The sequence below is a fragment of the Acidovorax sp. NO-1 genome (genome assembly GCF_000238595.1).
In the GTDB taxonomy this organism is placed as follows: domain Bacteria; phylum Pseudomonadota; class Gammaproteobacteria; order Burkholderiales; family Burkholderiaceae_C; genus Acidovorax.
This window is the reverse complement of the sequence record NZ_AGTS01000078.1, coordinates 1-55,769: the sequence shown is the minus strand read 5'-3', so window position 1 is coordinate 55,769 and position 55,769 is coordinate 1. Positions and strand designations below refer to the sequence as shown.

The 55,769-nt window shown below is 62.4% G+C and carries 57 protein-coding genes and 2 pseudogenes (1 of these 59 running past the window's edge); 29 read left to right on the top strand and 30 right to left on the bottom strand.

Annotation, left to right across the window (positions count from 1 at the left end; all coding sequences use genetic code 11):
* The 3 genes in view from KYG_RS11170 to KYG_RS11160 are tightly spaced (at most 45 nt apart) and all read right to left on the bottom strand, a layout consistent with a single transcriptional unit that may run on beyond the window.
* Positions 1-546 carry the beginning of an acyl-CoA dehydrogenase family protein gene (locus KYG_RS11170; RefSeq protein WP_008905007.1) on the bottom strand. Its footprint begins 570 nt before the window's first position, so only the first 546 of its 1,116 coding nucleotides appear in the window; it begins with the start codon at positions 544-546; its stop codon lies beyond the left edge, outside the window.
* Positions 547-558: 12 nt separating this feature from the next.
* On the bottom strand, positions 559-1,740 hold the full coding sequence (locus KYG_RS11165; protein ID WP_008905006.1) for an acyl-CoA dehydrogenase family protein: 1,182 nt from the start codon (positions 1,738-1,740) through the stop codon (positions 559-561).
* 45 nt (positions 1,741-1,785) lie between these two features.
* Positions 1,786-2,496, bottom strand: a complete 711-nt coding sequence (locus KYG_RS11160; protein ID WP_008905005.1) for a YceH family protein — start codon at positions 2,494-2,496, stop codon at positions 1,786-1,788.
* 283 nt (positions 2,497-2,779) lie between these two features.
* Here KYG_RS11160 and purN point away from each other — a divergent pair, with 283 nt between their 5' ends.
* Positions 2,780-3,361: a phosphoribosylglycinamide formyltransferase gene (gene purN / locus KYG_RS11155; RefSeq protein ID WP_008905004.1), complete on the top strand. Its 582-nt coding sequence runs from the start codon at positions 2,780-2,782 to the stop codon at positions 3,359-3,361.
* Positions 3,362-3,450: 89 nt separating this feature from the next.
* Here purN and KYG_RS11150 read toward each other — a convergent pair whose 3' ends face one another.
* Entirely contained in the window at positions 3,451-3,702 is a 252-nt protein-coding gene (locus KYG_RS11150) for a DUF1653 domain-containing protein (RefSeq protein ID WP_008905003.1), read from the bottom strand.
* 69 nt (positions 3,703-3,771) lie between these two features.
* Here KYG_RS11150 and KYG_RS11145 point away from each other — a divergent pair, with 69 nt between their 5' ends.
* The 3 genes from KYG_RS11145 to KYG_RS11135 all read left to right on the top strand — a co-directional run bounded on the left by KYG_RS11145 (position 3,772) and on the right by KYG_RS11135 (position 8,429).
* A complete protein-coding gene (locus KYG_RS11145) occupies positions 3,772-5,625 on the top strand; it encodes a M48 family metallopeptidase (protein WP_008905002.1) in 1,854 nt (617 codons plus the stop codon).
* A gap of 179 nt (positions 5,626-5,804) precedes the next feature.
* A complete protein-coding gene (locus KYG_RS11140) occupies positions 5,805-7,079 on the top strand; it encodes an RsmB/NOP family class I SAM-dependent RNA methyltransferase (protein WP_008905001.1) in 1,275 nt (424 codons plus the stop codon).
* A 135-nt stretch (positions 7,080-7,214) separates the two neighbouring features.
* Positions 7,215-8,429: a fatty acid desaturase gene (locus KYG_RS11135; RefSeq protein WP_008905000.1), complete on the top strand. Its 1,215-nt coding sequence runs from the start codon at positions 7,215-7,217 to the stop codon at positions 8,427-8,429.
* 220 nt (positions 8,430-8,649) lie between these two features.
* On the opposite strand, the gene rpmG is transcribed toward KYG_RS11135, so the two are convergent.
* The 3 genes from rpmG to trxB all read right to left on the bottom strand — a co-directional run bounded on the left by rpmG (position 8,650) and on the right by trxB (position 10,206).
* Positions 8,650-8,820: a 50S ribosomal protein L33 gene (gene rpmG, locus KYG_RS11130; RefSeq protein WP_008904999.1), complete on the bottom strand. Its 171-nt coding sequence runs from the start codon at positions 8,818-8,820 to the stop codon at positions 8,650-8,652.
* Between the two features lie 11 nt (positions 8,821-8,831).
* Positions 8,832-9,065 (bottom strand): 50S ribosomal protein L28, encoded by a 234-nt coding sequence (rpmB, locus tag KYG_RS11125; protein WP_007859763.1) that lies wholly within the window; start codon positions 9,063-9,065, stop codon positions 8,832-8,834.
* Positions 9,066-9,252: 187 nt separating this feature from the next.
* Entirely contained in the window at positions 9,253-10,206 is a 954-nt protein-coding gene (gene trxB, locus KYG_RS11120; RefSeq protein WP_008904998.1) for a thioredoxin-disulfide reductase, read from the bottom strand.
* Positions 10,207-10,392: 186 nt separating this feature from the next.
* On the opposite strand from trxB, the gene KYG_RS11115 reads away from it, so the two are divergent.
* The 11 genes from KYG_RS11115 (at position 10,393) to KYG_RS11065 (ending at position 21,905) form a co-directional block, all read left to right on the top strand.
* Positions 10,393-11,070: a Crp/Fnr family transcriptional regulator gene (locus KYG_RS11115; RefSeq protein ID WP_008904997.1), complete on the top strand. Its 678-nt coding sequence runs from the start codon at positions 10,393-10,395 to the stop codon at positions 11,068-11,070.
* Between the two features lie 61 nt (positions 11,071-11,131).
* Complete coding sequence (locus tag KYG_RS11110; protein ID WP_008904996.1) at positions 11,132-13,468, top strand: DNA translocase FtsK; 2,337 nt, start codon at positions 11,132-11,134, stop codon at positions 13,466-13,468.
* 46 nt (positions 13,469-13,514) lie between these two features.
* Positions 13,515-14,147 carry an outer membrane lipoprotein chaperone LolA gene (lolA, locus tag KYG_RS11105; RefSeq protein WP_008904995.1) on the top strand — a complete coding sequence of 211 codons (633 nt, stop codon included), beginning with the start codon at positions 13,515-13,517 and terminating at the stop codon, positions 14,145-14,147.
* A 93-nt stretch (positions 14,148-14,240) separates the two neighbouring features.
* Entirely contained in the window at positions 14,241-15,593 is a 1,353-nt protein-coding gene (locus KYG_RS11100; protein WP_034694331.1) for a replication-associated recombination protein A, read from the top strand.
* 314 nt (positions 15,594-15,907) lie between these two features.
* Positions 15,908-16,837, top strand: coding sequence for a branched-chain amino acid ABC transporter permease (locus KYG_RS11095; RefSeq protein WP_008904993.1), 930 nt, complete (start codon positions 15,908-15,910; stop codon positions 16,835-16,837).
* A gap of 13 nt (positions 16,838-16,850) precedes the next feature.
* The gene (locus KYG_RS11090) at positions 16,851-17,927 is read left to right on the top strand and encodes an ABC transporter ATP-binding protein (protein ID WP_008904992.1); all 1,077 of its coding nucleotides are present in this window, start codon (positions 16,851-16,853) and stop codon (positions 17,925-17,927) included.
* Positions 17,928-17,950: 23 nt separating this feature from the next.
* Positions 17,951-18,745, top strand: a complete 795-nt coding sequence (locus tag KYG_RS11085; RefSeq protein WP_008904991.1) for an ABC transporter ATP-binding protein — start codon at positions 17,951-17,953, stop codon at positions 18,743-18,745.
* Between the two features lie 2 nt (positions 18,746-18,747).
* On the top strand, positions 18,748-19,476 hold the full coding sequence (locus KYG_RS11080) for an ABC transporter ATP-binding protein (RefSeq protein ID WP_008904990.1): 729 nt from the start codon (positions 18,748-18,750) through the stop codon (positions 19,474-19,476).
* A gap of 220 nt (positions 19,477-19,696) precedes the next feature.
* Positions 19,697-20,059: a DMT family protein gene (locus KYG_RS11075; protein WP_008904989.1), complete on the top strand. Its 363-nt coding sequence runs from the start codon at positions 19,697-19,699 to the stop codon at positions 20,057-20,059.
* A 168-nt stretch (positions 20,060-20,227) separates the two neighbouring features.
* Complete coding sequence (locus tag KYG_RS11070; RefSeq protein WP_008904988.1) at positions 20,228-20,875, top strand: DUF47 domain-containing protein; 648 nt, start codon at positions 20,228-20,230, stop codon at positions 20,873-20,875.
* A gap of 19 nt (positions 20,876-20,894) precedes the next feature.
* Positions 20,895-21,905: an inorganic phosphate transporter gene (locus KYG_RS11065; protein ID WP_008904987.1), complete on the top strand. Its 1,011-nt coding sequence runs from the start codon at positions 20,895-20,897 to the stop codon at positions 21,903-21,905.
* Positions 21,906-22,041: 136 nt separating this feature from the next.
* Here KYG_RS11065 and KYG_RS11060 read toward each other — a convergent pair whose 3' ends face one another.
* On the bottom strand, positions 22,042-22,488 hold the full coding sequence (locus KYG_RS11060; RefSeq protein ID WP_034694328.1) for a TM2 domain-containing protein: 447 nt from the start codon (positions 22,486-22,488) through the stop codon (positions 22,042-22,044).
* 16 nt (positions 22,489-22,504) lie between these two features.
* Positions 22,505-23,026 (bottom strand): GNAT family N-acetyltransferase, encoded by a 522-nt coding sequence (locus tag KYG_RS11055; protein ID WP_008904985.1) that lies wholly within the window; start codon positions 23,024-23,026, stop codon positions 22,505-22,507.
* 348 nt (positions 23,027-23,374) lie between these two features.
* On the opposite strand from KYG_RS11055, the gene rpsP reads away from it, so the two are divergent.
* The 6 genes from rpsP to KYG_RS11025 all read left to right on the top strand — a co-directional run bounded on the left by rpsP (position 23,375) and on the right by KYG_RS11025 (position 27,418).
* Positions 23,375-23,626 carry a 30S ribosomal protein S16 gene (rpsP, locus tag KYG_RS11050; protein ID WP_008904984.1) on the top strand — a complete coding sequence of 84 codons (252 nt, stop codon included), beginning with the start codon at positions 23,375-23,377 and terminating at the stop codon, positions 23,624-23,626.
* Between the two features lie 75 nt (positions 23,627-23,701).
* Positions 23,702-24,271: a ribosome maturation factor RimM gene (gene rimM / locus KYG_RS11045; protein WP_008904983.1), complete on the top strand. Its 570-nt coding sequence runs from the start codon at positions 23,702-23,704 to the stop codon at positions 24,269-24,271.
* 29 nt (positions 24,272-24,300) lie between these two features.
* Entirely contained in the window at positions 24,301-25,059 is a 759-nt protein-coding gene (trmD, locus tag KYG_RS11040; RefSeq protein WP_008904982.1) for a tRNA (guanosine(37)-N1)-methyltransferase TrmD, read from the top strand.
* Positions 25,060-25,187: 128 nt separating this feature from the next.
* Complete coding sequence (gene rplS, locus KYG_RS11035) at positions 25,188-25,580, top strand: 50S ribosomal protein L19 (RefSeq protein WP_008904981.1); 393 nt, start codon at positions 25,188-25,190, stop codon at positions 25,578-25,580.
* 121 nt (positions 25,581-25,701) lie between these two features.
* Entirely contained in the window at positions 25,702-26,376 is a 675-nt protein-coding gene (locus KYG_RS11030; RefSeq protein WP_008904980.1) for a CoA pyrophosphatase, read from the top strand.
* 55 nt (positions 26,377-26,431) lie between these two features.
* On the top strand, positions 26,432-27,418 hold the full coding sequence (locus KYG_RS11025; RefSeq protein ID WP_008904979.1) for a CobD/CbiB family protein: 987 nt from the start codon (positions 26,432-26,434) through the stop codon (positions 27,416-27,418).
* 42 nt (positions 27,419-27,460) lie between these two features.
* Here the strand turns inward: KYG_RS11025 and rsgA are convergent, their stop codons facing one another.
* The 3 genes from rsgA to KYG_RS11010 are packed head-to-tail and all read right to left on the bottom strand — an operon-like array spanning position 27,461 to position 30,068.
* Positions 27,461-28,405, bottom strand: coding sequence for a ribosome small subunit-dependent GTPase A (gene rsgA, locus KYG_RS11020; protein WP_008904978.1), 945 nt, complete (start codon positions 28,403-28,405; stop codon positions 27,461-27,463).
* A gap of 23 nt (positions 28,406-28,428) precedes the next feature.
* Positions 28,429-28,764, bottom strand: a complete 336-nt coding sequence (locus KYG_RS11015) for a 4a-hydroxytetrahydrobiopterin dehydratase (protein ID WP_008904977.1) — start codon at positions 28,762-28,764, stop codon at positions 28,429-28,431.
* Positions 28,761-30,068, bottom strand: a complete 1,308-nt coding sequence (locus tag KYG_RS11010) for a M48 family metallopeptidase (RefSeq protein ID WP_034694322.1) — start codon at positions 30,066-30,068, stop codon at positions 28,761-28,763. The genes KYG_RS11015 and KYG_RS11010 overlap by 4 nt, the downstream gene beginning before the upstream one ends.
* Before the next feature lie 37 nt (positions 30,069-30,105).
* Between KYG_RS11010 and orn the strand changes: the two genes are divergently transcribed.
* The 3 genes from orn to KYG_RS10995 all read left to right on the top strand — a co-directional run bounded on the left by orn (position 30,106) and on the right by KYG_RS10995 (position 34,474).
* Positions 30,106-30,684 carry an oligoribonuclease gene (gene orn / locus KYG_RS11005; protein ID WP_008904975.1) on the top strand — a complete coding sequence of 193 codons (579 nt, stop codon included), beginning with the start codon at positions 30,106-30,108 and terminating at the stop codon, positions 30,682-30,684.
* A 309-nt stretch (positions 30,685-30,993) separates the two neighbouring features.
* Positions 30,994-32,871, top strand: a complete 1,878-nt coding sequence (locus KYG_RS11000) for a DEAD/DEAH box helicase (RefSeq protein WP_008904974.1) — start codon at positions 30,994-30,996, stop codon at positions 32,869-32,871.
* Between the two features lie 175 nt (positions 32,872-33,046).
* Complete coding sequence (locus KYG_RS10995) at positions 33,047-34,474, top strand: diguanylate cyclase domain-containing protein (RefSeq protein WP_050813846.1); 1,428 nt, start codon at positions 33,047-33,049, stop codon at positions 34,472-34,474.
* Between the two features lie 32 nt (positions 34,475-34,506).
* Here the strand turns inward: KYG_RS10995 and KYG_RS25175 are convergent, their stop codons facing one another.
* The 10 genes from KYG_RS25175 to KYG_RS10955 form a co-directional block, all read right to left on the bottom strand.
* On the bottom strand, positions 34,507-34,713 hold the full coding sequence (locus tag KYG_RS25175; protein WP_008904972.1) for a hypothetical protein: 207 nt from the start codon (positions 34,711-34,713) through the stop codon (positions 34,507-34,509).
* Between the two features lie 17 nt (positions 34,714-34,730).
* Positions 34,731-35,636, bottom strand: coding sequence for an HD-GYP domain-containing protein (locus KYG_RS10990; protein ID WP_237707250.1), 906 nt, complete (start codon positions 35,634-35,636; stop codon positions 34,731-34,733).
* A gap of 109 nt (positions 35,637-35,745) precedes the next feature.
* Positions 35,746-36,978, bottom strand: a complete 1,233-nt coding sequence (locus tag KYG_RS10985; RefSeq protein WP_008904970.1) for a multidrug effflux MFS transporter — start codon at positions 36,976-36,978, stop codon at positions 35,746-35,748.
* Positions 36,975-37,433, bottom strand: a complete 459-nt coding sequence (locus KYG_RS24400) for a hypothetical protein (RefSeq protein WP_139019366.1) — start codon at positions 37,431-37,433, stop codon at positions 36,975-36,977. The genes KYG_RS10985 and KYG_RS24400 overlap by 4 nt, the downstream gene beginning before the upstream one ends.
* 53 nt (positions 37,434-37,486) lie before the next feature.
* On the bottom strand, positions 37,487-38,380 hold the full coding sequence (locus KYG_RS10980) for a YqaJ viral recombinase family protein (RefSeq protein WP_008904969.1): 894 nt from the start codon (positions 38,378-38,380) through the stop codon (positions 37,487-37,489).
* Positions 38,381-38,491: 111 nt separating this feature from the next.
* Entirely contained in the window at positions 38,492-39,160 is a 669-nt protein-coding gene (locus KYG_RS23300; RefSeq protein ID WP_008904968.1) for a DUF1071 domain-containing protein, read from the bottom strand.
* A gap of 91 nt (positions 39,161-39,251) precedes the next feature.
* Positions 39,252-39,707 carry a DNA repair protein RadC gene (gene radC / locus KYG_RS10970; RefSeq protein WP_008904967.1) on the bottom strand — a complete coding sequence of 152 codons (456 nt, stop codon included), beginning with the start codon at positions 39,705-39,707 and terminating at the stop codon, positions 39,252-39,254.
* Positions 39,704-40,651 carry an ArdC family protein gene (locus KYG_RS10965; RefSeq protein ID WP_008904966.1) on the bottom strand — a complete coding sequence of 316 codons (948 nt, stop codon included), beginning with the start codon at positions 40,649-40,651 and terminating at the stop codon, positions 39,704-39,706. The genes radC and KYG_RS10965 overlap by 4 nt, the downstream gene beginning before the upstream one ends.
* Before the next feature lie 74 nt (positions 40,652-40,725).
* Positions 40,726-41,082 carry a hypothetical protein gene (locus KYG_RS10960; RefSeq protein WP_139019365.1) on the bottom strand — a complete coding sequence of 119 codons (357 nt, stop codon included), beginning with the start codon at positions 41,080-41,082 and terminating at the stop codon, positions 40,726-40,728.
* A gap of 120 nt (positions 41,083-41,202) precedes the next feature.
* Positions 41,203-41,478 carry a hypothetical protein gene (locus KYG_RS10955; protein WP_008904964.1) on the bottom strand — a complete coding sequence of 92 codons (276 nt, stop codon included), beginning with the start codon at positions 41,476-41,478 and terminating at the stop codon, positions 41,203-41,205.
* 418 nt (positions 41,479-41,896) lie between these two features.
* Here KYG_RS10955 and KYG_RS10950 point away from each other — a divergent pair, with 418 nt between their 5' ends.
* Positions 41,897-43,393 carry a hypothetical protein gene (locus KYG_RS10950; RefSeq protein ID WP_139019364.1) on the top strand — a complete coding sequence of 499 codons (1,497 nt, stop codon included), beginning with the start codon at positions 41,897-41,899 and terminating at the stop codon, positions 43,391-43,393.
* Positions 43,394-43,411: 18 nt separating this feature from the next.
* On the opposite strand, the gene KYG_RS24395 is transcribed toward KYG_RS10950, so the two are convergent.
* Positions 43,412-43,867 (bottom strand): hypothetical protein, encoded by a 456-nt coding sequence (locus KYG_RS24395; RefSeq protein ID WP_139019363.1) that lies wholly within the window; start codon positions 43,865-43,867, stop codon positions 43,412-43,414.
* Here KYG_RS24395 and KYG_RS10945 point away from each other — a divergent pair.
* The 4 genes and pseudogenes from KYG_RS10945 to KYG_RS23780 form a co-directional block, all read left to right on the top strand.
* A pseudogene (locus KYG_RS10945) lies at positions 43,850-44,290 on the top strand (transposase); the annotation flags it as partial. The gene KYG_RS24395 and the pseudogene KYG_RS10945 sit on opposite strands and share 18 nt — an antisense overlap.
* A 38-nt stretch (positions 44,291-44,328) precedes the next feature.
* On the top strand, positions 44,329-45,594 hold the full coding sequence (locus tag KYG_RS10940) for an IS256 family transposase (RefSeq protein WP_008904961.1): 1,266 nt from the start codon (positions 44,329-44,331) through the stop codon (positions 45,592-45,594).
* A gap of 70 nt (positions 45,595-45,664) precedes the next feature.
* Complete coding sequence (locus tag KYG_RS23785; protein WP_160165348.1) at positions 45,665-46,135, top strand: DedA family protein; 471 nt, start codon at positions 45,665-45,667, stop codon at positions 46,133-46,135.
* A 21-nt stretch (positions 46,136-46,156) separates the two neighbouring features.
* Positions 46,157-46,249: pseudogene (locus KYG_RS23780) on the top strand (hypothetical protein); the annotation flags it as partial.
* Between the two features lie 59 nt (positions 46,250-46,308).
* Here KYG_RS23780 and KYG_RS10935 read toward each other — a convergent pair.
* The 7 genes from KYG_RS10935 to czcI form a co-directional block, all read right to left on the bottom strand.
* On the bottom strand, positions 46,309-48,444 hold the full coding sequence (locus KYG_RS10935; RefSeq protein WP_369749822.1) for a heavy metal translocating P-type ATPase: 2,136 nt from the start codon (positions 48,442-48,444) through the stop codon (positions 46,309-46,311).
* Between the two features lie 234 nt (positions 48,445-48,678).
* Positions 48,679-49,065 carry a hypothetical protein gene (locus KYG_RS10930; protein ID WP_008904959.1) on the bottom strand — a complete coding sequence of 129 codons (387 nt, stop codon included), beginning with the start codon at positions 49,063-49,065 and terminating at the stop codon, positions 48,679-48,681.
* 38 nt (positions 49,066-49,103) lie between these two features.
* Positions 49,104-52,223, bottom strand: a complete 3,120-nt coding sequence (locus tag KYG_RS10925; protein WP_008904958.1) for an efflux RND transporter permease subunit — start codon at positions 52,221-52,223, stop codon at positions 49,104-49,106.
* Between the two features lies 1 nt (position 52,224).
* Positions 52,225-53,337 (bottom strand): efflux RND transporter periplasmic adaptor subunit, encoded by a 1,113-nt coding sequence (locus KYG_RS10920; protein ID WP_034694205.1) that lies wholly within the window; start codon positions 53,335-53,337, stop codon positions 52,225-52,227.
* The gene (locus tag KYG_RS10915; protein ID WP_008904956.1) at positions 53,334-53,888 is read right to left on the bottom strand and encodes a hypothetical protein; all 555 of its coding nucleotides are present in this window, start codon (positions 53,886-53,888) and stop codon (positions 53,334-53,336) included. The genes KYG_RS10920 and KYG_RS10915 overlap by 4 nt, the downstream gene beginning before the upstream one ends.
* Positions 53,889-53,941: 53 nt before the next feature.
* Positions 53,942-55,228: a TolC family protein gene (locus tag KYG_RS10910; RefSeq protein ID WP_034694204.1), complete on the bottom strand. Its 1,287-nt coding sequence runs from the start codon at positions 55,226-55,228 to the stop codon at positions 53,942-53,944.
* A gap of 141 nt (positions 55,229-55,369) precedes the next feature.
* On the bottom strand, positions 55,370-55,769 hold a 400-nt coding region (czcI, locus tag KYG_RS25170; RefSeq protein ID WP_237707253.1), incomplete at its 5' end, for a cation efflux protein, CzcI family.

Below are 55,769 nucleotides of genomic sequence, written 5' to 3'. Positions count from 1 at the left end.
GGTGCGCTCGACCAGGAAGAGGGCGATCTTGCCGTCCAGCTGTGCGGGCACGATGAACGCATCGGCCTTGTCGCCGGCGGCTACTACGCTTTTGATAGCTGTCAGCGCATATCCATCTTGCGCTGGGGCCGCTTTTGCCTCGCAAACATCCAGGCGGTATCGCGCCTTGCGCTCCTGCTGGGCCAGTACCACCAGGGCTTCACCACTGGCCACGCGGGGCAGCCAGGCCGATTGCACGTTGGCCGGTGCGTAGTGCGACAGCACGCTGCTGGCCATGAAGGCCTGGGCGATGGGCTCCAGAACGATGCCACGGCCCAGTTCCTCGGCCACCACCATGGCGTCGATCGCGCCCTGGCCCATGCCGTCGTGGGCTTCGGGCACGGTGAGTGCCGTCAGGCCCAGCTCAGCCAGCTCGCCCCAGGCGGCGCGGTCGAAGCCGCCGGCAGCCACGGCGGCGCGGCGGCGCTCGAACGTGTAGCCCTTGTCCACCCACTTGCGCACGGCGTCGCGCAGTTGCTCCTGGTCGTCAGAAAAATCGAAATCCATGTTCTTGTCTCCTTAGCCCAGAACCGTCTGCGCGACGATGTTGCGTTGAACTTCATTGCTGCCACCGTAGATGGTGGTTTTGCGCAGGTTGAAGTAGGTGGACGCCAGCGGCGCGTTGGCAGTGACGCCGCCGGGGAAGTTGCCCTGCCAGCCAGCTTCCATGGCCTCTTCGATGAAAGGCATGGCAAAGGGGCCTGCGGCCAGCATCATCAGCTCGGCGTAACGCTGCTGGATCTCGCTGCCCTTGATCTTGAGCAGGCCCGCGATGTCGAGCGAGTTCTTGCCCGATTTTTCGGCCGACAGCACGCGCAGCACCAGCATTTCGAGGGCCACGATGTCCACTTCCAGCAGGGCGATCTGGTCGCGGAAGCGCAGGTCATCCCACACGCCTTCGGTCTTGGCGATGCGCTTCAAGCGCTCCAATTCGCGCTTGCTGCGGTTCACGTCGGCGATGTTGGTGCGCTCGTGGCTCAGCAGGTGCTTGGCGTAGGTCCAGCCCTTGTTCTCTTCGCCGATCAGGTTTTCGGCAGGCACTTCGACGTTGTCGAAGAACACTTCGTTCACCTCGCATTCGCCATCCAGCAGCTTGATGGGGCGCACGGTGACGCCCTTGGACTTCATGTCGAGCAGCAGGAAGGAGATGCCGGTCTGGGGCTTGCCCTCGGTGCTGGTGCGCACCAGGTTGAACATCCAGTCGCCATGCTGGCCCAGGGTGGTCCAGGTCTTTTGGCCGTTGACGATGTATTTGTCGCCCACGCGTTCGGCGCGGGTCTTGACGCTGGCCAGGTCAGAACCCGATCCGGGTTCGCTGTAGCCCTGGCTCCACCAGACTTCGCCGCTGGCGATGCCAGGCAAAAAGCGCTTTTGCTGCTCGGCGTTGCCAAACGCCATGATCACCGGGGCCACCATCACCGGGCCAAACGGCACGATACGGGGCGCACCAGCCAGGGCGCATTCTTCTTCAAACAGGTGCTTTTGCACGGCCGTCCAGCCGGGGCCGCCAAACTCCTTGGGCCAGCCGAAGCCCAGCCAGCCTTTCTTGCCCAGGATCTTGGCCCAGCCCTGCAGATCGTCGCGGGTCAGGCGCAGGGCGTTGTGGACCTTGTGCGAAATTTCTTTCGGTAGATTAGCTTGAACCCAGGCGCGAATTTCTTCGCGGAACGCCTGTTCTTCGGGGGTGAATGCGAGATCCATCGGTTTGTCTCCAAGTGATCCGCATTTGTAGCACGGTCGTTCGTTTTAGTCCTGTCCGGGTGGCGACATCGGCGCGGAGTCTGGGGAAATGCCCAGTTCTGTACACAGCCGCTGCACCGTGCTGCGCAGGTTGGCCACCTCGGTCTCCAGTGCGTCCACCCGCGCTTGCAGTGCGGCAGACGTGCCGGTGATGCCACCGCCGCCACTGCTGGGGGCTGACACACCGGCGCTGGTGTCTACAGGCCCACACATCAGATGCGCCCAACGCTGCTCGCGGGCACCCGGCGCGCGGGGCAACTGCACGACCAGCGGGCCGCCCTTTTCGGCGCTGCGCTCCTGGAGTTCGTCCAGAAATGCCTCGACCGAGGAAATGTCGGCAAAGCGGTACCAGCGCTCGGCGTTGATGCGCAGTTCACCCGCCGTCTGCGGGCCGCGCAGCATGAGCAGGCCGAGCAGCACGGCCGACTGCTCGGGCACGCCCACGCCGCGTTGAAAGTTGTGTTCCCAGCGTGTGGTGCGGTTGCCGCTGCTCTCAAACGCCAGGGTCAGCAGCTTGAGCGAATCCAGCGCCTCCTGCGCTTCGGCGTCGCTGAGGTTCATCACTGGGTCGCGGCTGGTTTTCTGGTTGCAGCCGGTCAGCAGGCCGTTGAGCGACATCGGGTAGCTGTCGGGCACGGTGCGGGCCTTCTCCATCAGCGTGGCGAGTACGCGGGCTTCGTGGGGGGTGAGGGGGCGGATGGCGGGATCGAAGGGCATGAGGAGGCTGTCGGGCTTGGGGTTGGCGCTGCGTTGTGCGACAGAGTATGCAGGCTAGGCGCCCAGCGCAAGCTGCACTGGCTGTGCAGCGAGCATGGGCAACGCCGCCTGCGTGCTCTGTCGCACAACCCTTCGGGCCGCCGCCTGGGGCCGCCATGCTGCGTTGCGGGTTCGTTGTGTGGCTGGGCCACACGGCCTCACCCGCGCCTTGCCTGGCACCCCCAGGCGGTGGCCCAGAGCCAACCCCAAGCTCGACAGCCTCCTAGATAATCCGTGGCAATTTATGAAGAACATCGTCATTCTGATCTCTGGCGGCGGCTCCAACATGGCCACCATCGTGCGTACCGCACAACAGGAGCACTGGGAGCAGCGCTACGGCGCCCGCGTCGCGGCCGTCATCAGCAACAAGCCCGATGCTGGCGGGCTGGTGTTTGCGCGGGAGCAGGGCATTGCCACGGAGGTACTCGACCACAAGGCCTTTGCCAGCCGCGAAGCGTTTGATGCCGAGCTGGCCGCCACCATCGACCGCCACCAGCCCGCCCTGGTGGTGCTGGCCGGTTTCATGCGCATCCTGACGCCAGGTTTTGTGGCCCATTACGCCGGGCGGCTCATCAACATCCATCCCTCGCTGCTGCCCGCTTTTACCGGGCTGCACACGCACCAGCGCGCCATCGATGCGGGCTGCAAGTTTGCGGGCGTGACGGTGCACCAGGTGACGGCAGAGCTGGATGTGGGCCCCATCCTGGACCAGGCCGTGGTGCCGGTGCTGCCGGGCGACACGGCCGAGGCGCTGGCCGCCCGGGTGCTGACGCAGGAGCATGTGATCTACCCCCGCGCCGTGCGGGCGCTGGTGCAGGTGCTGTGATCCACCGCTGCCGATGGAAGCATTTGCTATTTAAATAATAGCTGTTCGCGCTTTATGGATAAGCGCTAGAGCCTGTTTTTATTGAATTTTCAGTCCGGGCCGACATCGTCGCACCGCTCAAAGCGGGGGCGCATCTGACCCTCCACAGACACCCGTTCGAGAAACATGGCGGCGGGCCGCACCCACAGCCCCCGCTGGCCATACAGCGCGCGGTACAGCGTCATGGGCTCCAGCGTCTCGCTGTGGCGCACGGTGTCAATCACCTCGTACAGCATGCCCTTGTAGTGGCGGTACAGGCCGGGCGGAGTGCGGATGAGTTCGGGCAAGTCGTCGTCGGTCATGGTGCAGAGTGGGGCGTGTGAGTGGTTAGGATGGCGGCTGACAAAAACAATCGAGAGTGAGGGAAGCCCGTGGATCAGGCAGATTTTGTGCACCTGGTGCGCATGAGCGAGCATGCCAGCGCCGACAACAGCCGCGCATACCGCCGCAGTGTGGCCGCCTTTGCGGCGCTTGGCTACGTGTGGGTGCTGGGCTGTCTGGGGCTGGCGGCGGGCATCTTGCTGTGGGTGGTACCGCAGATGCTGCAGGGCAGGTTTCGTTTTGCGATGGTGTGGCTTCTGCTGGGGGCTGCCGGGCTGCTGTGGATCAGCCTGCGGGCCCTGTGGGTGCGCTTTGATGCCCCGGAGGGCGTGGAGATCACCGCGCTGGAGGCGCCCGAGCTGTTTGAGGCGCTGGAGCGCATCCGCCGCAAGATCAAGGGCCCGCCCATCCACAAGGTCACGCTGAACGACGAGTTCAATGCCAGCATCCAGCAGCTGCCCAAGTACGGCCTGCTGGGTGGCGCCGTCAACCACCTGAGCATTGGCCTGCCTTTGCTGATGGCGCTGGACCGGCCGCGTTTTCTCGCCGTGCTGGCGCACGAGTATGGCCATCTGCGGGGGGACCATGGCCGGTTTGCGGCCTGGATTTACCGCACGCGCCAGTCGTGGATGCGGCTGAACCACAGCCTGGCCGACGACGAGGGCCCGGTGGCCGCTGCCACGCAGGCCTTCATGCGCTGGTACTTTCCTCGCTTTTCGGCCAAGACCTTTGCGCTGGCCCGCCAGGACGAATACGAGGCTGACCGCATTGCGGGCAAGCTCTTGGGCCGCGATGTGACCGCCGCCGCACTGGCCGAAATCGAAATCCGGGGCGCCGCACTGCAGGCAGAGTTCTGGGGCAACCACTGGTGCGCAGCCGCTGGCAACCCGTTGCCGGTGGGCCCGTATCGCGGCATGCGCCGCTACCTCGCGCAAGCGCCAGACGCGGCCTTTGCCAACGACGCATTGCGCCAGGCGCTCAAACGCCTGAGCAGTGTGGACGACACCCACCCCGGCCTGCGCGACCGTATCGAAGCGCTGGATGCCACGCCCACGCTGCCAGACTGGTCCCGCGGCAACGCCCTTGCCTTGCTGGGAGAAGATGCCAAACGGTGGATCAAACACTTCGACAAACAATGGTGCCGTGACAACGCCACCGAGTGGAAGCAGCACCACGCCTGGCTGGGCCGGGTGCGTGCACGGGCGGATGCCCTGGTGGCGATGGTGGCGCAGGCCAGTGCGGCAGATCTGGTGGAGCTGGCGCGCCTCAAGCGCCATCTGGATCCCCATGCCGATGTGCGAGCGCTGTACGAAATGGCGCTGGAGCGCAGCCCCGAATACGCGCCGGCCCTGTGTGGCTTGGTGCCCTGCCTGCCCGAGGACGACCGCGACGGCAAGCTCAAGCTGCTGCACCGGGTGTGGGAGGCGGGCAGCAATGACCGCTACTGGGCCGCGCGCACCGCGCTGGCCGAGCTGGAAACGCCTCGCTTGGGGCTGGACCATGACGCTGCGGCTTTCAAGCAGTGGCGCAAGCGGCTGGAGCGCGCGCAGGAGTCCGAAGAGCGCGCCTGGGAAGAGCTGTCGGGCACTTCGTTCTTCAGCCAGATCGCGCGGCACGACCTGAGCCCCTTTGAGCTGGCCGAGTTGCAGTCCGAACTGGCCCGCTGCGCGCCGCTCACCCGCTGCTGGCTGGTGCGCAAGAACCTGCGCGAACATCCGCAGCGCAGGGCGTATCTGGTGTTTGTGGAACTGCCGGGCATGGACGATGAAAGCCGCTACCACCTGTGCCGTGCCCTGGAGCGCAATCTGAGCCTTCCCGGACCCGCACTGGCACTGTGGGCGGGTGAATCGCCCACGCTCAAGGAAATCCAGCGTTATGCGTTCGATCCGATCCATACCCGTTGATCGCCAACTTTTTGCTAGTCCCTTTCTCCTTTCTCGTCTGCACGGTGAGTAGCACACGATGATGGAGACTCGCGCAGGGCCCAGCCCAGTGCCACCGTGGAACTGGCTTCGCCAGGCCGCCGGTGGCGTCCCCCTGTGGGGGATGATGCGAAGCGGCTCAGGGGGTGGACAATACGGGGATGCATCCCAAAGTTCTTCTCGACGCCTGCGCCGAACTGATCAGGCTCACCCTCACGTTTGAACACCCCGCCGATGCGGTGGTGTCACGATTTTTCCGCGACAACCGGGGCCTGGGCCCCCGCGAGCGGGCCACGCTGGCCGAAACGGTCTACACCGTGCTGCGCAAAAAGCTGCTGTTCGACCACATGGCGCCCTCGGGCTCGGGGCCCAAGGAGCGCCGCCTGGCCATCCTGGGCTTTCACGGCCCCCGCGACTTCCTCAAGAGCGCACTGACCGACCAGGAAAAGAACTGGCTCGACCAGTGCGACGCCGTCACGGTCGATGATCTGATGGAACGCCACCGCCACAACCTGCCCGAATGGCTGGTCAAGCCCCTCAAGGACCAGTTGGGCGACGGCTTCTGGCCCCTGGTGGAGAGCCTGGCGCAAAGCGCACCGCTGGATTTGCGCGTCAATGCGCTCAAGGACAAGCGCGCCGATGTGCAGAAGGAACTCGCCAAGTCGGGCATCAAGGCGCAGCCCACGCCGTACTCGCCCTGGGGCCTGCGCATTGACGACAAGCCTGCGCTGACCAAGCTGGACGCATTCACGCGCGGTGCCATCGAGGTGCAGGATGAAGGCTCGCAGCTGCTTGCGCTGCTGCTGGACGCCAAGCGGGGCGAGATGGTGGTGGATTTTTGTGCCGGTGCTGGCGGCAAGACACTGGCCATCGGGGCCGGCATGCGCAGCACGGGGCGCCTGTATGCGTTTGATGTGTCGGCGCATCGTCTGGATGCCCTAAAACCGCGTCTCGCCCGCAGCGGCCTATCGAACGTGCACCCCGCGGCCATTGCCCACGAGCGTGATGACCGCGTCAAGCGGCTGGCGGGCAAGATCGACCGCGTGCTGGTGGACGCGCCGTGTTCTGGCCTGGGAACGCTGCGCCGCAATCCCGACCTCAAATGGCGCCAGTCGCCCAAATCCATCGAAGAGCTGGTGGCCAAGCAGACCGCCATTCTGGACAGCGCAGCGCGCCTGCTCAAGCCGGGCGGCCGCTTGGTATATGCCACCTGCAGCATCCTGCCGCAGGAAAACGAGGCGATTGCCGAGGCGTTCAGTGCGTCACACCCTGACTTTGAACTGCTGGATGCCGGTGGTTTGCTGGAGCAGCTCAAGGTCGAAGGCGCCAAGGGGCTGTGCAGTGGCGGCGAATCCGGCACTGTTTATCTGCGCCTTTGGCCCCATGTGCACCAGACAGATGGGTTCTTTGCCGCAATATGGTGCAAAAAGAGCTGACTTGATAGCTTAAAGCCGCTAAACCAGCGCTAAAACTGTGGATGCCCCTGAACCAATGTCAGGTTGCCCACTCTAGAATTGAGCGGTTGCTCCTTTGGTGGAGCTTGATTTCTTTGTGTAGTAAGGCTGTTGAATATGTTGTTACCCGATTGGGCGGTACTGAATGCTGCCATTGACTGGCTGGGGCATGGGTTGTGGAACCTGACCTGGTGGCAGATCGTTCTGTATACCCTTGCCACCACCCATATCACCATTGCAGCGGTCACGATCTTCCTGCATCGCGCGCAGGCCCACCGGGCGTTGGATCTGCACGCCATCCCTTCGCATTTCTTCCGCTTCTGGCTGTGGATTGGGACCGGCATGGTCACCAAGGAATGGGTGGCCATCCATCGCAAGCACCACGCCAAGTGTGAAACCGTGGACGATCCTCACAGCCCCCAGACCCGCGGCCTGGATACCGTGATGTGGCGCGGCGCCGAGCTGTACCGCGCGGAGTCCAAGAACATGGAAACCATCAAGAAGTTCGGCCACGGCACGCCCGACGACTGGATTGAGCGCAACGTGTACACCCGCTATGGCTGGCAGGGCGTGGGTCTCATGCTGATTCTCAATCTCGCCCTGTTCGGTGCTTTGGGTGCTGCTGTCTGGGCGGTGCAGATGCTCTGGATTCCATTCTGGGCGGCCGGTGTGGTCAATGGTGTGGGCCACTATTGGGGCTACCGCAATTTTGAAGCGCAGGATGCCAGCACCAACCTGTCGCCCTGGGGCATCATCATCGGTGGCGAAGAGCTGCACAACAACCACCACACGTACCCGACGGCGGCCAAGTTCTCGGTCAAGCCGTATGAATTCGATATTGGCTGGCTGTACATCAGCCTCATGAAGAAAATCGGCTGGGCCACGGTGAAGAAGGTGCCGCCCAAGCTGCAACTGGGCGATGTGAAGCCCGTGGCCGATGAAAAGACGCTGGAAGCGTTGATTGCCAACCGCTACGAAGTGATGGCGGGCTACGCGCGCGGCGTGCGCAAAGCCTGCAAGGACGAGATTGCCGCGCTGCAGGCCCGTCAGGCTGATGCCTCGGTGCTCAAGGCTGCCAAACGCTGGCTGCACCGCGATGTCGAGAAAGTCCCGGTGGTGGCGCTTCCCCAGCTGGCCCAGGCCCGAGCTGCGCACCCTGCGCTCGACAAGATGGTGACCATGCGTGAGGAACTGCGCCAGTTGTGGTTGAACACGTCGCAATCACGCGAGCAGCTCACGGCGGACCTGCAGGCATGGTGCCGCCGGGCCGAAGACAGTGGTATTGCGGCCCTGCGTGATTTCTCCATCAGGCTGCGTGCTGCACGCGTCTGAGCTGTCGCTGTTGTCGGGTTCTTGCGCCGGGTGCTGACGTACCCGGGCGATTCGGCTCCGAGCCGCTGCAGGGCATTGCGCCCCCAGCGGCCTTTTTTTTGGGAGCCTCCTGGGTCGTATTCCACCGGTCCAATCCTGGGCAGAAATTGCGCGCCCATTAAAAAAAACCGCCAGGCAGGACTGCCAGGCGGCTTTCAGAAGACGAGAAGTCGAGGCTGAATTACTTCAGCTTCATTTCCTTGTATTCCACATGCTTGCGAGCCTTGGGATCAAATTTCATGATCAGCATCTTCTCGGGCATGGTCTTCTTGTTCTTCGTCGTGGTGTAGAAGTGGCCGGTACCCGCAGTGGATTCCAGCTTGATCTTGTCGCGTCCGCCTTTGCTTGCCATGGTGCTACTCCTTAAGCCTGGCCACGGGCGCGCAGGTCTGCGAGCACCGAGTCGATACCGTTCTTGTCGATCAAACGCAGGGCAGCGCTCGAAACGCGCAGGCGAACCCAGCGGTTTTCGGTTTCGACCCAGAAACGGCGGTATTGCAGGTTCGGCAGGAACCGGCGCTTGGTTTTGTTGTTGGCGTGGGAAACGTTGTTCCCGACCATGGGCTTCTTGCCCGTTACGTCGCAGACGCGTGCCATGAGGACACTCCGATACTTTTTAACGGCCGTTCGCTGGGCCCTGAGCTTGTTTGCCCAGGTTGGCTTGCGGCCTCACCTCGCCAGAAAGGGTGGCGGTAACCCGATTGATTTGCCTGTTTCGAAAGGACCGTAAAAACGGGCCGACTTCAGCAAAGCCGCAGATTATAGCCTGCTGCCCAGTTTTTCATCAAGACTCTTGTTCCAGAAAGCGCTGGGCGTCCAGTGCCGCCATGCAGCCCGTGCCTGCGCTGGTGATGGCCTGGCGGTACACATGGTCCTGCACATCGCCCGCAGCAAACACCCCTGGCACGCTGGTTTGCGTGGCAAATCCCTTGAGGCCGCCCTGGGTGATGATGTAGCCGTTCTCCATCTCCAGCTGGCCCTGGAAGATTTCGGTGTTCGGCGCATGGCCAATGGCGATGAAGCAGCCTTGCAGTTTGATCTCTTCGGTACTGCCGTCCTTGGTGCTCTTGATGCGGATACCCGTCACGCCAGTGTTGTCGCCCAGCACTTCATCGAGCGTGTTGAACAGCTTGAGTTCGATCTTGCCCGCTGCGACCTTGTCATTGAGCTTGTCCACCAAGATGGGTTCGGCCTTGAACTTGTCGCGGCGGTGCACCAGGGTTACCTTGCGGGCGATGTTCGAGAGGTACAGCGCTTCCTCCACCGCCGTATTGCCGCCGCCCACCACACAGACATCCTGCTCGCGGTAGAAAAAACCGTCGCAGGTGGCGCAGCCCGACACACCCTTGCCCATGAAGGCATCTTCCGAAGGCAGGCCCAGGTACTTGGCTGAGGCTCCGGTGGCCAGGATCAGCGCGTCGCAGGTGTAGGTGCCGCTGTCGCCAGTCAGGGTGAAGGGGCGCTGGCTGAAATCGACCTTGTTGATGTGGTCAAAGATGATCCGGGTCTTGAACCGCTCTGCGTGCTCCAGAAAGCGCTGCATCAGGTCGGGGCCCTGTACGCCGTGCACGTCGGCGGGCCAGTTGTCCACCTCGGTGGTGGTCATCAGCTGGCCGCCCTGGGCCATGCCGGTAATGAGCACCGGGTTCAGGTTGGCGCGCGCGGCGTAGACCGCTGCGGTGTAGCCGGCAGGGCCCGAGCCCAGGATCAGAACTTTCGCGTGTTGGGTGGTGGACATGGTAAAAGCCTGTGTTTTGCGCCCGCTACGTGGGGCGCTGTTGGGGAAGCTGGGGGTTGAGCCGCCAAGTATCAACCGGCGTTCGCTTGCGCGAGTGCCCCGTTTTCAATCACGGTGATTGTAAGAACCCATTGATAGCCCGTCGCGGTTCCGGTCGGGTCACCCCCTCTGAAAGGAGATGTTTGCATGTCCACGATGTTGTCCAACCTCGACCTGCTGCGCCGGGTGCCGCTGTTTTCACTTCTCACGGTCAATCAGGCCGAGGTGATCAGTGGTGCGGTGATCAAGTGCCGCTTCAAGCGCGGCGAGGCGCTGGTAGAGCAGGGGCACAAGTCCGATGCCCTGTTCATCCTGCTCACGGGGCGCGCCCGGGTCATGGCATCGGACAGCCGGGGGCGCGAGGTGATCCTTGCCACCCTTTCGCAGGGCGACTACCTGGGCGAGATGAGCATCATCGACAACGAACCCCACTCGGCCACAGTGCGCGCCGAGGTACAGACCGATGTGCTCATGTTGGGACGCGCGGAATTTGCGCGGTGCCTGGCGGAGAACGCATCCATGTCGCTGGTGGTGATGCGGGGGCTGGTCAAACGGCTGCGCCACGCCGACCGCAAGATCGAGTCGCTGGCATTGCTGGACGTCTATGGCCGCGTGGCCCACGCCCTGCTGGATTTCGCCATTCCAGACGCCCAGGGCCAGCTCATCATCAAGGAAAAGATATCCCGGCAGGATCTGGCCAAGATGGTGGGCGCCTCGCGCGAGATGGTGAGCCGGGTCATGAAGGACCTGGAAGAGCGCGGATTCATCGAAGCCCTGCCCAGTGGCGCCACCATGCTCAAGGAGCGGTTGAACGCGCTGGGCTAGCAACGCTTGTGCTCCGGTGCCATGCCCCGCGAGGCATGCGGTAAGCTCGCCCGGCACGCTTATGACCTATTCCCTCAATACCCTGAACGCATCGTCCGCGGCCAAGTCGCCGCCCCGCACGGGCGCTGCCCGTTTTGGCCATGAAATTGGCCTGGTGGTAGGCCTCTTGGCCCTGGTTTTCTGGCTGCTGGCGCTGGTGAGCTATTCCGCGCAGGACGCGGCCTGGTCCACGTCGGGGGGCAGTGATTCCCGCATGGTGGCGAACTGGGCGGGCCGCTTTGGCGCCTGGCTGGCCGATGGCAGCTACTTTGCTCTGGGCTTTTCGGTGTGGTGGTGCGTGGCTGCGGGCGTGCGTGCCTGGCTTTCGTCGCTGGCGCGCTGGATGCGCGGCGGCGAGACCGCCGCAGGCGCGGCAAGCCCGATGGCCCGCCGGTCCGTCTTCTGGCTGGGCCTTGTGGTGTTGATGTGCTCCAGCACGGCGCTGGAGTGGTCCCGCTTGTACCGCTTTGAATCATTTTTGCCCGGCCATGCGGGCGGTGTGCTGGGTTACGTCACCGGGCCCGCAAGCGTGAAATGGCTGGGTTTCACCGGTTCGGGTCTGTTGGCCATCGTGCTGGCGGTGCTGGGCGCCGCGCTGGTCTTCCGCTTTTCGTGGGGCCACGTGGCCGAGTTTTTGGGTGCGCGCATCGATGCACTTGTGCAGTCGCGCCTGGCCCGGCGCGAGGTGGCCAAGGACGTGGCAGTGGGCCGCAAGGCGGCGCGTGAGCGCGAGGTGGTGGTGCTGGAGGAGCGCACCGAAAGCGAAGTGCACCACCCCCAGCCCATCCAGATCATCGAACCGGTGCTGGTGGACGTGCCCCAGAGCACCCGCGTGGTGAAGGAGCGCCAGAAACCCCTGTTCACCGAGATGCCCGACAGCAAGCTCCCGCTGGTGGATTTACTGGACGGCCCGCTGCAGCGCCAGGAAACCGTGGCGCCCGAGACGCTGGAGATGACCAGCCGCCTCATCGAGAAAAAACTCAAGGACTTTGGCGTGGAAGTGCGCGTGGTGGCCGCCATGCCCGGCCCGGTGATCACTCGCTACGAGATCGAGCCCGCCACGGGCGTGAAGGGCTCGCAGATCGTGGGCCTGGCCAAGGACCTGGCGCGCTCGCTCAGCCTGGTGTCCATCCGCGTGGTGGAGACCATCCCCGGCAAGAACTACATGGCGCTGGAATTGCCCAACGCCAAGCGCCAGTCCATCCGCCTGTCCGAGATTTTGGGATCGCAGGTCTACCACGAGGCCAAGAGCATGCTCACCATGGGCCTGGGCAAGGACATCGTGGGCAACCCGGTGGTGGCAGACCTGGCCAAGATGCCGCACGTGCTGGTGGCCGGCACGACGGGCTCGGGCAAGTCGGTGGGCATCAACGCAATGATCCTGTCGCTGCTGTACAAGGCCGAGGCGCGCGATGTGCGCCTGTTGATGATCGACCCCAAGATGCTGGAAATGTCGGTGTACGAAGGCATCCCGCACCTGTTGGCCCCCGTGGTCACCGACATGAAGCAGGCCGCCCACGGCCTGAACTGGTGCGTGGCCGAGATGGAGCGGCGCTACAAGCTCATGTCCAAGCTGGGCGTGCGCAACCTGGCGGGCTACAACGTCAAGATCGACGAAGCCAAGGCGCGCGAGGAGTTCATCTACAACCCCTTCAGCCTGACGCCCGAAGAGCCCGAACCGCTGCAGCGCCTGCCGCACATCGTGGTCATCATCGACGAGCTGGCCGACCTGATGATGGTGGTGGGCAAGAAGATCGAAGAGCTGATCGCCCGCCTCGCGCAAAAGGCGCGCGCCGCCGGCATCCACCTGATCCTGGCCACCCAGCGCCCCAGCGTCGACGTGATCACGGGGCTGATCAAGGCCAACATTCCCACCCGCATCGCGTTCTCGGTGGGCTCCAAGATCGACAGCCGCACCATCCTCGACCAGATGGGCGCCGAAGCGCTGCTGGGCATGGGCGACATGCTCTACATGGCCAGCGGCACGGGCCTGCCGATCCGGGTGCACGGCGCCTTTGTGTCGGACGACGAAGTACACCGTGTCGTCAGTTACCTCAAGGAACAAGGGGAGCCGGACTACATAGAAGGCGTGCTCGAAGGCGGAACTGTGGATGGCGAGGGTGATCTGTCAGGGGAAGGCGGCGGTGGTGAAGGCGGCGAAAAGGACCCCATGTACGACCAGGCCGTCGAAGTGGTGCTCAAGGACCGCAAGGCGAGCATCTCGTACGTGCAGCGCAAGCTGCGCATTGGCTACAACCGCTCGGCGCGGCTGCTGGAAGACATGGAAAAGGCAGGCCTCGTGAGTGGCCTGACCACCAGCGGTCAGCGCGAAGTGCTGGTTCCCGCGCGCAGCGAATGACAAGGGCAGGGCGATGAGCCCAGCCCGTGCCCCACAGGAGTTCCTTATGAAAAAGACCTTTACTGCAATTTTGATAGCTGCCAGCGCAACACTGGCCAGCGCTGATGGCTTGAAAAGCCTTGAATCGTTCATGAAGGGCGCACAAACGGGCAAGGCGGATTTCACGCAGACCGTGACTTCGCCCCCCAAGGACGGCCAGACCGCGCGCACCAAGACATCAAGCGGCAGTTTTGAATTCCAGCGCCCCGGGCGTTTCAAGTTCACCTACAAGAAGCCGTTTGAGCAGACCATCGTGGCCGACGGCCAGACCCTGTGGCTGTATGACGTGGACCTGAACCAGGTCACCCAGCGCTCGCAGTCCCAGGCGCTGGGCAGCACGCCCGCCGCGCTGCTGGCGTCGGCACCCGACCTGTCGGCGCTGAAGGCCGAGTTCACGCTCGAAGCAGCGCCCGAGCAGGATGGCCTGCAATGGGTGTTGGCCAGCCCCAAGACCAAGGACGGCCAGCTCAGGAGTGTGCGGGTAGGTTTTGCGGGCGACCAGCTGGCGGCGCTGGACATTCTGGACAGCTTTGGCCAGCGCTCGATGATTCGTTTCACCGGCATGCAGGCCAACGCCGCACTGCCCGCCAGCACCTTCCAGTTCAAGCCGCCTGCCGGAGCGGATGTGGTCAAGCAGTAGTTTGCTGCGAAAAGAATAGCTGCAAGCGCTTGATGGTAAAGCGCTAGAGGCCATTTAGGCTTGAAAACCAGCGTGATGTAACAGGACATGAACATGGCAGCACGCAGTGCCTCCGCAGCACCTTCACCGGCCCAATCCTCGGCCCATCAGCCCCTGGCCGAGCGGCTGCGCCCGCGCACGCTGGGCGAGGTGATTGGTCAGCAGCATGTGCTGGGCCCGGGCATGCCGCTGCGTCTGGCGTTCGAATCAGGCCGCCCGCACAGCTGCATCCTCTGGGGCCCGCCGGGTGTGGGCAAGACAACCATCGCGCGGCTCATGGCCGATGCTTTTGACGCGCAGTTCATCAGCATCAGTGCCGTGCTGGGCGGGGTCAAGGACATCCGCGAAGCGGTCGAACGCGCCGAGGCCGCGCGTGATGGTCTGATGCATCAGCGCACGATCGTCTTCGTGGATGAAGTGCACCGCTTCAACAAGAGCCAGCAAGATGCCTTCTTGCCGCATGTGGAGAGCGGGCTGTTCACCTTCATTGGCGCCACCACCGAAAACCCGTCGTTCGAGGTGAACTCCGCGCTGCTGTCGCGCGCTGCGGTTTACGTTCTGCAGCCGCTGTCCGAGCAGGATTTGAAGCAAATTGTGGCCCTGGCGCAGGCAGAGAAAGCGCTGCCAGCTATCGAAAATGTAGCAATCGACCGCCTGGTGGCCTACGCCGATGGCGACGCGCGGCGCCTGCTCAACACGCTGGAAACCCTGGCCATGGCGGCCACGCAGGAGAAGCTGTCCGAGATCACCGACGCCTGGCTGCTCAAGGTGCTGGGCGAGCGCATGCGCCGTTATGACAAGGGCGGCGAGCAGTTCTATGACACCATCAGCGCGCTGCACAAGTCGGTGCGCGGCTCCGACCCTGACGCCGCGCTGTATTGGCTGGTGCGCATGCTCGACGGCGGCGCCGACCCGCGCTACATGGCGCGCCGCCTGGTGCGCATGGCCAGCGAGGACATCGGCCTGGCCGACCCGCGTGCGCTGCGCCTGGCGCTGGACGCGACCGAGGTGTACGAACGCCTGGGCAGCCCCGAGGGCGAGCTCGCACTGGCCGAGTGCGTGGTGTACCTGGCGGTGGCGCCCAAATCCAACGCCGTCTACAAGGCCTACAACGCCGCCCGCGCCTGGGTGAAGCAGGATGGCACTCGCCCGGTGCCCATGCACCTGCGCAATGCGCCCACCAAGCTCATGAAACAGCTCGACTATGGCAAGGGCTACCGCTACGCGCACGATGAGGAAGGCGGCTTCGCGGCGGGCGAAAACTACCTGCCCGAAGGCATGCCGGAGCCAGGTTTCTATCAGCCAGTGGAGCGCGGGCTCGAAATCAAGATTGCACAGAAGTTGCGTGAGCTGCGCGGGCGCAATGTCCTGGCCGATCGTGCGGACGGGCCGACCGAGTCGTCCTGATCCCTTGCCCAAGGGCCCGGGCAGCCTGCTTCATGCTGATATGGCATGAAACAGGTAATAAGTTTGCACATCAATTTTCCTGCTTGCATCATGCAAGCTTATGAATTGCGTTGCCCTCTGATGCGGCGCCAACCCGAGGGAAAACCCCGCCCGGCATGCCGGGGGGCGCTTGTGACTACTCGCTACAATCCCGTCCACAAACCCGCACAGCTGCATTTCTGGCGGGTTTTTTGCTACATGGCAGGCGGGCCCACAAGGCTGTACCGATTCCGGTGCCAATGCGGTGGGTACGTCACAAACGAAGGACTTCTCTTATGGACATTTTGCTGCAACAGATCATCAACGGTCTGGTACTGGGCAGCATGTACGCCTTGATAGCCTTGGGCTACACCATGGTGTACGGCATTATTCAGCTGATCAATTTTGCCCACGGCGAGGTGCTCATGATCGGCGCCCTGACCAGTTGGAGCTGCATAGGAATGATGCAGGCGGCCATGCCCGGCGCCCCCGGCTGGCTCATCCTGCTGCTGGCCACCCTGATTGCGTGCGTGGTCGCTGCAACGCTCAATTTCGTGATCGAGAAAGTGGCTTATCGCCCCCTTCGCAACAGCCCCCGTCTCGCCCCCCTGATCACGGCGATCGGCATGTCGATCCTGCTGCAGACGCTGGCCATGATCATCTGGAAGCCCAACTACAAGCCGTATCCGACGATGCTGCCCAGCTCGCCCTTTGAAATCGGCGGCGCGTACATCACCCCTACGCAGATCCTGATCCTGGGCGTCACGGCCATCTCGCTGGCGCTGCTGGTGTACCTGGTGAACCACACCAACTTGGGGCGTGCCATGCGTGCCACGGCAGAAAACCCCCGCGTGGCCTCCCTGATGGGTGTGAAGCCCGACATGGTGATCTCGGCCACCTTCATCATTGGCGCCATCCTGGCGGCCATCGCCGGCATCATGTATGCCTCCAACTACGGCACCGCACAGCACACCATGGGCTTTTTGCCCGGGCTCAAGGCCTTCACGGCAGCGGTGTTCGGCGGCATCGGCAACCTGGCCGGGGCGGTGGTGGGCGGCATCCTGCTGGGCCTGATCGAAGCCATTGGCTCGGGCTACATCGGCACGCTCACGGGCGGCCTGCTCGGCAGCCACTACACCGACATCTTTGCGTTCATCGTGCTCATCATCATCCTGACGCTGCGCCCCTCGGGCCTGCTGGGTGAGCGTGTGGCCGATCGCGCCTGAGGAGCCTCACACCATGAAGAACACCAAAACCAACTGGATCATCGGCGCCGTGGCGCTGCTGGTGCTGCCGCTGATCCTGCAATCCTTCGGCAACGCCTGGGTGCGCATTGCCGACCTGGCGCTGCTGTACGTGCTGCTGGCCCTGGGCCTGAACATCGTGGTGGGCTACGCCGGCCTGCTCGATCTGGGCTACGTGGCGTTCTACGCCGTGGGCGCCTACCTGTTTGCCCTGATGGCCTCGCCGCACCTGGCGGACAACTTTGCGGCCTTTGCGGCCATGTTCCCTGATGGCCTGCACACCTCGTTGTGGCTGGTGATACCGGTAGCAGCGTTATTAGCGGCGTTCTTCGGGGCCTTGCTCGGGGCGCCCACGCTCAAGCTGCGCGGCGACTACCTGGCCATCGTGACGCTGGGCTTCGGCGAAATCATCCGCATCTTCCTGAACAACCTGGACCACCCTGTCAACCTGACCAACGGCCCCAAGGGCGTGGGCCAGATCGACTCGGTCAAGATTTTCGGGCTGGACCTCGGCAAGCGCCTGGAGGTGTTCGGCTTTGACATCAGCTCGGTGACCCTCTATTACTACCTGTTCCTGGTGCTGGTAGTGGTCTCCGTCATCATCTGCTACCGCCTGCAGGATTCGCGCGTGGGCCGCGCCTGGATGGCCATCCGTGAGGACGAGATCGCCGCCAAGGCCATGGGCATCAACACCCGCAACATGAAGCTGCTGGCGTTTGCCATGGGCGCATCGTTTGGTGGTGTGTCGGGCGCCATGTTCGGCGCGTTCCAGGGCTTTGTGTCGCCTGAGTCGTTCAGCCTGATGGAGTCGGTCATGATCGTCGCCATGGTGGTGCTGGGTGGCATTGGCCATATTCCCGGCGTGATCCTGGGGGCCGTGCTGCTGTCGGCCCTGCCCGAGGTGCTGCGCTACGTGGCCGGCCCGCTGCAGGCCATGACGGACGGTCGCCTCGACTCCGCCATCCTGCGCCAGCTGCTGATTGCGCTGGCCATGATCATCATCATGCTGATGCGCCCCCGTGGTCTGTGGCCTGCGCCCGACCATGGCAAGAGCCTGACGCAGAAGACCTGAACACCGCAGAAAGTTAGAACAACATGGCAGAGAACATTCAGAAATCGGCCAGCGACGTGGTGCTGCGGGTGGCCGGCATTTCCAAGCGCTTTGGTGGCCTGCAGGCCCTCTCCGATGTGGGCATCACCATTGAGCGCGGCCAGGTGTACGGCCTGATCGGCCCCAATGGCGCGGGCAAGACCACCTTCTTCAACGTGATCACCGGCCTGTACACGCCCGACAGCGGCACCTTCGAGCTGGCGGGCAAGCCCTACGAGCCCACGGCCGTGCACGAGGTGGCCAAGGCGGGCATTGCCCGCACGTTCCAGAACATCCGTCTGTTTTCGGACATGACCGCGCTGGAAAACGTGATGGTGGGCCGCCACATCCGCACCAAGTCCGGCCTGCTGGGCGCCGTGCTGCGCACCAAGTCCTTCAAGGAAGAAGAGGCCGCCATCGCCAAGCGCGCGCAAGAGCTGCTGGATTACGTCGGCATCGGCAAGTTTGCCGACTACAAGGCGCGTACCCTGAGCTATGGCGACCAGCGCCGCCTGGAGATCGCCCGGGCCCTGGCCACCGATCCGCAACTGATTGCGCTGGACGAGCCCGCCGCTGGCATGAACGCGACCGAGAAGGTGCTGCTGCGCGAACTGATCGACCGCATCCGCAACGACAACCGCACCATCCTGCTCATCGAGCACGACGTGAAACTGGTGATGGGCCTGTGCGACCGCGTGACGGTGCTCGACTACGGCAAGCAGATCGCAGAAGGCACGCCCGCCACCGTGCAGAAGAACGAAAAAGTGATTGAGGCCTATCTGGGCACCGGAGGACATTGAGAATGGCCGAAAAATCCAACAAGGTACTGCTGCAGGTCAAGGGCCTGAAAGTGGCCTACGGCGGTATCCAGGCCGTGAAGGGCGTGGACTTTGAAGTGCGCGAGGGCGAGCTGGTCTCGCTGATCGGCTCCAACGGCGCCGGCAAGACCACCACCATGAAGGCCATCACCGGCACCCTGGGCATGAACGATGGCGACATCCTGTACCTGGGCGAGAGCATCAAGGGCAAGGGCGCGTGGGACCTGGTGAAGAAGGGCTTGGTGATGGTGCCGGAAGGCCGCGGCGTATTCGCCCGCATGACCATCACCGAGAACCTGCAGATGGGCGCCTACACGCGCCGCGACAAGGCGGGCATCCTGGCCGACATCGAAAAGATGTTCACCATCTTCCCGCGTCTGCGCGAACGCAAGGACCAGCTCGCTGGCACCATGTCGGGTGGCGAGCAGCAGATGCTGGCCATGGGCCGCGCGCTGATGAGCCAGCCCAAGGTGCTGCTGTTGGACGAGCCCTCCATGGGCCTGTCGCCCATCATGGTGGACAAGATCTTTGAAGTGGTGCGCGACGTGTACGCCCTGGGCGTGACCATTTTGCTGGTGGAGCAGAACGCCAGCCGTGCGCTGGCGATTGCCGATCGTGGCTACGTGATGGAATCCGGCCTGATCACCATGTCGGGCCCGGGCCAGGAGCTGCTGAACGACCCCAAGGTGCGCGCCGCTTATCTGGGCGAGTGAGTTCCGGCGCTTGCGCAGCACGGGTGACCCGTGTGCTGCGCACGGGGCTGACCGACAAGGCACTGCCGTACGGCAGTGCCTTTTTTTGTGGGTCGCGCGCGCCCTGCGTGTTGCATCGGTTGGTGCTATTATTTTTGTAGCTATTGGCGCATGTGTACCAAGCGCCAGGCCTTGTTTTTGTTCATAATTCGCGGTTTCGGCCACCCGGTTCCGCTCCCTGATGTCCACCCTGCAAGCCCTGCCCATCTCGCTCCAGACAGTTCTGCTTCTGGTGGCGAGCAATGTTTTCATGACGTTCGCCTGGTACGGGCACCTCAAGAACCTGGCTACCTCACCGTGGTACATCGCGGCACTGGTGAGCTGGGGGATCGCGCTGTTCGAGTACCTGCTGCAGGTGCCTGCCAACCGCATTGGCTATACCCAGTTCAACATCGGGCAGCTCAAGATCATGCAGGAGGTGATCACGCTGGCGGTGTTTGTGCCGTTTGCCGTCTTCTATATGGGGCAGCCGCTCAAGTGGGACTACCTGTGGGCCGGGCTGTGCCTGGTGGGGGCGGTGTACTTCATTTTTCGCAGTGCCTGATGCATTGAGCGGTCCATGCGCGGCCCCTGCAGGATGCGCGCGCCTCGGGTGGTGTGCCGTTGCAGACGTGCAAAGGCGGCCGGTTAAACTCGCCTGTCACAAAAAAGTCATGCATTTGTCATGGTTTTTTCTCTCACCCCATAAATCGGTCCCGATCCAGGAGTCTCCATGTTGTTTGCCAAGCTGTTGCCACGCGAAGGCAATTTTTTCGAAATGTTCAACCAGCATGCGGACCGCATCGTCGAGGCTGCGCGGGCCTTCTCGCAGCTGGTGGCGAACTACAGCGACCCGCACCTGCGCGACAAGTACAACCAGGACGTGGACAACGCCGAGCGGGCCGCCGACCGTGTGACGCACGACGTGAACAAGGCCATCCACAAGACGTTCATCACCCCGATTGACCGTGAGCAGATTCATGCGCTTATCAACACCATGGATGACGTGGCCGACCTGATCCAGGACTCGGCCGAAACCATGGCGCTGTACGACGTGCGCCACATGACCGAGGAAATCACCCGCCTTACGGACCTGAGCCTCAAGTGCTGCGAGCGCGTGCGCGACGCCGTGAAGCTGCTCGACAAGATTGCCGATCCGGCCGTGGCCGAGGCCGCGCTCAAGACCTGCGAAGAAATCGACAAGCTCGAATCGGACGCCGACCGCGTGATGCGCAGCGCGATGAGCAAGCTGTTCCGCGAAGAGCCCGATGTGCGCGAGGTGATCAAGCTCAAGGCGATCTATGAGCTTCTGGAGACCATCACCGACAAGTGCGAGGACGTGGCCAACTGCATCGAGGGCATCGTCCTCGAAAACTCCTGATTTCTGCAGGCGGACCATTATGGAAACCGTACAGACAGCCCTGTGGGTTGTGGTGATGCTCGTGGCCCTCGCGATCCTGTTCGACTTCATGAACGGGTTCCATGACGCGGCCAATTCGATTGCCACGGTGGTATCCACCGGAGTGCTCAAGCCTGGGCAGGCCGTCCTGTTCGCGGCCTTTTTCAACTTCATTGCCATCTTTGTGTTTCACCTGAGCGTGGCCGCCACCGTGGGCAAGGGCATCGTGCAGCCGGGCGTGGTGGACACCCATGTGGTATTTGGTGCGCTGGTAGGCGCCATCAGCTGGAACGTGATCACCTGGTACTACGGCATTCCCAGCAGCTCCTCGCACGCGCTGATCGGCGGCATCGTGGGCGCCGTGATCGCCAAGGCCGGCGCGGGTGCGCTGATCTCGGCCGGGATCCTCAAGACGGTGGCGTTCATCTTCGTCTCGCCGCTGCTCGGGTTCCTGCTGGGCTCCATCCTGATGGTGGCGGTGGCACACATCTTTCGCAGGGCACGCCCGAGCCGGGTGGACAAATGGTTCCGGCGTCTGCAGCTGGTGTCTGCCGGTGCCTACAGCCTGGGCCATGGCGGCAACGATGCCCAAAAGACCATCGGCATCATCTGGCTGCTGCTGATTGCAACGGGTTATACCTCGGCGTCTGACGCGGCACCCCCCACCTGGACCATCGTGAGCTGCTACGTGGCGATTGGCCTGGGCACGATGTTCGGTGGCTGGCGCATCGTGAAAACCATGGGCCAGAAGATCACCAAGCTCAAGCCCGTGGGCGGGTTTTGTGCCGAAACGGGCGGGGCGATGACGCTGTTTCTGGCGACCATGCTGGGCATTCCGGTCTCGACCACCCACACCATCACCGGCGCCATCGTCGGTGTGGGGTCTACCCAGCGTGCCAGCGCCGTGCGCTGGGGCGTGGCAGGCAACATTGTCTGGGCGTGGATACTGACGATTCCAGCCAGCGCCTTCATGGCTGCTGTGGCGTACTGGATCAGTCTGCAGATTTTCTGAGGACTGCCCCTGTCGAAAACCACCGGCAGGGCGCCGCCATGCACCGGCATCTTCAGTGGGAGAGTGCTGCGCGAGTTCTTTGTGCTATTAAATTAATAGCTATAAGCGCTTTTCTGGTAAGCGCTGGCGGCTGATTTCACTGAGAAATCTTGCGCGCTTCCTCAATCTGGTACTCAAAATACCGCTGAAAGCTGAACGCGAGGCTGGCCATGAGCACCGTGGTGCCGATCAGCAGCGACGCCACAATCGCGCCGATGGTGGTCCAGCGGGTCTGCCCCTGCACGGCGTCGGGGGCTGCCGTGGGGTTGTAGCGCGCATTCCAGACCTCGGGCGTCTTCAGGGCAAACACGATGGCCTGCAAGGCGCAACCCGCGATCGTGAAGCCCAGGAGCGGGATCAGCACCCAGCTGTAGTGGTCGTCCTGGCCGAGCTGCTGTACCCGCTGTATGCCGTAGATGCCCAGCGCTGTCGGGATCGGCAGCAACCAGCCCAGCATGTCGGTCAGGCCATGCAGGTAAAAGCGGTGCAGGCCCAGCGGCCCGCCCAGAAAGGCCAGCCAGGCCGCCACGGTCTTGTTCTTGATCATGCGGAGCCTGCTCTCACTCGGGGGAGGTGGTATCGCCCGCGCCCAGCGTCTTCTCCATGAGGACGATGTCGCGCCAGGCGCCGAACTTCCAGCCTACCGAGCGCATGACGCCCACATCGGTAAAGCCCAGTGCCCGGTGCACACCGATGGAGCCCGCGTTGGCCGAGTCGCCGATCACGGCCAGCAACTTGCGCACGCCTGCTGCCTCGCACTGCACGGCCAGCTCGGCCAGAAGTTGGCGGCCCAGGCCCATGCCGCGGGCGCTGTCGGCCACATAGATTGAATCTTCGGCAGAAAACCGGTAGGCAGGGCGGGGCTTGAACCAGTTGGCGTAGGCAAAGCCCAGCACTTCGCCGTCTTTTTCAGCCACCAGCCAGGGAAGCCCGCGGGCCAGCACGTCGGCGCGGCGTCCGGTCATGTCGGCTTCGGAAGGCGGATCGATCTCGAACGTACCCGTGCCGTGCAGCACATGGTGCTGGTAAATGGCCGTGATGGCGGGAATGTCGCTGTCGGTGCTGGGTCGAATGGTGGGCATATCTGAGGGGTGTGGTGCACATTGGCGTGCACAAAAAGGCCGGGAAAACTGCCCGGCAACTCGGGCGTTCTGCGCGCCGCAGTATAGAGACTTGAGCTGGGGCACGGCAGTGTGCCAAGCCCTTTGCCCCGCGTCCTCCAGGGGTTGGTGGACAGGGCAGACATTGCTGCCCGTGCGAGCTGCTGACGGAGAATGACACGCCGTACCAGGAAACCGATATAATCGCGGGCTTTGCAGCGTGTCGCTGGCCGGGTGGCCATGTCGCGTGTCTCAAGCGTTGCGAATATGGTTGCGAACACTGTGGCTCAAGGCAAATGTTGCCGGAGTTCACCACCCGAAGGATAAATCATGGTCGTCATTCGACTCTCCCGCGGCGGCTCCAAGGGCCGTCCTTTCTTCAACATCGTCGTTGCTGACAAGCGCGTGCGCCGTGATGGCCGCTTCATCGAGCGCATCGGCTTCTACAACCCCACCGCCAAGGAATCCGAAGAAGGCCTGCGCATCGTGCAAGACCGTCTGACGTACTGGAAGAGCGTGGGCGCCCAGTCCTCGCCCACCGTGGACCGCCTGATCAAGCAAGCCGCCAAGAAGGCTGCTTAAAGCTCCCTGAAAAGGGCGGGTTTCGTCGGCATGCCTGGCGAAACCCGCCCTTTTCCTATTCTGGAATCTTCCACCATGGCCACCCACCTGACCCTCGAGCCCGCAGAGCTGCCCACAGACGCCGTTGAAGTGGGGCGCATTGCCGATGCCTGGGGGGTGAAGGGCTGGTTCAAGGTGCTGTCACACAGCAGCAGCCCCGAAGCATTGTTTGCCTCCAAACGCTGGTACCTGCAGCCCTCCGAGCGGGGGGCCAAGACCTTTGCGGGCACGGTGCTTTTGTCCATCCGCCAGGCCAAGGACCATTCCGACACCGTGGTGGCCTGGGCGCAGGGCATTGATGACCGCGATGCCGCCGAAGCCTTGCGCGGTGCACGCATCTTTGTGCCGCGTTCCAGCTTTCCCACCACCTCGGAAGACGAGTACTACTGGGTCGATCTGATCGGTCTTGCGGTCGTCAACCGTGAAGGCGTGGCGCTGGGGCAGGTGCAGGAACTGATGTCCACCGGCCCGCAGACGGTGCTGGTACTGGCCTATGAACAGGACGGCAAGGCCCAGGAGCGCATGATTCCTTTTGTCTCGGCCTTCATCGACAAGGTGGACCTGGCCGCGAAACGCATCACCGTGGACTGGCAGCCTGACTACTGACCGACACACCTCCAGGGGCGCCGCCCACCATGCGTTTTGACGTCATCACCCTGTTCCCCGAGCTGTTTGCGCCGTTCCTGGCCAGCGGCGTGACCCGCCGCGCGTATGCGGGTGGGCAGGTTGATGTGCGCCTGTGGAACCCGCGCGACCACGCCGATGGCAACTACCGCCGTGTCGATGACCGGCCGTTTGGCGGCGGACCGGGCATGGTGATGATGGCTGAGCCCCTCGCCCGGTGTCTTGCCGCTATCCGGGTGGAGCGTGGTGAGGCCGGGGGCAGTCATGTGCCCCTGGTTCTTTTTTCGCCCATTGGCGAAACGCTGAACCACCCTGCCGTACAGCGCTGGTCTGCAAGTGCGGGTGCAATCCTGCTCTGCGGGCGCTATGAAGGCATTGACCAGCGTTTCATTGATGCCCATGTGGATCTGCAGATGAGTCTGGGCGACTTTGTACTGTCGGGTGGCGAAATCGCCGCCATGGCCTTGCTGGACGCCGTGGCGCGCTTGCAGCCCGGTGTGCTCAATGATGAGGGCAGCCACCAGCTCGACAGCTTCAACCCGGCGCTCGATGGCCTGCTCGATTGCCCGCACTACACGCGTCCTGAAGAATGGGCAGGACAGCAGGTGCCTGCCGCGCTGATGTCTGGCCACCATGCGCAGATCGAGCGCTGGCGGCGTGACCAGCGCCTGGCCACCACGGCCAGGCACCGGCCCGATCTCATCGAGGCGGCGCGCAAGGCAGGGCATCTGGCCCCTGCAGATGAAGCTGTATTGGCCAAGTTCGGCTGAATTGCTATAATCAAAGGCTTTTCGATCCTCTGGCCGGCCGTTTTGACAGGGAGTTCTCCTGCAAAACACTGAGACGTCAATCCCGACGCAGCCATTTTTGGCGCGGACAAGATCGTTGGATATCAAACATGAACCTGATTCAGACCCTGGAAGCGGAAGAAATCGCCCGCTTGAACAAGACCATCCCTGAATTCGCCCCTGGTGACACCGTCATCGTCAGCGTGAACGTGGTGGAAGGTACCCGCAAGCGCGTGCAGGCCTACGAAGGTGTGGTGATTGCCAAGCGCAATCGCGGCCTCAACAGCGGCTTCACCGTGCGCAAGATCTCCAGCGGCGAAGGCGTGGAGCGTACGTTCCAGACCTACAGCCCGCTGATCGCCGGCATCGAAGTCAAGCGCCGTGGTGACGTGCGCCGCGCCAAGCTGTACTACCTGCGTGACCGCAGCGGCAAGTCGGCACGTATCAAGGAAAAGCTGCCACAGCGCGTCAACAAGGCCAAGGCGGCAACCGCCGCCGCATAAGGCACTGCCGCATCCTGGCAAGCCGCTACAGTTCGGTCTGTAGCGGCTTTTTTTTGTCCGGTCTTCGCCCCTGGTTGTGAAAATTTCGCCCAACTCCGCCGTTTCGTCCGTGATCGCTCCCTTGTCGAGCCTGCCGGATTTCGACCCGCGCCTCGTGCCCGTGGTGGGCACAGACGAGCAACTACCTGCCGTTCCCGCCCATGCCCAAACCGCAGACGCGCTGCGCGCCCGGTTTGCCGCTCCCCCACGGTGGGAGCCTGAGGTATTGCTGGAAAAGAAGTTCATGAACCGGCCGCCCGCGCACGCGTCGGTGCTGATCGCGGTGGTGCTTCGGCAGCAACCGACGGTGCTGCTGACGGAACGCACGGCCCACTTGTCCACGCATTCAGGGCAGGTGGCCTTCCCTGGCGGTCGGGCGGATCCCGAGGATGCCACCCCTGCCCACACCGCCTTGCGCGAGGCCCAGGAGGAGGTGGGGCTGGCGCCGGAATTTGTGGAGGTGCTGGGCGCACTGCCCACCTATGTCACCGGTTCGTCCTTCATCATCACGCCCGTGGTGGCGCTGGTGCGGCCCGACTGCGTGCTGCAGCCGAACCCCTACGAGGTGGCAGACCTCTTTGAAGTGCCGCTCGATTTCTTGCTGAACCCGGCCAACCACCGCCGCCATGTTTTTGACCTGGATGGTGTCCACCGGGAATGGTTTTCGATGCCCTACCAGCAGGGTGACAAGATCCACTTCATCTGGGGTGCCACGGCAGGGATGCTGCGCAACTTCTACCGGTTCATGCTGGCGTGAAGCAAGGCTGCCCTGCAGGGCGCGGACCGGGGTGAACCGCCAGTATCATTGCCCCATGAGTTTCTTCGCCATCCTGTTCGCTCTGCTGATCGAGCAGGCCCGTCCTCTGGCACGTACCAACCCCATCCATGCGGGCCTTCGTGCGTGGGCACTATCTGTCAGCCGCAATTTTGACGCGGGCAAGCAGCACCACGGCTGGGTGGCGTGGTGCCTTGCAGTCCTTGTGCCGGCACTGGTCACGCTAGCCATCCACTGGCTGCTGCTGTGGGGATTGGGTTGGCCGTTTGCGGTGCTCTGGAGCGTTGCTGTGCTCTATATCACATTGGGCTTTCGGCAGTTCAGCCACCACTTCACCAGCATTCGCGATGCGCTGGAAGAGGGCGACGAAGATGCTGCCCGCGAGCGGCTGGCCCACTGGCAACAGGTTGACGTAGGTGCGCTGCCGCGCAGCGAGATCGTGCGCCACGTGATCGAATATTCGGTGCTGGCAGCGCACCGGCATGTGTTTGGCGTGCTGGCGTGGTTTTCGGTGCTCGCGGCGCTGGGCCTGGGCCCTACGGGCGCGGTGCTTTATCGTCTGGCCGAGTTCGTGTCACGCCACTGGCACTACCGGCTGCGCTCGGGCGCACAGCCCGCCAGTGCCTCACTGCAGAGGGCTTCTGCCCAGGCGTGGACGGCCATCGATTGGCTTCCGGCGCGGCTCACTGCCCTGAGCTTCGCGGTGGTTGGCAGTTTTGAAGAGGCGATCGAGGGATGGCGTTTTCATGCCCAGCGTTTTCCCAACGACAACGATGGCGTGGTGCTTGCCGCAACGGCGGGTGCCATCAACGTGCGCCTGGGCGGAGAAGCGCTGAAGGCCCGCACGGACCTTCATGCGCCGCAGGGGCTGGAGATCGATGCGGATCTGGGCGACAGCGACGCCACCCCCGGCCGCGAACCCGAAGTGGGGCACCTGCGCAGCGTGGTGGGGCTGGTATGGCGCTCCGTGGTGGTGTGGATGCTGCTGCTGGCGCTGCTCACCCTGGCGCGCCTGCTGGGCTAGGCGTAAGCCCGGTTTGGGTCGCCTTCGGCGCCTTGCGCGCCTTCAATACCGCGTGTGGCTCAGCTCTTCAAACAGATCGCTATAAATTTTATAGCGTGTTGCGCTTATTCCACCTGCGCCGGGGCCTGATTTGACTGCATCCAGAACACCGCAGCCGGGCTCGTGCAGGTGGGTGCAGTTGTAAAACTTGCAGGCAGTCGCATGGGCAGCAATATCGGGCATGCAGGCCGCCAGTTGCATGGGGGCAATGTGGTACAGCCCAAATTCCTGGAACCCTGGCGAATCGATGAGGGCGGTGGTGCGGGCTTTGTCCATCCAGTACCAGTGCGTGCTGGTGGTGGTGTGTTTGCCCGAATTCAGGGCCTGGGAGATTTCGCCGGTGAGCACGGAGGCGCCTGGCACCAGCAGATTGATGAGGGTGCTCTTGCCCGACCCCGAGGGGCCCAGCACCAGGGTGGTCTTGCCCTGCAGGTGCTCCATCAGCAGGGCGCGGTCCACGTCACTTGACAGCGTCAGCGACAACGGGAGCACGCCATAGTGTTTGCCGCCGCCCATGTGCCGGTAGGGCAGCAGGCGCTCCCAGGCGCGGGCGAAGGGTTCGACCAGGTCGCTCTTGTTGAGCGCGATGATGGGCGTGATGCCCTCGGCCTCGGCAGCGATCAGTGCACGCGCAAGCTGGCTTTCTGAAAAGACGGGTTCGGCGGCGATCAGGATCAACACCTGGTCGAGGTTGGCAGCAAAGGATTTGGTGCGGATCTCGTCCTGGCGGTAAAAGAGGTTGCGCCGTTCCTTGACCTTTTCGATGGTGCCTTCCTCGCCCTGGCCGGGTGGGGGAGCCTGCCACAGCACATGGTCACCGACCACGGCGTGGCTTTTTTTGCCACGCGGGTGGCAGATGCGGCGTTCACCATCGGGCGTCTCGACAATGCAGTGGCGCCCATGGCTGGCCACCACGGTGCCTTCCATGAGCGCGCTGCGTTCACCCATGGTGTGCAAGTCTGATCATGGGGTCAGGCCACCAGCGCATCGAACGCGCTGGCGCAGTCGAAGTCGGTGGCAGAGATGCCGTTCACATCGTGCGTGTTCAGGCGCACCACACAGCGGTTGTAGTGCACCGACAGGTCGGGGTGGTGGTCCTGGGCGTTGGCGACGAACGCCAGCGCGTTCACGAACGAGATGGTCTCGTAGTAGTTGGCGAACTGGTACGTCTTTTCGATGGCCACGTGGGCGCCGTCGCCAGTCAGGGTCCAGCCTTCGAGTTTGGCCAGATTTGCTACAACTTCAGTAGCTGTCAGCGCACGACGGGTGTGCGTTGACCAGTCTTTCTTCTTCAACATGGTGCTCATGGGTGTGCAGGGGTTTGCATGCGTGCCAACCGCTCTGTAGCGGGTGGGTGCGAGTAGTAGAACTTCACGTACACCGGGTCAGGGGTGAGCGTGGAGGCATTGTCTTCGTACAGCTTGAGCAAGGCCGAAGACAGGTCGGCGCCGCTGGCCTGGGCCACGGCGTACGCGTCTGCCTGGAACTCGTGGTGGCGCGAAAGTTGGGAGAACAGCGGGGAGATGAAAAACGTGACGACCGGCACCACGAGCATGAACAGCAGCAGGGCCAGCGCATCATTGGGGGCTGCAGCCATGGCCGGGTCGAGCGACACACTTGGCCGCACGCCCAGGCCGGTGTAGAACCACACCTGGTTGGAGAGCCAGCCCAGCAGCGCAAAGCCCGCCAGGCTCAATGCGAACAAGGTCACGATGCGCTGGATGATGTGCCGATGCTTGAAATGCCCCAGCTCATGCGCCAGCACCGCCTCGACCTCACCCGGGGCCAGCTGGCGCAAGAGGGTGTCATAGAACACCACTCGCTTTGCGGCACCAAAGCCCGTGAAGTAGGCGTTGGCATGGGCACTGCGCCGGCTGCCATCCATCACGAACAGCCCTTTGGCCGAGAAGCCGCAGCGTCGCATGAGTGCCGTCACGCGCGCCTTGAGCGACTCGTCTTCAAGCGGCTGGAACTTGTTGAACAGCGGGGCAATGAAAGTGGGATACACCACCATCAGCAGCAGGTTGAAACCCATCCAGAAGCACCAGGCCCACAGCCACCACAGCGGGCCGGTCGCGGCCATGATCCACAGGATCAGCGCGGCAATCGGCAGGCCGATGAGGGCGCCGACCAGCAGGCCCTTGAGCGCATCGGTCACCCACAGGCGGCAGGTCATCTTGTTGAAGCCAAACCGCTCTTCGACAACAAAGGTCTGGTACAGCGACAGCGGCAGGTCGATCAGGCCGCTGATGGCAGCAAAGGCGGCGAGCAGCGCGAGCTGTTGCCACATTCCGCCACCCAGGGTGCCGAGCAATGTCTGATTCAATGCGTCCAGCCCGCCCAGGAGCGTCCAGCCCAGGAGCACCGCCGCACCCAGTGCCATTTCCAGCAAACCCAGGCGCGCCTTGGTGATCGTGTAGTCCGCAGCCTTCTGGTGTGCCGCCAGAGATATGCGCTCGGCAAATGCTGCGGGGACTGCGCTGCGGTGCCGCGCCACATGCCGGATCTGGCGCGTAGCAAGCCAGAACTTGAGCGCCAGGCCCAGGGTAAGAGCGGCAGCAAACGCAAGCGTCAGCGCCATGGCGGGGGAGAAGGCTTCGGAAGTGGGCATGAACGGCGAGTTTAGGCCATCGGCGACAATGCGCGCCATGTCAGAAGCCAACAACCCCACCCCCCACGCACTTGCCAAATCTGATCAGAACCTGGTCTGGCTCGACTGCGAAATGACCGGCCTGGAGCCCGATACCGACCGCCTGCTGGAAATCGCCGTCATCGTGACGGGACCGAGTCTGGAGCCCCGCATCGAGGGGCCCGTTTTTGCGATCCACCAGTCCGATGAACTGCTGGGCAAGATGGATGCTTGGAACAAGGGCACCCACGGCCGCAGCGGCCTCATCGACAAGGTGAAGGCCTCGACCGTGACGGAGGAGGAGGCAGAGCAGCAGATCATTGCCTTCCTGAGCAAATATGTGCCCAAGGGGACCGCGCCCATGTGCGGCAACAGCATCGGTCAGGACCGGCGCTTTCTGGTGCGCTACATGCCCAAGCTGGAGCGATTCTTCCATTACCGCAACGTGGACGTGAGCACCCTTAAGGAATTGGCCAAGCGCTGGAAGCCCGAGGCCTACACCAGCTTCAAGAAAGCGCAGAAGCACACGGCCCTGGCCGACGTGCACGAATCCATTGATGAGCTGGCGCACTACCGCAAGCACCTGCTGTCGGTATAGCCGCATGGGGCCGCGGGCAGACGGCGCTCCTCGGGGAAAATGGAGCTGGAGTCGATAGGGCTTGCGGGAAAATACCTATTCATGTCATAATTAGCGGCTGCGCAGGAAAGTGTTCCTAGCAGTTTGTGCATCTCCCCTCACACACCGGGCTTGCCGGCCGACTGCCTCCAGGCAGTACAGGACCAGCGAACAACGCCCACCAGCATCCGCCCAGAGCAATGCAGGTTTCGTTTGATGGTTGATGTTTTTTAACCATTGACGAAGCCACTCGCAGGCTACGCTTGCGATCGTCTTCGTGAGAGAAAAATCATGACCGACACCTCTTTGGTGCAGGGCGAATTCGCGCCTGCCGATACTTCCTTTGCTTCCGAGATTTCCGTGCAGTCTTCCCCTCTGGACGCCGTGGTGGCAGCTGCGGCCGACGTTGCCGTGACCGCTGAACCCAACGGCTTTATTGAGTTGGGCCTCGCCCCTGAACTGGTGCAAGCCGTAGCTGACCTGGGCTACACCCAGCCCACCAGCGTGCAGCTCAAGGCCATTCCCTTGGCCATGGGCAGCGGCAACGACTCCACCAAGTTCATCGACTTGATGGTTTCCAGCCAGACTGGCAGCGGCAAGACTGCCGCCTTCCTGCTGCCTGTGCTGCACACGCTGATCAACCAGCAGGCTGCTGCCGAAGCCGAAGAGCGCGCTGCTTTCGAGCGCGCCGTGGCCGAAGCCGCCGCCCGTGGCGAACCTGCCCCCAAGCGTGCCAAACGCAAGGACCCCACCAGCTCGCGCAACTTCAAGGCCGCCACCCCTGGCGCCCTGATCCTGTGCCCCACGCGTGAACTGGCTCAGCAAGTCGCACACGATGCCATCGACCTGGTCAAGCATTGCCGTGGCCTGCGCGTGGCCAACGTGGTGGGCGGCATGCCTTACCAGCTGCAGATCGCCAAGCTGCAGAACGCCGACCTGGTGGTGGCCACTCCTGGCCGCCTGCTGGATCTGCAGCGCTCGATGCAGATCAAGCTCGACAAGGTGCAGTTCCTGGTCGTTGACGAAGCCGACCGCATGCTCGACCTGGGCTTCTCGGACGATCTGGCCGAACTGAACCAGCTGACTGCCCAGCGCAAGCAGACCATGATGTTCAGCGCCACGTTCGCACCCCGTATCCAGCAACTCGCCATGCGCGTGATGCACGACGGAGGTTCGTCTGTGCAGAAGGTCACCATTGACTCTCCGCAAGAGAAGCATGCCAACATCAAGCAGGTGCTGTACTGGGCCGACAACGCCCAGCACAAGCGCAAGATGCTGGACCACTGGCTGCGTGACACCACGATCAACCAGGCCATCGTGTTCGCCAGCACCCAGGTGGAATGCGACGGCCTGGCCAACGACCTGCAGCAAGAGGGCTTCTCGGCCGTAGCGCTGCACGGCGCCCTCAGCCAGGGTCTGCGCAACCGCCGTTTGATGGCACTGCGCGCCGGCCAGGTGCAGATCCTGGTGGCGACCGATGTGGCTGCCCGCGGCATCGACGTGCCCACCATCACCCACGTGTTCAACTTCGGCCTGCCCATGAAGGCCGAGGACTACACCCACCGCATCGGCCGTACCGGCCGTGCGGGCCGCGATGGCCTGGCCATCACGTTTGCCGAGTTCCGCGATCGCCGCAAGATCTACGACATTGAGTCGTACAGCCGCCAGCAGTTCAAGGCCGAAGTGATTCCGGGCATGGAGCCTTCGCAGCGCGCGCCGCAGGCACCTCGCGGTGGCGATTTTGGTGGTGGCCGTGGCGCTCCGGGCCGTTCGTATGACAACCGCGACAACCCATCGCGCGGCCGCTTCGGTGGTCCCGCACGTGGTGGCAATGACCGTGGTGGTTTCGGTGGTGGCTTTGGCGGTGGTTTCGCTGGCCGTGATAACCGTGGTGCTCCTGCCCGTGGTGAAGGCGGTGGCGGTTTTGCGGGCCGTGATGACCGTGGTGGCGACCGTGGTTTTGCACCGCGTCGTGACGGAGAAGGTTACGGCCGCAAGCCTGGATTTGGTGACGCAGGCCGTGGTGGCTTTGCTCCACGTGGCGATGCGGGTGCACCACGCGGTGATTTCGCGCCACGCAAGCCGGCATTTGCCAAGCCCGCTGGTGGTGGCGGCAAGCCTTTCGTGGCCCATGATGCCCGCAAGCGCCCGGCACGCCCCGCGCGTTGATGCGCACTGTCAGAGGGCTTTGCCCTCTGCTGTAAAGGCTGGTTCCGCAAGGTGCCAGCCTTTTTTCATGGCGGCGACGCTTCGGGGGCAGCTGTGATCAATGGCTCGTCAATAATGACCACCGGAGGAATCTGCTGTGTCTTCTTCGTTGTCGTCGGGTGCTGACTTTGAGCACATGTTTGATCTGGCGCCTGTGTCGCTCTGGCTGGAGGATTACAGTGACCTGAAACGGCTTTTTGACGGCTGGCGTGCCCAGGGAGTCACAGACTTGCGCTCCCATCTTGCGCAGGATCCGGGCAGGCTACGTCAGTGCAGCGCGGCCCTCAAGGTGCTCAAAGTCAACCGGCGTACGCTGGCGCTGTTTGCCGCCGAGAGCCAGCAAACGCTCGAATCAAACCTGGACAAGGTATTCAGGGATGACATGCACGACGCAGTCATCCATGAACTCGCCGCACTGTGGGCGGGGAAGCTGGAGTTTTCAAACCAGTCTGTCAACTACGCACTCGATGGCCGAAGGCTTGACGTCCAGATTCGCGCCCGCGTGCTGCCGGGCTACGAACAGGACTGGGGCCGTGTGCTGATTTCACTGGAAGACATCACGGCGCAGGTGCAGGGTGCCCTCCAGCTGCGGCGCAGCGAAAGGTACGCGCGCGACCTGTTTGAGCATTCACCGGTATCACTGTGGGTGGAGGATTTCAGCGCGGTAAAGGCACTGCTTGACGGGGTTCGCGCGAGCGGGATTGACGACTTCAAAACCTTCATCAAGGTACACCCTGAATTTGTCACACGTTGCATGCAGGAAATCCGTGTCATCGATGTCAATCAGCAGACGCTGCGCATGTTCGGGGCGTCCAGCAAGGAGATGCTGCTCAACAATATCGGGCGGGTATTCAGGGGTGAGATGCACGAATCCTTTGCCGAGCAGCTGCTCGATCTGTGGGAGGGCAAGACTTTCCAGCAGCGCGAAGTCGTCAACTACGCACTGTCCGGCGATGCGGTGTACATCCACATGCAGTTTTCGGTGTTGGCGGACTTTCTTGCCGACTGGGGGCTGGTGCTGTTGTCACTGGTGGACATCACGGCCCGCAAAAAGGCAGAGGCGTACCTGGAGTACCTTGGCAAACATGATGTCCTGACCCAGCTGCGCAACCGGGCGTTTTATGCCGAAGAGCTCAACCGCATCACCCGCAAAGGCCCGTGGCCTTTGTCCATCATCGCCATCGACCTGAACGGGCTGAAGGCGGTGAATGACGAGCAGGGCCATGCAGCAGGGGATTCACTCTTGCGCAGGGTGGGCGAAGTGCTGGCCAAGGCCGTGGATCCGCCGGCTTGTGCGGCGCGCATCGGAGGCGACGAGTTTATCGTGCTGTTGCCCGGCGTGGACGAGCGCAGCGCCCTGGCGCTTCAGGACCGGATTCTCTCCATGCTCGAGCTGAACAACCAGTTCTACCCGGGTCAGCCCGTCAGTTTGGCAATCGGCATTGCCTCATGCCAATCAGGCGATATGGTGGAGTCGGCCATCCACCGTGCTGACCAGGCGATGTATGCGGAAAAAACCAGGTACTACCAGGACAAGGGTGTTGACCGGCGGTACGCCAGCTAGCGTGGGCTGATCGGGGTTTGCTGAGAGTTGTTTCAGTGGGCGGGGACGGCGTAGCCGTACAGCCGTTCCGGTGGTACCCGGGAGAGCGAGGCTCGTTCTGTTGCGGGGCCCGTGATGGCGTACTCTGCGAGGGAGGTGTCGCGGTGCAGGGTCGTGCTGACTCCCTTGCCATGGTGGTCAGTCACTGCTGCCACCAGCGGGCAGCGCGCTTCGGGGCCGCGGCGCATCACGATACCCATCTCCCCGGACGCCAATTTTACGAGGTCCCCGGGGGGTAGATCCCCAGCACCTTGATGGCTGCCATGGACAGCGGACCGCCCTTGTCCTCTTTGAACATGCACCGTGCAGCGTCCTGGATGGACAGCGATTGGCGCAGTTGCCTTGGGGTGATGCGTGCGATGAACACATCTGCCATACGGAGCACTTGCGCAGCCTCGCTGACCGTTGAAATACCCTTCGGATAGCCCGTGCCCCCGTTCTGTTCGTGGTGTTGCAGGACTGCGGTGAGCCACTCTGAATCGGCGACGCCGGCTTTCTCAAGGAGTGCGACGCTGTGTTCAGGGTGCAGTCGTATCTGCGCGCGTTGCCGATCGAGTGCGGGGTAGTCTTGCGCCGCCATGTGCGTCTGCAACTCTGCGATGCTTGCGTTCATCGTGAGCGCGGCCAGCGTGATCAACCGGGTGCGCTCGCTTGACCAATGCAGCTGCTGTGTCATCAGCCCGCACAGGAAGGCGGTATGGACGGCATGGCTGTATCCGTAGCGCAGGTGCTTTGCCTGATCTTGCCGGATGGCCATGAAAAGGCCGAGATCGGCGTCAGCGTTAGCGAGTTCCAGAATCTCGTCTGCCAGCGCGTGAATGGCGTCAAGGCCGTCGGGCGCGTCGCTGAAATGCGGCAGGATCACTTCCAGGGCGTCGATGGCGAGGGTCCATCGGTTGTACAGACTGATGGCGGGCTTGGCCTCGGGCTCCTGCAAGGCTTCCACAGCCTTGTACTCCTCCATATCGACAAACATGCCACGTTCCAGCAAGGTTTCCAGCTGGGTATCGTTGTGAATGACATGTCCTTGCGCAAGCAGCAAGGTGCAATCCTGGTTGCGTACGTTCCAGGGTAATGGGATGCCTACCCGGACTTTGCTTTCTACCAGTTTCAAAAGTTGCATGGCGGTTCTTTGAGCCTCCGGGCGTCGGGCTGTCGGCATGCGCCCGGGGCGCCAAGGCGGCAATGCACGCCATTGTTGCAGCATGTGCGGTGATGCACAAATCCGAGGCTCAACCGGGAGTCCCCGTTCGGCCCACATCGGGCCATCGCCGATGCAGGTACATCCATGCCGCCATGCCTATGCCCATCATGCACAGCGATGCCAAGGCCAGCAGAGTGGTTGAATGCATGACCAGTGGGACGAGTACGCCCGCAACCACGCCGTTTGCTGTGGATCCCACAAAGGCCTGCATCGATGACGCCATGCCACGGCGCTCAGGGTGCAGGTCCAGTACGAGCAAGGTCACCACGGGCACCATCAACGCCCAGCCAAACGCAAAGATGGCAATGGGCAGCAGCGACCAGGCTGCGTGGGGCGTGAACAGAAAGTTTGCCACCAGATTGCAGACCGCGACGCTGAACATGATGACAAAGCCGTGCCGTATCTGCTTTTTCGGAGGGATCCTGCCAGCCAGTCGTCCGCTGAGCCACGCGCCCGCCATGATTCCAGAAATGGTGAGTACAAAAAACCAGTAGAACTGGGTAGGCACCAGGGCAAGGTGTTCGCCCAGAAAGGCGGGGGCTGCCAGTACGTACAGAAACATGCCATTGAAGGGAATGCCGCTTGCGAGTGCCAGCAGCACAAAGCGGGCGCTCGAACCCAGCTGCCAGTACCCGCGCATCAGATGCGGAATGTTGAACGGCTGTCGATGGTCGGCCTGCAGTGTTTCGGGCAACAGCCGGAAATTTGCGATCCATAGCACCACCCCGACCAGCGTCAGAAACCAGAAGATGCTGTGCCAGCCCGCGTGTACAAACAGCCAGCCGCCAACGATGGGTGCAATGGCAGGGGCAACACCAAAATAGATGGTCACCTGGCTCATGACCTGCTGTGCACGTGCGGGAGGGAACATGTCGCGAATGACGGCGCGCGACACCACAATGCCAGCGCCTGTCGACAAACCCTGCAACGCCCTGAACGCTATCAGTTGCTCGATGGTTTGCGACAGGGCGCAACCTGCCGAGGCCACCGTGAACATCGCGATTCCGCACAACACGACCGGCCTTCGTCCAAAGCTGTCCGCCAGCGCCCCGTGGAAAAGGTTCATGAATGCAAACCCGAACAGATAGGCAGACAGCGTCTGCTGCATCTCTACCGGGGTGGCACCCAGTGCTTTGGCAATGCCTGTAAATGCGGGTAAGTAGGTGTCGATCGAGAAGGGCCCCAGCATGCCCAGCACGGCAAGAAGGGCTGCCAGAGCCCATTGGGGCGCACGCCAGAGCGTGTGGGCGTTGGGGTTCATGCGGAATTGGTAGCGGGGTCTGGTTTTAGCAAAGGCTCTGTATTGTCGGCACCCTGGCCCTTTTCCTTGCCTTGCTCATCGCTGCGAAAAACCTGGCGTGCGCCGTACAGGATCCAGCCCGGGTTGTGGGCATTTGGGGAGGCTCCCCCATGGTGTTTCAGTACCCCGGGTGAGGTGGCGTTGATTCTGGCCGCATTGTGCGGGCGCTGCATCACCGATGCACCGGTGAGTCTGCGGAGCTCAAACAAAAACGCCGCCGCTATCGTTGTAATAGCGTCGGCGCTTTGTGCCTTGCGGCTTGTGTTTGGTGGGTCCTGAGTGACTCGAACACTCGACCTACGGATTAAGAGTCGCTTGTCAAACAAGCCTCTACAACACCAGGCAACAAATAGCGTCAACGAAATCAATAGTTTAGCGAAGATTGGTGTTCGTGCTTTGTTGTGGTTGATGGTCAATTTTTGCGAGTGAGTGTCCCACCAGTGTCCCATGGGACACTGGCCGTGATGGGTCAGGCAACCATCACGCGCACCTCCTGCCGTGCCTTGCCCCGGTACGGGCTCAGGTCCAGGCCCTGCAACTGGGGCACCTTCTTGTAGTCCACATTGCCTTGCTTCCAGTAGCGCGTCACGCTGACGCCTGCGCCGTGCTCTCTGGGGTGCTGCACCAGTGCGATCAGATTCTGGCGAGCGGCCTCCAGGCGTTCGGCCTGGGCATCAGCCTCTTGCTTGGCCTGGGTGTATGCCGCAGCGGCTGCGGCCCAGGCGGGGTCATGGCGCACGATGGTGTCGGCTTCGGTGAGGGGTGGCGGGGTGTCCCCCGCGAGGTACTGCTGGAAATCGTCCCAGCCGGCCTGTATCCGTTCCATGACCATGGTGTCGGGCTCGATGGCATGCAGGATGCCCTGATGGCCATCGAACACCCACAGATGGGCCAGTGCTGCGCCTGACACCATGAGCTGGTGCTGCACCTGGATGCCGTAATGCGTGGGCACCTGCCCGGATTGCACGTCCTGCCACAGGTCGGAGCGCGTGCCGCGCAGCGGGCATTTGATCTCCAGTACCAGGTCGCCTTCGAGCGTCATGCCATCCAGGCTGGCGCTGTAGTCCCCGGCCTCCAGCACCAGCGGCTGCATGACCAGCCCGGTCTGCTCTTCGTAGGCAGCACGGGCCGGGGGTTCCAGGTCGGTGCCACGTTGCATGGCATGGGTGACGCGGGTCTCGGTGCGCCCGGTCTTGACCAGCCACAGCTGGTAGGGCGTCATCCAGGGGCTCAGCCCCAGGACTGCCGCCGACTCCGAGGCATTGCGCCGGGACTGGCGGTAGGCATGCCATTCGGGGCTGCCCTGAGCGAGTTGGACGATGTTGGCCTGTGGGGCCATTGCGGGGTGCATGGTGGTGTTCATTAGAGTCTCCGTTCGGTGAAACAAAAAGGCCCTACCGTGGATGCCGGCAGGGCCGTGGGGGGATGGTGGGCACCAGCGTGCCGCCGGTGCAGGGGAGTGATAACGGCGCGCTCAAGCCGCTTGCCTGCGCTTCTCCAGGCTGCGGATGACGCGCAGGAAATCGTTGGCGGCGATGTCCCCGAGTTCGGCCACGCCGAAGTACGAAAGCACCCGGTCGAGCGACACGCCCACCTCGATGGCAAGTCTGTGGATCTGGGCCTGCTGGCTCTTGGTGATGCGCTCGCGGTCATCGTCGCGCCGCACCGGAGGGCGGTTGCTCGCAAGGCTGGGCCGCTCCGTCTGGGGCGATGGGTGCAGGGGGTCGTTGGCGGCCTCCGTACCCACGGGCTGGGGCAGGTCTTCGCCTGCGTAGATGTAGAGCCCCAGGCCATGCAGGGCAATCGCCTTGACCAGACAGCGCTGCAGGCTGGTGTTGATGTCGAAGGCCGAAGGCGCCAGCAAGGGGCGGTTGCGGCCATCGAGCACCGGGTGGATCTGGCTCAGGGTCACGCCCTTGACCGTGACGGCCACCTCGACGAACACCCCGGCCTCGGTGGCCAGGTAGGGCAGACCATCGAAGCGGCGCACCTCCCAGGTGGCGGTAGGGTCCGCCAGGCGCAGCTGCGCGACAGCATAGGGCCAGCTCAGGTAGCTGAAGCCCCCTTTTTTCTCGACACGCTCATTGACGTTGATGGCGTTCAGGCGCGCAAAGTAGTTGTCGGAATCGGTGGGTTGGGACATGGTGAAACTCCATGGTTGAGAAACAAGAACGCCCGGCGCGCAGAGATGCAGCCGGGCGAGGGGGGGGGAAGAACTGGTGGGCTGGTGCTGGCTACAGCAGGCCCCGTTCCGCGAAGCTGACGGTGCCGCCACGGGTGACGATGAAGTGGTCCAGCACGCGCACATCCACCAGCGCCAGCGCAGACTTCAGGGCCTGTGTCAGCGCCTGGTCGGCGCGTGACGGCTCGGCCACGCCACTGGGGTGGTTGTGGCACAGGATCACGCTGGCAGCGTTGCGGGCCAGGGCTTCGATCAGCACCTCGCGGGGGTAGACCGAGGTTTGGGTGAGCGTGCCCCGGAACAGCTCCAGGGTCTCGATGACGCGGTTCTGCGCATCGAGGAAAACGACGGCAAACACCTCGTGTGGCCGGTCGGCCAGCAGAAGGCGCAGGTAGTCGCGCACTGCGTCGGGCGAAGCCAGTGCGTCCGACTCTCTGGCTTCGCACTCAAGAAGCTCCAGGGCCTGCTGCACCACGAGGGCGCGGGTGGTGAGCGTGGACGGGTTCATGCTGCGTCCTCCGCTTGGGAAGTGGCCACGGGGGCGGCCAGCTCGGGCATGAGAAAGTCCACCGCCTTCTGTGCCAGGGATGCGGCGCTGAACACCAGGCGCTTGTCGTTACGCAGCGCTTCCAGCCACGATGCGATGTAGCTGGCATGGTGCAACTGCCCCTGCAGGCCACAGTGGCTCGACAGGAAGGCAGACCCCATCTCGGCCACCAGTTCCTCGAAGGCATAGGCCTCGATGTGCTGGCGATTGGCCAGGGTGCGACTGCAGCGGCTTGGGTGCCCGGTCCAGTGCGTCAGCTCGTGCAGGGCGGTGCTGTAGTACCCCTGGAAGTCGGCGAACACCTCCACCGGGGGCATCTGGATCAGGTCCAGGCTGGGGCTGTAAAACGCCCGGCTGCCGCCATGCCGGATCGTGGCGCCCGAGCGTGCCAGCAGCGCCACGGCAGCCTCGTAGGCGGTGCCCTCGGGCTGCGGGGCGGGTGGCCAGGTCAGGTGCGCGGGCAGGCCCTCGACCTGGGCCTCGTTGAACACGGTGAAGGAGCGCAGCAGCGGGATGACTTTACGCACAGGCTCGTCATTCGCGGCCTGAAAGCGACTGTCCTGTGCGTTGTCCCGCTCCAGCAGCTTGAAGAAGACGATGCGCGTGCCGGACTCGCCACGGCGCACATGGGCACCCAGGCTGTGCGCCTGCTGGAAAGTCAGCCAGCGGTTGGTGGGGTAGCCCTCCGCCATCTGGCGCAGGTTGAGCAGCAGCACATTGATGCCCCGGTAGTGGCGCCCGGTGGTCAGGTTGGCAGCCAGCAGGCTGCCATGCTGCCGGTTCCAGGGGCAGGCCCAAGGCGTGGTGCCCGCTTCCAGCGCGGCAATGATCTGGTTGGTGACCTCGGCATAGAGGTCAACCGAGCTGGGGGTATTGGAGATTGGGGAACGTGTGTTGGGGATCATGGTGGCTCCAGAAGCAAAAAAGCCCCGGTGGCGGACCACACGGGGCAAGCAATGAAAAGTGGATAGGGGCTACATCACAAGGAGGTCTTGTTGGATCGCATGGTGGTGAAGGCTTGCTGCATACAACGCGCGATGCCAGTGGCTGCCTGGTCGGATGCCTCGACGGCAACACCCGCCAGGCCCGTCATGGCGTCGATGGCCCGGTCCAGCTTGCGCTCTGAAAGCACCGCGTTGATCAGCGGGTGCACTACATATTGGCTCAGAGCCAACGCGATCAAAGTACCGAGCAACCACACGAGGAAGCCCAGGAACACGCTGAGTGCTGCGACTTCAATGACCCAGACGCAGGCAGCGGCAACAGCTGCGCCGACGGCAATATCACCGCTGATGGATGCGACATAACGAATAAAGGTATTACGACGTGGTGACATGAGAGACCTCGACAAAAGATGGATCAGGGAGGGGACAGGCTGGCGCCGTCGAAGGCTGTTCCACAAGCTGGGCCTGCGGTAGCGGGGCCAACGGCGCGATTGGCGGCGGCGGGCCATTGCCTAGACCGACAGGGCGTAGTAGCCGGGGTAGTAACGGTCCCCTGCCATGTAGCCAAATGCCTTCTTCGCCATCGAGGTGCCAACGCTCGTGAGCAATCCGGCAAAGGTGGCCGCCATAACGCCACTGAAAGTGCCCCAGTGAATGGCCAGTGTCAGGACCGTGACGGCGACATCGATTGCCATGTCATAACGTAGCAGGCGCAGCATCGTGCGCCGCTTGAGCTTCATGAAGATAAAGACAAGGCCGAGGAAGATGGCGAAACCGGTTTCGAACATGGAGTGCTCCTTTGGTGCGTTGATGGAAAAGCCCCTGCAGCACAAGCGCTGCAAAGACAAGGCCAGTGGCACGATTCAGACCCAGACGAAGGATGGGTCTGAGGATGGGTGCCCGATCCCCAACACGGCGCGACTGCATGCCGGGGATTCGAGCGCTGCAACAAAAAGGAGTCCCTTGCAGCAGGGGCAAAGAGACTCCTTATTCAGTACAAGAAAGCGAAATCCGAAGTGGGGGCCGTGATCTGCAGCCCCCCGGGTAGAGGGTCCACGCGGACTTGAAAGAACACACCCGGCGGGAGAAATTTTTTAGAAAAAATTGACAGCCGGAATCCGGTTCCGCTGCGCGCATCGCTTCTGTCTTGGTTGACCTCTCTTGACTGCTCTGACAAAGTGTGTAGCCAATCAGCAGGGGCTCAGCATGTCAGACAGTTCGAATTCCCGCGTCCGGAAGGCCACGGAAGCTCTCAAGCGTGGAGCCGAGAAGGGAGCCAATGGTGTTTATCAGGCCACGGAGTTCGTGGCGCGCAACGATGGACGGATCGCCGATGGTGCACAGGCGGTCACGGGAGTTGTCGGCTCAGGCATGGATAAGGCAGGCCGAGGGCTGGCAGCCGCCAGCCAACAGGCTAGCCAGGTTCTGCATGGCAACGCCAATTTTGCGGCCGACAGAATGCGCGAAGCCATCACAGGAACGGGAACCGCAGGGCCAGCGCGCAAGGCCCTCGGTGCCGTTGGCTGGTTGACCGTCAAGGCGACGGTGCATGCCGCCGGCCTGGTGGCGGGCGTGGCCGTTGTGGGTGGCAAGGCCGTCGCGGCGACAGGACGAATGGCCGAAAGCGCAGCACCCGCCGTTGGTGGGAGCATCGGTGGACTGGTGCGTGGCGCTGCCAGCATGGCCTCTAACACGGTGGATTCCCTGGTATTGCCCGCCGGTCGCATCGAAGAAATGCGGGGGCAGTTGCGCACGCTCGGCCAGATGGAGATGGCGCGGTCAGAGCAGCGCATGCAGGCCATCGAGTTCGCCCAGAAACGCCGGCGCAAAGATGAACTTCTGGACCTGCTGGTCGTGGGAGGCGTCACCCTGTCGCAGGTGCTGCGTGAACCCGCCAGCGTGCCCGAGAACGTGCAGCAGGCCTTTGCGCTGGCCTACCCTGGCCTGGCCCAGACCGAAACCTTCTCGGACGCGGTGGCGCGCATGTCCAGTGACGAGCTCGTAGGCCTGGTGTCTGGTGTCAAGGGCAAGCTGTTTGAGCTGGAACTGGTGGACCACCTCAACAGCGGCGGTTTGCCTGATGGGTACCACGCCGAGATTGCCGGTTCGGCAACCCAGCCGGGCTGGGACATCCGGGTATTGGACGAAAACGGCCAGGTGAGCGAGCTTTTGCAGACCAAGGCCACCGAGTCGGCCCAGTATGTGCGGGAAGCCTTGCAGCGCTACCCCGATATTGACGTCACCACGACCACCGAAGTGCATGCCCAGCTGGTCGCTCTGAGCCTGGCCGATAACGTGCATGACAGCGGCATCAGCGAGGCCGTGCTGCAGGCCCAAGTGGAGGCGGCAGCGGCCCAAGGCGATGCAGTGTTCGATGCCAGCGATCTCGTTCCTTCCAGCATCGGGCTGGCCGTGATTGCCCTGTCGGTCTTCATGAAGAAAGACGCTTCGCTGCGCGAGAAGGGGGAGCAGGTCGGTCAGCGCTCAGCCAAAGCGGGTGTTTCTGCCGGTATGGGCAAGGTCGCCATGGTGGTCACGCAGACCTGGTGGGTCGGGCTCATCGGCGGTGTGGCCACTAGCTGGCTGGCTGGACGGGGGCAGGGGAAGCGGGAGCAGTACGAGGCGCTCAGGAAGGCCCTGGATGTGATGCGGGCGCGGCAGAAACTACCGGCGCCAAAGCTGCAAATTGAATATGCGAAGTAGCATTCGCATCACGCATTTTCAGGGAATGATCTCCGGGACGAAGAATCCCCGGCCGATGGCTTTGGGCCATCCATCGCCTGTGAGTTTACTAACCAGATCGGCGTAGTACAGCGCTCCTGGAAGGCGAGACATATGAAAAAGTGAAAGACTAGGAACAGCTTGCTGATGCAAGAAATTTGTTGCGAGTTTGATCGGATCGGCCCCATGAGTGGTCAGTCGAACCGGGTGAATGTAGTCTTGCACTGATTGCGGCACTGTCTGTAATAAAAGATCGCCATGAGGATCAATGGCAACGTCGCCGAACAATGCTGGGAGAAGCGTTGTTCCTGTTTGTCGCCACAAAATCGCTTTCGGAGATTTTTTGGATTCGATAAGTGGCTTATGTTCGAGGGTGTGCAGAATTTTGTGTAAACGGACAATCCACCGCAGGCGAGAGCCTGCTTGTCCGCAAACACAATGACAACCAAGAAGCACGAAGTACCGCAAGAACTGCTGGCCAGCTTGCTGGCCGACTACAAGAAGCCTGAAGACCTGATAGGCGAGAACGGTCTTCTCAAGCAGCTGACCAAGCTTCTGGTGGAGAAGGCCCTGGACGCCGAACTGACCGAACACCTCGGCCACGAGCGCCATGAAGCCGTGGCCAACGCCAGCGGCAACACCCGCAATGGCAAGAGCAAGAAGACCCTCAAGGGCGATTTCGGCGAACTGCCCATCGAAGTACCACGCGACCGCCACGGCAGCTTCGAGCCCCAGCTCATTCCCAAGCACCAAACCCGCTGGGCGGGCTTCGACGACAAAATCATCTCGCTGTACGCCCGCGGCCTGACGGTGCGCGAGATTCAGGGGCACCTGCAGGAGATGTACGGCGCCGAGGTCTCGCCCGAGCCTGTCAGAAATTTTGTGTGTGAGGCATAGCATGTCAACAAGGAGCATGAATGCCACGCAAGACGAAGACGACTGCAGCAGCGGACAAGGCGGCGCAGCCGCAATTCTCAGCCGAGCTGCTGGAACAACTCATTCCCGGGCCGGTAACGCCAGCCGAACTCGAAGGCATCTTCCAGCAGTTCAAGAAGTCGGTTCTTGAACGAGCGCTGGGCGCCGAGATGAGCCATCACCTGGGCTACGCGCCCGGCCAGGCCAAGCCAGAAGGGGCTGCCGTCAATCACCGCAACGGCAAGAGCGCCAAGACCGTGCTGACCGACGTCGGCGCCTTGCGCATCGACGTTCCCCGCGACCGCGAGGGCACGTTCGAGCCCCAGCTCATTGGCAAGCATGAGCGCCGCTTCACCGGCTTTGACGACAAAATCATCGCCATGTACGCACGCGGCATGACGGTGCGCGAGATCCAGGGCTTCCTGGCCGAGATGTACTCGGTCGATGTCTCGCCCGATCTCATCAGCAGCGTCACCGACGCGGTGATGAGCGAGGTCACGGCCTGGCAGACGCGCCCGCTCGAGCCCATGTACCCCGTCGTGTTCTTCGACGCGCTGCGGGTCAAGATACGTGAAGACGCTGTGGTGCGCTCCAAGGCCGTGTACCTGGCGCTGGCCGTGTTGCCCGACGGCAGTCGCGACATCTTGGGGATCTGGATTGAGAACACCGAAGGCGCCAAGTTCTGGATGAAGGTCTTCAACGATATGAAAACCCGTGGCGTCCAGGATGTGCTGATCGCCGTGACCGACGGCCTCAAAGGGATGCCGGAGGCGCTGGCAGCGGTGTTCCCGGCCACGACGCTGCAGACCTGCATCGTGCACCTGATCCGTAACAGCTTGGACTTCGCTAGCTGGAAGGACCGCAAGAGCCTGGCCGCAGCCATCAAGCCGATCTACACGGCTGTGAGCGCCGAGATGGCCGAGGCCGAACTGCACGCGTTTGCCGACGGGCCATGGGGCCAGAAATTCCCAACCGTTGTGAACGCCTGGCGCAGGGCCTGGGACAAGGTCATCCCGTTCTTTGCCTTCCCGCCAGAGGTGCGGCGGGTGATCTACACGACCAACGCGATCGAGAGCGTGAACGCACGGCTGCGAAAGATCATCAAGACGCGCGGCCACTTCCCGAGCGACGATGCGGCCACCAAGCTGATCTGGCTGGCCCTGCGCAACATTACCCAGGAGTGGGGGCGGGCAGCCAACAACTGGAAATCAGCGATGAATCAATTCGCGATCCTCTACGAGAATCGGTTCACGAAATCGAGCACATAAAATCTTCATCCACTTCACGAAATCGGTGAAGGTTCAAAGTGCCTCGCACACAGAAATTCTGACACTCCCGTTGGTCATCGCAGCCTGTAGTGTCGGTACGATTGCCGGCTCAAACATCCGGTTTTTTGTTGGAAGTCTACTCAGCTCAAGGCTTTTTCGATGGTCTCCCAAGGCGGCTCCGTGGATTGCGTTAGGTGCAGTAGGTGTCGATCGCTTTGGTTTTTGGCTGCTTCCGCTCTACCGCTTTTCCAAAGGAACCTTCACCTTAGTTGGTTTGGGTGCCGGTATATCCATGAACCATCGAAGATTCGTAGTCCTGGATGCAATCGGCGCTGCACTTTGGGTAGCAGCAATGGTTGGTGTAGGGCGCGGCCTTTGGCTACTTGGCCTGCAGGTAAAGCCGGAGTGGGCGGCTTATTTCGGACTCTCCTTGATGAGCTGCGGCCTGTTGGCGACTGTGGTGCTTGGACGTCGTCTGAAAAAATTTCTCAACCCGTATGCTTTGGCCGCGCTTGAGCGCTACCGACATCAACCAGCATGATCAAATTCTCTGGGATTTCAGGTAGATGGCATCCGCCCGTCCACCTGGGACTGGTTGGGCGTGGCGATCACACTTCTGGGTATGGCTGTCATTGCATTCCAACCAAAGTCGTAGTCGTCCAGTGGCAGCATTCGGGTACGGCCCAAACGGGGTTGACCGTTACCCATTGTTCGTCAACGAAGGGGCCCAGAAGATGACTCTACGCGTGCCTCACGAAGTAGCCGCAAGCCGTTAGCAACCACCAACAGGCTCGCGCCCATATCCGCAAACACCGCCATCCACATGGTCGCCGTGCCGAACACCGCCAGCACCAGAAACACGCTCTTGATTCCGAGTGCTAGAGTGATGTTCTGCCAGAGTACAGCGTAGGTGCGCCGGGACAACTTCACGGTCTCTGCAACACGCTGCAAGTTGTCATTCATGATCACCACGTCGGCCGCTTCCATGGCTATATCCGTTCCTGCACCGCCCATGGCAAAGCCAATGTCGGCTTGAGCCAAGGCCGGGGCATCATTGATACCGTCGCCTGCCATGCCAGTGGCGCCATAGCGAGTTTGCATTTCCTTGATCGCGTCAAGCTTGGCCTCGGGCAGCAAGTCACCGCGCGCATCTTCGATGCCAGCTTGCGCAGCGATTGCCCTGGCCGTGGCGGTGTTGTCCCCGGTCAGCATCACTGGGGCAACGCCCAGTGCCTTGAGATCGGCAACCGCCTGCCGTGAGGACTCACGGATAGTGTCAGCAACAGCAAACAATGCAAGAACGCGGGAATCATCAGCCAAAAGAGCCACCGTGCGGCCTTGCTCTTCGTGGATGGAAAGCTCCAATTCCAGGTCGGGAGAACACAGCCCCTGCTCATGAATCAGCCGGTGATTGCCCAGCACCAAGCGCACACCATTGACCATGCCTTCGACACCACGCCCAGGCAGGGCCTTGAAGTTCTGGGCCTCAGGACCCTGGGCCTTGATGCCGCTGACAATCGCCTTGGACACAGGGTGATCGGAGCGCATGGCCAAACTTGCGGCCAATGTCTGCGCAGTTGCCTCATCGCAGCCACCCCAAACGCGCCATTGCACCAGCTTGGGTTTTCCCTCGGTGATGGTGCCCGTTTTGTCCAACGCCATGGACTTCAAGAGTCGGGCTTCCTCCAGGTAGGTCCCACCTTTGATCAATATTCCGCGGCGAGCGCCAGCCGCGAGTCCGCTGACCACAGTCACGGGTGTGGAAATGACCAAGGCACAAGGACAGGCGATCACAAGCAGGACCAACGCCTTGTACAGCGACTCCATCCAAGTCGACCCAAGTAGAAAAGGCGTGAGAAGCGCCACCGCAACGGCGATGGCGAAGACGGCAGGGGTGTAGATGGCGGCGAACCGATCGACAAACCGCTGGGTCGGTGCACGCGTGCCTTGCGCCTGCTCAACTGCTTGAATGATCCTTGCCAACGTGGTGTTGCTGGACAAGACAGTGACCCGGAATTCAAGCTCTCCGGTCTCATTGATGGTGCCAGCGAAGACCTGATCACCTGGACCTTTGTCCACGGGAATGCTCTCCCCTGTCACTGGCGCCTGGTTGATCGCCCCACTGCCCTTGGTCACTGTCCCGTCGAGTGGAATCCGCTCACCGGGTTTGATGCGTACTGTTGTCCCGATGGCCACTGCTGCGACCGGGACCAAACTCCAGTCTCCGCTGGAACCCCGCACCAAAGCTTCCTCGGGCGCCAGTTCCAGTAAGCCCTTGATTGCATTGCGGGCGCGGTCCACGGCCTTGGCTTCAATCAGCTCAGCAATGGCGTAGAGCGCCATCACCATGGCCGCTTCAGGCCACTGACCGATGAGGAACGCGCCTGTGACGGCCACCGACATCAGAGCATTGATGTTAAGTTTGCCGCGCATCAAGGCTGCGACTCCCTTTTTGTAGGTATCGAGCCCTGCCAGCCAGATAGCCAGTCCGGCAATCACCAGGCCAGCTACCTTCCAAGGGGTTTGATCAGGCGCAAAAAAGGAAAGCAACTCCGCCCCCGTGGCACACACAAGAGCAACCACAAGACGAGAAATCCCTCCAGAAAATCCATGTGCATGCTCGTCGCCTTCTGCATGACCGCCTAACGGTGCCACATGGGAATCTGCCTTCGAAGTCACGGGCTTTGGATCAAAGCCTGCATTGCGAATAGCAGCCAGCGCCAGGGGATACACGCTTTCAATGGCATCAATGCTCAGCGTGCGAGCGCCCAGTTGAAAGCCCAGTGAGCGAATGCCATCCAGAGGCTCAAGTGCCCGGCGAATCTCCGCTTCCTCGGCGCTACAGTCCATCGTCGCGATTCGGAACACCCTCCCCGGCCCCCCACCGTTGGCCGTGGGATTGGCCGAGGGAGTGGGGCCAGAGCAGCCAGTTGAGCTGCATGCGTTAACGTCATCCACGTCTGGAGGGGTGTTCGATTCTTGTTTCATGACCAGATTGAAAACCTTGTGGTGACCTCAATGTCAAGAGACAGGGCCACAACGCTCTCGCAGCTGACGGACTACCGTTGATGCGGTCACCGGGTGCTACTTGATGCTGAAACGCACAGTCGCTGCCTTCCCTGCGACAGAAACCACAGCAACGGCCTTGGTGCCCGCTCCGACTTTGAAATTGCCCGTGGCTTCGAGCTTGTCACCAGCGGGTTTGAGTTCAACCTCCTGCTTCTCGGTGCCGCTTAGCATGGTGACCTTTGCCGTCGCCTTTGACACGTCGGCTGGTTTGCCGTGGTCGCGCAGGTGCAACTGAATGACGGTCGGCTTGGCAACCAGTTCGTAATCAATGTCCTTGACCTCTACGACCACACCGCCATGCAGCGGCTTGTGCTCATGGGCATGGTCGTGTTTCTCGCCAGCTGCAAAGGCCGAGGTGGCCAGGGTCAAGGCCATCGTGGATAGCAGTGTTTTTGTCTTCATGGGAATCCTTTCTGGATAGTTGATAGGACAGGGTGAAATCAAAGCGCCTCGGCGTCCTTGTCGTTCATCAGCGATTCGGCCGGCTTGCGCCCAAACAACCAGAACATCGCGGGTGTGAGGAAGGTGTCGAGCAGGGTCGAACTGATGAGACCGGAGAAAATCACCACGGCCACCGGGTGCAACACCTCAGTGCCTGGCTGTTCTGCTTCAAACAGCAGTGGCGCCAGCGCGAAGGCCGTGACGAGGGCGGTCATGAGCACGGGACTCAGTCGCTCAAGCGAGCCGCGCATGATCATCTTCTGATCGAAGGACTCGCCTTCGAAGCGCATCAGGTTGATGTAGTGGCTGACCTTCAGAATGCCGTTGCGCACCGAGATACCGGCCAGCGTGATGAAGCCGACCAATGCCGCCACACTGAGCGGCTGCCCCGACAACCACAGTCCGATCACCGCGCCGACAAGGGCCAGCGGAATGTTCACCATGATCAACGCCGACAGCGCTGCCGATTTGTAGCGGCTGTAAAGAACCACGAACATCAAGGTCAGCGACACGATGGACAGCAGGCCGACGAGGCGTGAGGCTTCCTCCTGCGCCTGGAACTGGCCACCCAGCGTGATGAAGTAGCCTTCTGGCAACTTCGTCTCGGCCACGATTTTGCGGATGTCGGCAACGATCTCAGACAGCGCACGTCCAGACGCGTTCGCCGACAACACGATGCGGCGCTTGCCATCGTCACGACTGATCTGGTTGGGACCATCGCCGTCCTCGATGGTGGCGATTTTTGACAACGGGATGCGGCCGTTCGGCGTCTCGATCAGTATCTGGCCCAGGCCTTCGACCGAACGGGCGGATTCTGGCAGCTTGACGACCAGCGCGAAGCGCCGACTGCCCTCCACGATCTGCGTGACTTTTTCACCTTCAACCAACGCCTGCAGCGCCGACAAGACCTGAGGCGCTGGAACGCCGTACTGCGCAGCTGCTGCGTAGTCGATACGAACCTTGATCTGCGGCGCCAGCACCTGCTTCTCGATCTGGAGGTCGGCAATGCCCGGAATGGTCGCCAGCTTCGCGCGCAATGCGTCGGCCTGGCCACGCAGGGCATCCAGGTCTTCGCCAAAGATCTTGATGGCGATTTGAGAACGCACGCCCGAGAGCATGTGATCGATGCGGTGGGAGATGGGCTGTCCAATCTCCAGCGCGGCGGGCAGATTGACCAGCCGGGCACGGATATCTGCTTTGATCTCGTCCATGCTGCGCGTCAGCTCTGCTGTCGGCTTAAGACCCACATCGAGCTCGCTGACGTGGACACCTTCGGCATGTTCATCCAGCTCGGCGCGACCACTGCGGCGCCCCACGTGGGTCACTTCCGGCACTTGACTGACCAGCACCTCAGCCTGGCGCGCAAGTGAGGACGACTCCGTCAGCGTGACACCCGGGTTCAGCCGCAGACCGATGAGCAGTGTGCCCTCGTTGAATGGTGGCAGGAACGTGGTGGGGAAAAACGGCACAGAGGCGGCTGCCATCAAAACAGTCACACCGGCAACTGCAATGGCCGCCTTGGGTCGGTCCAACACGCCTTGCAGGCTGCTTCGATACCGCGCTTTCAACCACGCCAGGACCTTGGTGTCCCCATGCTCCAGATTCTTCATGCGGGGCAGCAGGTAGAAACTGAGCACGGGCGTCACAGTCACCGAGACGATCAGTGAAGCGAGTGTCGAGACGATAAAGGCGATGCCGAGTGGCACGAACAACTTGCCCTCCAGCCCCGGCAGCGCAAACAGTGGGATGAAGACCAGAACGATGATGACTGTCGCGTAGAGGATGGCTGAGCGGACCTCCATCGTCGCGTGGGCGACGAGTTCAATTGGATGCAATCGGCCGTGCGGGTGGGCGGCGCGGTCCGTCTTCAATCGCCGGAGGACGTTTTCAACGCCGACCACGGCGTCGTCTACCAGCCCGCCAATCGCGATGGCCAAGCCACCAAGCGTCATGGTGTTGATCGACAACCCAAAATACTTGAAGACCAGCGCGGTGATGAAGATCGAGACGGGAATCGCCGTCAACGCGATGATGGTCGGGCGCAAGGTGCCCAAGAAGAAGAAAAGGATCAACGCCACGAAAACCGATGCGCCAATCAGCTTGCCCTGCAAGGTGGTGATGGATGCTTCGATGAAGCTGGCCTGACGGAAAGTGACTCGTGGGGCCTCCATGCCGGCCGGCAGCGAAGCCTTCAGCCCCACCAAGGCGTCCTCAATGGACTTGGTGAGCGCGATGGTGTCGGCGGTCGGTTGCTTCTGGATGCCAAGGATCACGGCAGGCTTGCCTTCAAAGCCAGCATCGCCGCGCTTGAGCGCCGCTGCAAACGTCACCTCGGCTATCTGACGAAGGAGGATGGGTTGCCCGTCCTTGGCGGTCAACGCCAGATTGCTCAGGTCCTCCAACAGTGAGGTGCGGCCCAGGTTGCGGATCAGGTACTCGCGCCCGTTGAGTTCAAGAAAGCCGCCCGATGTGTTGCTGGAGTAGCCCTTCAAGGCCGCCTCAAGCTGCTCATGCGTGATACCCAATTCCGCCATGCGAGTGGTGTTGGGTTGCACCTGGAACTGCCTGACCTCGCCACCGATGGGGATAACTTGAGCCACACCGGGGACAGAGAGCAGCCGAGGCCGCAACACCCAGTCGGCGTATTCGCGCACCGCCATGGAGCTGATCTTGCTCGGATCAACTGGGATGGCAATCTGCATGATTTCGCCCATGATGGAGCTGATCGGGCCCATGCGCGGAACGACGCCTTCGGCAATACCTTCCTCCATCGAAGACAGGCGCTCCGACACCAATTGCCGTGCGCGGAAGATGTCGGTGCTCCAGTCGAAGGTGACGTAGAGAAAAGACAAGCCAGCCGACGACGTGGACCGCACCGACTCCACGCCGGGCAGACCGTTCATGGTCGTTTCGAGCGGGAAGGTGATGAGCTGCTCCACCTCTTCGGCGGCCATGCCACCGGCCTCGGTCATGATGGTGACGGTCGGCTTGTTGAGGTCGGGAAACACATCCACCGGGGTGGTGGACAGAGTGAATGCGCCGTAAGCCATCAGAACCACGCTGGCGATGATCACCAGCAGCCGATTGGTCAGGCTGTTATCGAGTAGCCACTTGAACATGTCAGCGTACCTGGTTGATCAAGGTGGCACCTTGGGTCGCGACACGGTCGCCGGAAGTCAGGCCCGATGTGACGGCAGCGTTGACACCATCCAGCGGTTCTGTTCTGACAGGGCGAGGTTCAAATCGCTCTGGCCCGGTCTTGACCCAGACCACCGTCTGGTTGGCTGGATTCTTCATCAGTGCGGCAACTGGAACGGCAATGCCTTTGACCTTGTCCTTGGTCTGGACAAACACGCGTACCGGCTGTCCAACGGCCAATTGGTCGAGCGCTGCGCCCTGAGCACGAAAAGCCAAGGGCAGGGCCTGCTCGCGCAAGCTGCGCGACGCACCGATGAACGCCAGAGGGATGCGCTGCTCACCGACAGCCACAGTGGCACCGCCAATGTTGGTGGCAACAGCGGCATCGAACGCCAGGGCTTCAATTCGCAGACGCGTGGGGTCCACGATCTCGAAAACCAACTCGCGCGCATCAACCACTTGACCGGCGACCACGTTTGCAGACGCGATCACGCCGGAGACTGGGGCAACCAGCGCTTCGCGACTGGACAGACCGCCGCCGACAGCCGCGATGCGTGCCGACAGGCTGGCCGACTCGCTCTCAACCGCTTCGATTTCTTTGCGTGGCACCGTATCAGACAATTCTTGCAAACGCGCCAGGCGTTTGTCCGCCAGCGCTTTGGCTGCCCGCAGTTCGGCCAACTGTGCAGCCTGGTTGGAACGCTCAATGGGCGCTGCCGACGAAGCAACGTATGCCAGCACCTCACCTTTGCGGACAGTTTGCCCGGGGTTGGGCAATCCGCGCGGACCAGGTTCAATGCGACCGGCGTTCAATGCCTGCACCTTTCCACCTGCGTTGGGATCCATCAGCACTTTGGCGCCCAACTCCAGCGTCCTTGGAAGTTCGGCCGTCTCTGTGACAACGGTTCTGACTCCCAGCTGGCGCTGAGCAGGTTTTGGCAGAAAAACACTGCCGTCCGGTTGGCGCTGAGGCCCGTTGGCGCTGGGCGTCGCAGGTGCGTCACCGTGATCATGTCCCTCACCCGCATGGACAGAGGTGAGGCTGGACAACGCGATGAAGAGTCCCAGGCTGGTGGTAATGAGCGTGCGCTTCATGCTGCACCTCCCACGCGAACGCTGCGTGCGCCAAACATGCGCCGCGCACCTACAAACACGAAGGCAAGTACAGCGATGCCTGCAGCTACCCACCCGGCATATTTCGTCCAGGGCTGCGCCGCCTGCATTTCCTCTGAATGCGCCTCCTCGTGAATGTCAAGTTCACCCGCAAGTAGATCGACCTCGTTGCCGGCTGTTACCGTTGCAGTGACAGCAAGGACACCGGGCTTGGGAGCCTCCGACAACACGACCTCGTATTCGTCTTCACCTTGTTTGTCGGCTTTGAATTTGGCGCTGCCGATTTCGAGTTCGATTTGCGCGTCGCGGACCGGGCTGTTGTCACTGAATCGATCCAGGTAGAGGGTGATCTGTTTGCCGCTGAGAACACCGACAAGCTCGAAGGTCTCTGAAACCGCAGAAAAACGTGGCAGTGCTTGGCCGACCGCTGCAGGAGCGGCTTCACCGTGGTCATGACCTTCACCGGCCCAGGCGGGCGCTGCGGTGAAGAGCGCTGCGCACAACAGCGCATACGGAAATTTGAGGTAGTTCATGGAGGTTTACTGGAATGAATGAATGGCTGCAGAAGGAACAGGCCAACTGCACGTCACTGGGGCAACAGACCAAGGGTCTGTCGTTTCGTGGATATGGCTGCTGCCAGTTCGATGCGGATGATTGCCACTTGGCGCTCAGCTTCGGCAGCTTCGGCTTCGATGCGCAGCCGTGTGGGCAGGTCGGTCTCACCCAGGCGGAAAGACTTGTCAAAGAAGCCACGGGATTCGCGCGCAAGTGATGCGCGTTGCTCGGCAGCTGCAAGCTGTGTGCGGGCTGCCTCGACCCGCACCCGGGCAGCTTCTTGCTCGGCGGCCAGACGCTCTCGTTCCAGGCCGAGTTGGGCTTGAACCTCCATGGCGTCAGCAAGGGCTTGAGCCGTCCGCGCGTTGTGGCGCGCACCACCACCAAACGGAATGCGCACACCCAGCGCAAAGGTTTGCTGCGAGGCTTCACCGAAAGCACCGCGATCCCGCGTGGTCGTGAGCGTCAGTTCGGGGTTGGCGCGGGACTGGATCGCTGTGAGTGCTGCACTTCGCTCAGCCACCACCACCTTGTCCTTCAGCTCTTGGACTGCGGCGTGCGTTTCAGCCTGAGCCGTAGAGGTGCTGGGGTCTTGCTCCACACCACCCCCATCAACATCGCCTGCAACTGGTGCGACACCTGCAAGCGCCTGCAATTGCTGCCGGGCTGCAGAGAAACTGGCTTCAGCCTGTGCAAGATGGGCTTGCGCGCCAGCGACAGCTCCCTGCGCTTGGTGCTGGTCTGAGCGGGCCAAATCGCCCGCCCTGGTGCGCCGTTCCACGTCAGCAGCAATTTGCTGCGTGTTTTTGAGCTGGTCGCGCGCGATGTCGACTTCGATGCGTGCGCGCTGCCACTGCCACCACGCCTCGCGGACAGTGGCTGCAATGCGCAGTTTCGCGGCCATGGTCCTGCTTTCAAGGGCTACCGCCTCCGCATCTGAGAGTGCGGCGCTTTGCGCACGCTCGCGAGGCAACCAGAGGGGCACCGACACACCCACCTCGATTTCGCTTGCACCCTGGTTGCGGTTGAGCCGGTCGGTTTTGTAGCCCATTTCCAGGGCAGCAGGTTCAGGCGTCCAAGCCTGCGCGGCACTTTGCTGCGCCCGTGCAGCATCACGTCGCGACGGCAGGGTCAGTGCCTCGGGCTGGCGAGCCCAAGCAGCCTCAAATACTTGCTGCAGGTTTTGTGGTGCCGCTGCCTTCGCGGGTGTGGTGACCACGGCTGGGGACTGCGCTTGCGCTGCTGCACTGCAGAAGATAGCAGTTACCACCAGGCCGCCATGCAGCCGCCAACTCTTCGTTCGAGATCCAAATGTCATCCGATGCTCCAGTGTTGAAAACAATCCACAGGAGATCGGCAAGCAGCGACCCAACGGTCGCGTCGAGCCCGGAGCGGCAGCGTCTTGCTGCGCGCTCAGGCGCGAACGGGCTTCAGAGGAAGAAGTAACCCGTCTCGCCGATCAGGCGAGACTTGACCACTGGGGTCTATCGGGCTGGGTTGGTGCGTGAGACGCACCCCCTTCATCACGTGTGATTTTGGGTGGCGCTGCAGAGAAGGCTGCGGGTATATGAGGAGGCGCGATCAACATCACACTGCAGTAACCGTGGCAATGCCCACAATCCAGATCGGTGCCCCCAGGTGCCGTGCCATTCGCGCCGGCATCGTCCGTGCCGGACAAACCAGTGTCAAGATAATCACCGAAACTGACGTCTTCTTGATGCTGATGCTCATGGTGCCCCAAGTGCGTTGCGCCCACCTGGGTTTCATGCCCGCAGTACGACGCCACTGCCGCCCAGCTGAACTGGAACGGCAACAAAGCGAGCAAGAGGATGACGAAAAAACGGCGCATGCCCATGAGT

Coding starts and splice junctions, on each gene's coding strand:
- KYG_RS11165 (WP_008905006.1), bottom strand. CDS start 1,740: ATGGATCTCGCATTCACCCCCGAAGAACAGGCGTTCCGCGAAGAAATT.
- KYG_RS11160 (WP_008905005.1), bottom strand. CDS start 2,496: ATGCCCTTCGATCCCGCCATCCGCCCCCTCACCCCCCACGAAGCCCGC.
- purN (WP_008905004.1), top strand. CDS start 2,780: ATGAAGAACATCGTCATTCTGATCTCTGGCGGCGGCTCCAACATGGCC.
- KYG_RS11150 (WP_008905003.1), bottom strand. CDS start 3,702: ATGACCGACGACGACTTGCCCGAACTCATCCGCACTCCGCCCGGCCTG.
- KYG_RS11140 (WP_008905001.1), top strand. CDS start 5,805: ATGCATCCCAAAGTTCTTCTCGACGCCTGCGCCGAACTGATCAGGCTC.
- KYG_RS11135 (WP_008905000.1), top strand. CDS start 7,215: ATGTTGTTACCCGATTGGGCGGTACTGAATGCTGCCATTGACTGGCTG.
- rpmG (WP_008904999.1), bottom strand. CDS start 8,820: ATGGCAAGCAAAGGCGGACGCGACAAGATCAAGCTGGAATCCACTGCG.
- rpmB (WP_007859763.1), bottom strand. CDS start 9,065: ATGGCACGCGTCTGCGACGTAACGGGCAAGAAGCCCATGGTCGGGAAC.
- trxB (WP_008904998.1), bottom strand. CDS start 10,206: ATGTCCACCACCCAACACGCGAAAGTTCTGATCCTGGGCTCGGGCCCT.
- KYG_RS11115 (WP_008904997.1), top strand. CDS start 10,393: ATGTCCACGATGTTGTCCAACCTCGACCTGCTGCGCCGGGTGCCGCTG.
- KYG_RS11110 (WP_008904996.1), top strand. CDS start 11,132: ATGACCTATTCCCTCAATACCCTGAACGCATCGTCCGCGGCCAAGTCG.
- lolA (WP_008904995.1), top strand. CDS start 13,515: ATGAAAAAGACCTTTACTGCAATTTTGATAGCTGCCAGCGCAACACTG.
- KYG_RS11100 (WP_034694331.1), top strand. CDS start 14,241: ATGGCAGCACGCAGTGCCTCCGCAGCACCTTCACCGGCCCAATCCTCG.
- KYG_RS11095 (WP_008904993.1), top strand. CDS start 15,908: ATGGACATTTTGCTGCAACAGATCATCAACGGTCTGGTACTGGGCAGC.
- KYG_RS11090 (WP_008904992.1), top strand. CDS start 16,851: ATGAAGAACACCAAAACCAACTGGATCATCGGCGCCGTGGCGCTGCTG.
- KYG_RS11085 (WP_008904991.1), top strand. CDS start 17,951: ATGGCAGAGAACATTCAGAAATCGGCCAGCGACGTGGTGCTGCGGGTG.
- KYG_RS11080 (WP_008904990.1), top strand. CDS start 18,748: ATGGCCGAAAAATCCAACAAGGTACTGCTGCAGGTCAAGGGCCTGAAA.
- KYG_RS11075 (WP_008904989.1), top strand. CDS start 19,697: ATGTCCACCCTGCAAGCCCTGCCCATCTCGCTCCAGACAGTTCTGCTT.
- KYG_RS11070 (WP_008904988.1), top strand. CDS start 20,228: ATGTTGTTTGCCAAGCTGTTGCCACGCGAAGGCAATTTTTTCGAAATG.
- KYG_RS11065 (WP_008904987.1), top strand. CDS start 20,895: ATGGAAACCGTACAGACAGCCCTGTGGGTTGTGGTGATGCTCGTGGCC.
- KYG_RS11055 (WP_008904985.1), bottom strand. CDS start 23,026: ATGCCCACCATTCGACCCAGCACCGACAGCGACATTCCCGCCATCACG.
- rpsP (WP_008904984.1), top strand. CDS start 23,375: ATGGTCGTCATTCGACTCTCCCGCGGCGGCTCCAAGGGCCGTCCTTTC.
- rimM (WP_008904983.1), top strand. CDS start 23,702: ATGGCCACCCACCTGACCCTCGAGCCCGCAGAGCTGCCCACAGACGCC.
- trmD (WP_008904982.1), top strand. CDS start 24,301: ATGCGTTTTGACGTCATCACCCTGTTCCCCGAGCTGTTTGCGCCGTTC.
- rplS (WP_008904981.1), top strand. CDS start 25,188: ATGAACCTGATTCAGACCCTGGAAGCGGAAGAAATCGCCCGCTTGAAC.
- KYG_RS11025 (WP_008904979.1), top strand. CDS start 26,432: ATGAGTTTCTTCGCCATCCTGTTCGCTCTGCTGATCGAGCAGGCCCGT.
- rsgA (WP_008904978.1), bottom strand. CDS start 28,405: ATGGGTGAACGCAGCGCGCTCATGGAAGGCACCGTGGTGGCCAGCCAT.
- KYG_RS11015 (WP_008904977.1), bottom strand. CDS start 28,764: ATGAGCACCATGTTGAAGAAGAAAGACTGGTCAACGCACACCCGTCGT.
- KYG_RS11010 (WP_034694322.1), bottom strand. CDS start 30,068: ATGCCCACTTCCGAAGCCTTCTCCCCCGCCATGGCGCTGACGCTTGCG.
- orn (WP_008904975.1), top strand. CDS start 30,106: ATGTCAGAAGCCAACAACCCCACCCCCCACGCACTTGCCAAATCTGAT.
- KYG_RS11000 (WP_008904974.1), top strand. CDS start 30,994: ATGACCGACACCTCTTTGGTGCAGGGCGAATTCGCGCCTGCCGATACT.
- KYG_RS10995 (WP_050813846.1), top strand. CDS start 33,047: ATGTTTGATCTGGCGCCTGTGTCGCTCTGGCTGGAGGATTACAGTGAC.
- KYG_RS25175 (WP_008904972.1), bottom strand. CDS start 34,713: ATGGGTATCGTGATGCGCCGCGGCCCCGAAGCGCGCTGCCCGCTGGTG.
- KYG_RS10990 (WP_237707250.1), bottom strand. CDS start 35,636: ATGCAACTTTTGAAACTGGTAGAAAGCAAAGTCCGGGTAGGCATCCCA.
- KYG_RS10985 (WP_008904970.1), bottom strand. CDS start 36,978: ATGAACCCCAACGCCCACACGCTCTGGCGTGCGCCCCAATGGGCTCTG.
- KYG_RS10980 (WP_008904969.1), bottom strand. CDS start 38,380: ATGAACACCACCATGCACCCCGCAATGGCCCCACAGGCCAACATCGTC.
- KYG_RS23300 (WP_008904968.1), bottom strand. CDS start 39,160: ATGTCCCAACCCACCGATTCCGACAACTACTTTGCGCGCCTGAACGCC.
- radC (WP_008904967.1), bottom strand. CDS start 39,707: ATGAACCCGTCCACGCTCACCACCCGCGCCCTCGTGGTGCAGCAGGCC.
- KYG_RS10965 (WP_008904966.1), bottom strand. CDS start 40,651: ATGATCCCCAACACACGTTCCCCAATCTCCAATACCCCCAGCTCGGTT.
- KYG_RS10960 (WP_139019365.1), bottom strand. CDS start 41,082: ATGTCACCACGTCGTAATACCTTTATTCGTTATGTCGCATCCATCAGC.
- KYG_RS10955 (WP_008904964.1), bottom strand. CDS start 41,478: ATGTTCGAAACCGGTTTCGCCATCTTCCTCGGCCTTGTCTTTATCTTC.
- KYG_RS10950 (WP_139019364.1), top strand. CDS start 41,897: ATGTCAGACAGTTCGAATTCCCGCGTCCGGAAGGCCACGGAAGCTCTC.
- KYG_RS10940 (WP_008904961.1), top strand. CDS start 44,329: ATGCCACGCAAGACGAAGACGACTGCAGCAGCGGACAAGGCGGCGCAG.
- KYG_RS10935 (WP_369749822.1), bottom strand. CDS start 48,444: ATGGACTGTAGCGCCGAGGAAGCGGAGATTCGCCGGGCACTTGAGCCT.
- KYG_RS10930 (WP_008904959.1), bottom strand. CDS start 49,065: ATGAAGACAAAAACACTGCTATCCACGATGGCCTTGACCCTGGCCACC.
- KYG_RS10925 (WP_008904958.1), bottom strand. CDS start 52,223: ATGTTCAAGTGGCTACTCGATAACAGCCTGACCAATCGGCTGCTGGTG.
- KYG_RS10920 (WP_034694205.1), bottom strand. CDS start 53,337: ATGAAGCGCACGCTCATTACCACCAGCCTGGGACTCTTCATCGCGTTG.
- KYG_RS10915 (WP_008904956.1), bottom strand. CDS start 53,888: ATGAACTACCTCAAATTTCCGTATGCGCTGTTGTGCGCAGCGCTCTTC.
- KYG_RS10910 (WP_034694204.1), bottom strand. CDS start 55,228: ATGACATTTGGATCTCGAACGAAGAGTTGGCGGCTGCATGGCGGCCTG.